Below are 57,671 nucleotides of genomic sequence, written 5' to 3'. Positions count from 1 at the left end.
TCTGCTCGATTTTTTCCTGCAGCGTCATGCGGCCCAGCAGATCCTGCACGCGCTTGGCGACGGGAGCGGAAGGATTTTTGTACACAGGTACGGCTGCGGCGAAGGCCATGGGCGCGGGGAGGGCGACCAGACCCGCCAGGCTTCCTGCGGTGGACAGGAACTGCCTGCGGTTGTTGCTCATTGCGTTGTCTCCGTTGTGGTTTGTACTTTTAACGCTTGCTTTTAACGTTTCGACGAGCGCGTGCTGACGTCGATCCACACGGCCAGCGTGAGGATGAAGCCCTTGACGATCATCTGCCAGTAGGTGTCCACGTCCAGCATGGACATGCCGTTATCGAGGCTGGCCATCACCAGCGCGCCGATCAGCGCGCCGTACACGGTGCCGGAGCCGCCGCGCATGGAGGTGCCGCCGATGAAGCAGGCCGCGATCGCATCCAGTTCGCCCGAGGTGCCGGCCGAAGGCGAGCCGGCCGCCAGGCGCGCCGTGTTGATCACGCCGGCCAGGGCGCACATCAGGCCCATGATGCCGAAGATCCACAGCTTGATCGACTTCACGTTGATGCCGGACAGGCGGGTCGCCTCCATATTGCTGCCCACCGCGTAGACGCGGCGGCCGAACACGGTCTGCGTGGTCATGTAGGTGAAGATGCCCAGCAGCGCAAGCAGCAGCAGCACCGGCAGCGGAATGCCTTCATAGGAATTGAGGGTGACCACGAAAGCCGCCACGATGGCGCCGATGGCTGCCACCTTGAGCGCGTCGCGCCACAGCGGGGCGGCCTCCAGGCCGTGCTCGGCGCGGCTGCGGCGCTGCTGCCAGGTGAGCGCGACGGCGATGGCGAACAGCGCCACGCCGAGCAGGATGCCCAGCTGCGGCGGCAGGTAGCCCTGGCCGAGGTAGACCAGGTCGTCCGACACCGGCGCCACGGTGGTGCCGCCGGTCACGCCCAGCACGATGCCGCGGTAGGCCAGCATGCCCCCCAGGCCGACAATGAAGGAGGGGATGCTCAGGTAGGCGGTGAGGTAGCCGTTGAACAGGCCGACCAGCAGGCCGAAGGTGAGCACCAGCAGCAGGTTGACGGGCAGCGGCAGGTGGTGCGTCACGTCCAGCACGGCGGCGATGCCGCCCAGCAGGCCGAGCAGCGAGCCGACCGACAGGTCGATCTCGCCGGCGATAATCACCAGCGACATGCCGCAGGCGACGATGCCGGTGATGGCCATCTGGCGCATCAGGTTGGACAAGTTCCGTGGCGAAATAAAGCCGCCATCGGTCTTCATGCTGAAAAAGCCCCAGATCAGCGCGATGGCGATCAGCAAGGCCAGCATCTTGTACTGCGTGAAAATTTTCTTAATAGTCATTGGCTATCGTTTCTGTCAATTTGTACCAAGCAGAGCCGCATTCGGGGTCAGACCCCGAATGCGGCTCAGGTCGCTAGGCCTGGTCGAGGGCGGCGGCGAGGACGGTTTCCTGGCTGAGATTGTCGTTGTCGAAGTTGCCGCGCAGCTGGCCTTCGCCTATCACCAGCACGCGGTCGGAGATGCCCAGCACTTCGGCCAGCTCGGATGACACCATGATGATGGACATGCCTTGCGCGGCCAGGTCGAACATCAGCTGGTAGATTTCGAACTTGGCGCCCACGTCGACGCCGCGCGTGGGTTCGTCCAGGATCAGGATCTTCGGCTTGGTGAGCAGCATCTTGGACAGCACGGCCTTCTGCTGGTTGCCGCCGGAGAGCCCGGTGATCGGCAGGAAGGGGCTGGCGGTCTTCAGCTTGACGCTGGCGATCTCGCGTTTGATAGTCTTCAGCTCGGCTTCCTGGTCGATCCGGGTGGCGCGCGCGTATTCGCCCAGCACCGACAGCGTGATGTTCTGGCCCACGCTCAGGTCGGGCACGATGCCGTGCTGCTTGCGGTCTTCCGGCACCATCGCCAGCCCGGCCTTGATGGCTTTCTGCGGCGTGCCGGTGTCGAGCTTTTGACCGTCCAGCCACACTTCGCCTTCGTGCGCGCCGGGGTAGGCGCCGAAGATCGACGACACCAGTTCCGTGCGCCCCGCGCCCACCAGCCCGGCGATGCCGAGGATTTCGCCCTTGCGCAGCGTGAAGGAGATGTTGTCGACCCGCTTGCGCGCCGGGTTGTCGGCGTCGTAGCAGCTGATGTTGCGCGCCTCGAACACCACTTCGCCCGGCGCATGCCGGCGCTGCGGATAGAGCTGGTTCATCTCGCGCCCCACCATCTGCGCGATGATGCGGTCCACGTTCATCTCGCTCATCGGCGTGGTGGCGATGTGCTGGCCGTCGCGGATCACCACGATGGTGTCGCAGATCGCTTCTACTTCGTCCAGCTTGTGCGAGATGTAGACGCAGGTCACGCCTTCCGCCTTGAGCCGGCGGATGATCCTGAGCAGCACCTGGATCTCGGACGCCGTCAGCGAGGACGATGGCTCGTCCAGGATCAGCAGCTGCGCGCGCTTGTTGAGCGCCTTGGCGATCTCGATCAGCTGCTGGTGGCCGCCGCCGTAATTCTTCACCGGCTCGACCACGTTCACGTCGTGGATGTTGAGCCAGGTGAGGATCTCGGCCGCGCGGCGGTTCATGGCCGCGTAGTCCATGCGCCCGCCGGGCAGGGTGATCTCGTTGCCGAGGAAGATATTCTCCGCCACCGACAGCTCGGGCACCAGCATCAGCTCCTGGTGGATGATGACGATGCCGGCATCCTCCGTGTCGCGGATCGACTGCGCGCGCAGCGGCTCGCCCTTCCACAGGATTTCGCCGTCCCAGGTGCCGTGCGGGTAGACCCCGGACAGCACCTTCATCAGCGTCGATTTTCCGGCGCCGTTCTCGCCGCACAGGCCGATGCATTCGCCGGCCTTCATCCGGATGTCGATCCCGTTTAACGCCTTTACACCGTCGAACTGCTTGACGATGCCCCTCATCTCTAAAAGATAGTCGGCCATGCTCGTCGGCAATCAGTTAATGGACAGTTGGGCCTTGGTGTAGAAGCCGTCGTCCACCAGCACGTTGACGTTGGCCTTGGTCAGCGGGATAGGCTTGAGCAGTACGGTGTTGACCTTCTTCATGCCGTTCTCGTAGGTCGAGTTGTAGGCGGGCTTCTCGTTGCGCACCAGTTGCACCGCCAGCTTGGCCGCTTCGGATGCGATCAGTTTGAGCGGCTTGTACACCGTCATGGCTTGCGTACCGGCGATGACGCGCTTGACGGCCGCCAGGTCGGCGTCCTGTCCGGATACGGGCACCTTGCCGCCCAGCTTCTGCGCAGTCAGCGCCTGGATGGCGCCGCCGGCGGTGCCGTCGTTGGACGCGACGATGGCGTCGATCTTGTTGCCGTTGGCGGTCAGCGCGTTTTCCACGATGGTCATCGCTTCGGCGGCGCTCCAGTCCTTCACCCACTGCTTGCCGACGATTTTGATGTCGCCCTTGTCCACCAGCGGCTGCAGTACCTTCATCTGGCCTTCGCGCAGCATCTTGGCGTTGTTGTCGGTGGGCGCGCCGCCCAGCAGGTAGTAGTTGCCCTTCGGTTTCAGCTTGACCACGGCGTCGGCCTGCAGCTCGCCGACCTTGACGTTGTCGAAGGAGATGTAGGCGTCGATGTCGGAGTTCAGGATCAGGCGGTCGTAGGAGAGCACCTTGATCTTGGCTTTCTTCGCTTCGCGGATGGCGTTGTTCAGCACCGTGGCGTTGTAGGGGACGATGACCAGCACGTCCACGCCGCGCGAGATCAGGTTTTCGATCTGCGCGATCTGGCGCTGCTCGCTGGCGTCCGCCGACTGGACGAACACCTTGGCGCCCAGCTTCTCGGCTTCGGCGTTGAAGTAGTCGCGGTCGCGGGTCCAGCGTTCCACCCGCAGGTCGTCGATCGAGAAGCCGATCTTCGGATTCTTGGCGTCGGCGTGCGCGAAGCCGCTGGACAGCGCCATGACGGCGCCTGCGATTGCTGCTACTGCTTTCAGTTTGGTGTTCATCGTCGGTCTCCTAAGGTGGGTATGTTATTTTTTTAATGGGTTCAATGATTATGGCGCGGCATGGTGTCGGCCACGCCGCGGTACTTCACTGCCAGTTCCATGCAGGCGCCGTCGTGCATCTGGCCCACGGTGGAGCGGTACAGTTCCTGCCACGGCGTCTGGCTTGCCGGCACCGCCGGGATGCCTTCGGCCTTGCGCGCGGCCAGCACTTCTTCCGTGATCAGCATATCGCAGCTGCCGGTGTTCAGGTCGATGCGGATGGTGTCTCCGGTGCGCACATAGGCCAGGCCGCCGCCCACGGCGCTTTCCGGCGACGCGTTCAGGATGGACGGGCTGTCCGAGGTGCCGGACTGGCGGCCGTCGCCCAGGGTCGGCAGGTTCAGGATGCCGCGCTTGATCAGCGCATCGGGCGGTTGCATGTTCACCACCTCGGCCGAACCGGGCCAGCCCACCGGACCGGCGCCGCGTATCACCAGGATGCAGTTTTCGTCGATGTTGAGCGACGGGTCGTTGATGCGGTTGTGGTAGTCGGTGGAGCCGTCGAACACCACGGCGCGGCACTCGAACACGTTCTCGGCGCCGGCGCGCTCCAGGTAGCGGGCGCGGAAGTCCGGCGAGATGACGCAGGTCTTCATGATGGCGAAGTCGAACAGGTTGCCCTTCAGGACGAAGAAGCCGGCCTTGGTCTTCAGCGGCTGGTCGAACGGGGTGATCATTTCGCGGTCGTTCGATTCGCGGCCCTGCAGGTTTTCCGCCATGGTCTTGCCGGTGACGGTGGCGCGGTTGGAACGCAGCTTGCCCTTCTGTTCCAGCTCCCACATGATGGCCGGCACGCCGCCGGCGCGGTGGAAGCGCTCGCCGAGGTATTTGCCGGACGGCTGCATGTTCAGCAGCAGCGGCACGTCGTGGCCGTATTCCATCCAGTCCGATTCGCGCAGTTCCACGCCGGCGTGGCGCGCCATGGCGACGATGTGCTGCTGCGCGTTGGTGGAGCCGCCGATGGCGGCATTGACCACGATGGCGTCCAGGAAGGCTTCGCGCGACAGGATGCTCGATGGGCGGATGTCCAGCCTGGCCATTTCCACGATGCGGCGGCCGGTTTCATAGGCCATCTGGCCGCGTTCGCGGTACGGCGCCGGAATGGCGGAGCAGCCGGTGAGCGACATGCCCAGCGCTTCGGCGATGGCGTTCATGGTCGATGCGGTGCCCATGGTGTTGCAGTGGCCCGCCGACGGCGCGGATGCGGCGCCGATCTGCAGGAACTTTTCGTTGTCGATTTCGCCTGCGGCCAGGCGGCGGCGCGCTTTCCAGATGGCCGAGCCGGAGCCTACCAGCTCGCCGTCCAGCCAGCCGTCCAGCATCGGGCCGCCGGACAGTACGATGGCGGGGATGTCCACCGTGGCGGCGGCCATGATCTGGGCCGGCGTGGTCTTGTCGCAGCCCGTGGTCAGCACCACCGCGTCGATCGGGTAGCCGTGCAGGATCTCCACCAGGCCCATATAGGCCAGGTTGCGGTCGATGGCGGCGGTGGGGCGGCGGCAGTTTTCGAATATCGGGTGCAGCGGGAATTCCATGGCGATGCCGCCCGCGTCGCGGATGCCGTCGCGCACGCGCTTGGCCAGCTCCAGGTGGATGCGGTTGCACGGGCTGATGTCGCTGCCCGACTGCGCGATGCCGATGATCGGACGGCCGCTGCGCAGCTCTTCCGGCGTAATGCCGTAGTTCATGAAGCGCTCCAGGTACAGCGCGGTCATGTCGATATGGTCTGGATTGTCGAACCAGTCTTGCGAGCGATAGCGGCGGGTCATTACAGGTTTCCTTTGTATTTATATTGCTGCTGTCCCGGGGTCTCCACACGGAACGAGAATACACCGCCGGCCAGCGGATGGGCGGCGCGCGCCTCGTCCGGCATGCCTTTCCAGGCGGTGGTGGCGAATACGGTGCGCAGGTCCGCGCCGCCGAATGCCACCTTGGTGATGTTGGGGCAGGGGAAGGCGATGGTGTCGATGACTTCGCCCTGCGGGGAGTAGCGGTCCACGCGGGCGCCGCCGAACATGGCGACCCACACGCAGCCTTCGGAATCGACCACCGAGCCGTCCGGGTGGCCGGGTTCCGCCGTGCGCACGAACTGGCGCTTGTTGGACAGCGTGCCGTCCGGCGCGGCGTCGTAGGCGTACACCACCTTGGCCAGCGTGTCGGTGTGGTAGAAGGTGCGGCCGTCCGGGCTGTGGCACGGGCCGTTGGTGATGATGATGCCGCCGTCCTTCTGCTGCAGCGTGCCGTCCATGGCCAGGCGGTACAGCGAGCCGGTGGGCGCGCTTTCGGCGTTGTCCATGGAGCCGAACCACAGGGCGCCGTGGCTGTCCACGTAGCCGTCGTTCAGGCGGTTTCCGGGGAGGTCCGCTTCGAGCTGCAGCAGGGGCGTGAATTCACCGCTTTCGGGGGAAAAGCGCAGCAGCTTGCCGGGCAGGCCGCAGACCAAGCCACTGCGCAGGCCGCCGCCCGCCATCGGCAGGGCGAAGCCGGTTTCGGCCGGCATGTCCCAGCTTTGCCGCGCGCTGCCGTCTTCGGCGCAGCGGTGCAGGCGTTGGCCCTTGATGTCCACCAGGTACAGCGCCGCCTCGGCGGCGTGCCAGAACGGACCCTCGCCGAGCTTGGCGCCCAGCTCCCAGATGCAGACCGGCTGCGTGGTGGCCATCAACGCACTCATGCGCCGTACCAGCCCGCGTCGACGAAGTAGTCGCGGCCGGAGCAGCGGGCGGCGTTGTCGGAGGCCAGGAACAGGGCCAGCGCGGCCACGTCCTCGGTTTCCACGCGCTCGTGCAGGCACTGGGCCGCCAGGATGGCCGCTTCATCTTCGGCCGAATGCCACAGCGCCATCTGGCGCGGGGTCTTCACCGAGCCCGGGATGATGGTGTTGACGCGGATGCCGTCCGGGCCCAGGTCGCGGGCCAGGCCGCGCGTCAGGCCTTCGATGGCGGCTTTGGCCGTCATGTACAGCGACAGCTGCGGCAGCGCCAGGTGCCAGGAGATGGAGCCGAAGTTCAGGATCACGCCGCCGCCCTTGGCCTTCATGCCGGGCGCCACGGCCTGCGCGCAGAAGAACTGGTGGCGCAGGTTCACGTTCAGGCTGTCGTCCCAGTACTTGCCGGTGACGTCCTTGACGTGGTGGCGGTTGTCGTTGGCCGCATTATTGAGCAGCACGTCCACTTTGCCGAAATCGATCTGGATGGCGGCGAAGGCATTGCCCAGCGCGTCCAGGTCGGTCAGGTCGCAGCGGATGAAGCGCGGCGGGCGCTTGCAGCCGGCCAGCGCCTGTTCCAGTTCGCGCGAGGCTTCCTCGGCGATATCCAGGAACACCACTTGCGCGCCCTGTTTGGCGAAGGCGTCCACCATGGCGGCGCCGATGCCGGTGCCGCCGCCGGTAATGACCACCAGCTTTTCGGCCAGGTCGTGGTAGGTGGCGTACACCATGGGTTTGCGTTCAGTTGATACAGGCGCCACCATCTTAATTCGCTCCATTCGAGTTGTTCAGCAGGCCGCGTGCGGCCAGGTTTTTGTAAAGGGCGCGTACGCCGAAAGTCCAGGGGGTGATCTCGTTACTGCGGTGCACGTGGTTGATCAGCGAGCCCAGTGCCGGGCTGGTGACGGTCACGCGGTCGCCCATGTGGTGGGTGAAGCCGGCGCCGGCCTGGCCACGGTCTTTGATCGGCGAGAACATGGTGCCGAGGAAGAGCATGAAGCCGTCCGGGTACTGGTGGTGCGCGCCGCTGGTCTGCGATACCAGGTCCAGCGGGTCGCGGCTGATTTCGCGCATGAAGCTGGCGCCGTCCAGGCGGAAGCCGTCTTCCTTGCCTTCGATGACCATGCGTACTTCCGCGTTGCGCACGGTGTCCATGGTGAAGCCGCCGTCGAACAGGCGGATGAAGGGACCGATGGCGCAGGAGCCGTTGTTGTCCTTGGCTTTACCCAGCAGCAGTGCGCTGCGGCCTTCGATGTCGCGCAGGTTCACGTCGTTGCCCAGCGAGGCGCCGACCACTTCGCGGCGGCTGTTCACGGCCAGCACGATTTCCGGTTCCGGGTTGTTCCACTTCGATTCAGGGTGCAGGCCGACATCGGCGCCGAAGCCGACGGCGGACATGGGCTGCGACTTGGAGAACACTTCGGCGTAAGGGCCGATGCCCACTTCCATGTATTGCGACCAGGCGCCGCGCGCGATGAACTGTTGCTTCAGCTGTTCCGCTTCCGGCGAGCCGGGTTTGATGCTGGACAGGTCGGCGCCGATCGATTCCAGCAGCGAGGCGCGCAGCGCGTCGGCGCGCGACTTGTCGCCGCCGGCCTGTTCTTCGATCACGCGTTCCAGCAGGCTCACGGCGAAGGTCACGCCGCAGGCTTTCAGGGCTTGCAGGTCGCACGGGGCCAGCAGTTGCGGCACATCCGCATCCGGCTGCGCTTCCAGTGCGGCGTCCAGCAAACGCTGCACGGGGCCCAGCGATTCACCCTGCGCGCTGCGCGTGAAGGCGGCCAGGTCGCTGCGCTCGAACAGTTCGGACACGGTAGGCGCCTGCGCCGTGATGTCGAATACCTCGCCGTTGCGCACCACCACCACGCACGGGCCGTTGATCGCGCCGCCGCGCCAGACGCGGCCAACCAGCAGGGCGTCGGCCAGGTCGGCGGGCAGAGATTGGGTAACTTGGGCAAATGTCATTGTCTCTATCCTTGGTGTGTTAGTTGCGGCCCAGGCTGGGGAGCTTGGGCGAATAGGTCCAGCCGGGAACCAGGTAGCGCATCGCCATCGCGTCGTCGCGGGCGCCGGTGGCCACCTTGTTGTACAGCGCATTGGCGGCCATGATGCGGTCCATGTCCGGCTCGATGCCCAGGCCGGGCGCTTGCGGCACCTGCACTTCGCCGCCCACGATCTGCAGCGGATTGCGCGTCAGGCGCTCCTGGCCTTCCTGCCAGATCCAGTGCGTGTCGATGGCGGTGATGCGGCCCGGCGCGGCGGCGGCGGCATGGGTGAACATGGCCAGCGACACGTCGAAGTGGTTGTTGGAGTGCGAACCCCAGGTCAGGCCCCAGTCGTGGCACAGCTGCGCCAGGCGCACCGAGCCCTGCATGGTCCAGAAGTGCGGGTCGGCCAGCGGAATGTCCACCGCGCCCAGCAGGTGCGAGTGGGCCATCTGGCGCCAGTCGGTGGCGATCATGTTGGTGGCGGTCTGGATGCCGGTGGCGCGGCGGAATTCGGCCATGATCTCGCGGCCGGAATAACCGTTCTCCGGGCCGCAAGGGTCTTCCGCGTAAGCCAGGATGTGGCCCTGGCCTTTGCACAGGGCGATCGATTCGTCCAGCGACCAGGCGCCGTTCGGGTCCAGCGTCACGCGCGAATCGGGGAAGCGCTTCTTGATGGCGCGGATGGCTTCCATTTCCTCGGCGCCGTGCATCACGCCGCCTTTCAGCTTGAAGTCGCGGAAGCCGTATTTTTCAACCGTGGCTGCGGCCTGGTCGGCGATGGCTTCCGGCGTCAGCGCTTCCTGGTGGCGCATGTGGTACCAGCTGCTTTCCGGGCCGGTGCTCTCCAGATAGGGCAGGTCGGTGCGGCGGCGGTCGCCGATGTAGAACAGGTAGGCCAGCATGGGCACGCTGTCGCGCTGCTGGCCCGCGCCCAGCAGTTCGCACACCGGCACGCCGAGGTGCTGCCCCATCAGGTCCAGCAGCGCCGCTTCGATCGCGGTCACCACGTTTTCCAGGCGCAGGTTGATTTCGTGCGGCTGCTTCAGCACCGCCGCTTCGGCGGCGGACGTGACTTGGTGCTGGTGGCCGCTGCCCTTGCCGGCGATGGACAGGCGTACCGCGTTCAGGGTGCGGTTGTAGCGCCCGATCTCGGTACCCACCACCAGCGGGACGGCCTTTTCCAGCGCCTGCAGGATGCCGGCGCCGCCCGGCACTTCGCCCATGCCGGTATTGCCGGCGCTGTCCTTCAGCAGCACCAGGGTGCGGATGAAGAAGGGGGCGTGCGCGCCGCACAGGTTGAGCAGCATGCTGTCATAGCCTGCCACCGGGATCACCTGCATTTCAATAACCTTGGGCGAACCACTTTGATTTGTTGCGTGTACCATCGCTTTGTCCTAAAATGAATAGCGCTAACATAACACAAGTGTGAGGGATTTATGCGATCAAGTCAACACAAGTTGTGCGCCTGGTTTTCAGGCGTGTTGTTTGCAGCCGGTGCATTCGCAGCGGTTGCCGAAGTGGCAGCAAAAGAGGGCAGCGACGCGCACTGGGTGGCCTCCTGGGGCACGGCGGTCATGATTCCCGAAGGCCAGAATGAACTGGCGGCGGAGCACTGGCGCGAGTCCAGCCTGCGCCAGATCGTGCATCTCTCACTCGGCGGCAGCAAGCTGCGGGTCCGCATCAGCAACACCTACGGCACCACGCCGCTGGTGCTGGAAGGCGCCGCCGTGGCGCTGGCCAAGGCGCCCGGCAAGCCGGAGATCGACGGCGCCAGCGCGCGCCCCCTCACTTTCAATGGCCGCAGCAGCGTGCTGATACCGTCCGGCGCCGAGTATTACAGCGATCCGGTGGCGATCGAGCACAAGGCGGGCGCGGACCTGGCCATTTCCATGTACTTCAAGGGCGAACCGGCGCGCCAGACCGGCCATCCCGGTTCGCGCGCCAACAGCTTCGTCATCAAGGGCAACCGCGTGATGGACGCCGAATGGCCGTCCGCCACCAAGGTGGAGCGATGGTATGCGCTGGCGGACGTGGAAGTGCAGGCGCCGCGCAGCGTGGGCGCGGTGGTCGCCATCGGCGACTCCATCACCGACGGCCACGGCGCCACCACGGACGGCAACGACCGCTGGCCGGACCTGCTGGCGGCGCGCTTCGCCCGCGAGGGGCAGGCCATGGGCGTGGTCAACGCCGGCATCGGCGGCGGCCGCATGCTGCGCGACGGGTTGGGGCCTAATATGGTGTCGCGCTTCGACCGCGACGTGATCGCCCGCAGCGGCGTCACCCATGCCATCGTGATGATAGGCGTGAACGACCTGGGCGGGCAGCACCGCAACGGCGACGACACGCCGGAAGCGCGCAAGAAGCTGATGGACGACCTGATGACGGCGCACCGCCAGCTGGTGGAACGTGCGCACGCGCAGGGCATCTGCGTGATCGGCGGCACCATCTCGCCGTACATGGGTTCGGACTACTACCGCCCCAACGTGGACAACGAGGCGGACCGCGTGGCGCTGAACAACTGGATACGCAACTCCGGCGTGTTCGACGGCGTGGCCGACTTCGACGCGGCACTGCGCGATCCGGCCCAGCCGTCGCGCCTGCTGAAGGAGCGCGACAAGGGCGACGGCCTGCATCCATCGCCGGCCGGCTTCCGCGCCATGGCCGACGCCGTGCCGCTGAACGCGCTGCGCCAGTGCAGTGCAAAACGATAAGAAGCGTTATAAAAACACCACAAAAATCAGGCCCGGACACAGGCCGCTCGGAGACAAACGAATGACATTCCTCACCAGGGCGGCTTGTGCTGTCCTCATGCTGGCCTGCGCCTTGCCGGCGCTAGCGCTGGGACAGAAATCCTTTATCGCATTTGACCGCAGCGGCGCCGCAGCCGACTCCGATGCCGTCGCGCTGGTGCAATCCGGCAGCGCCGCCAAGCTGTACCTCGATTCCTCCGACCACGTTGGCGTGCTGCGCGCCGCGGGCGACCTGCAAGCCGACATCGAGCGCGTCGGCGACACCCGCCCCGAGCTGCAAAAGGGCGGCGCCGTGGCGGGCGCGGACGTGGTCATCATCGGCACCGTCGGCAAGAGCGCGCTGATCGACAAGCTGGTGCGCTCCGGCGCGCTGGACGTTTCCGCCATCAAGGGCAAGTGGGAGGCGTGGCAGGTGCAGACGCTGAAGAACCCCATGCCCGGCGTGGAGCGCGCGCTGGTGATCGCCGGCAGCGACAAGCGCGGCACCATCTACGGCATCTACGAGCTGTCCGAGCAGATCGGCGTATCGCCCTGGTACTGGTGGGCGGACGTGACGCCCAGGCAGCGCAAGGCCATCTACGCCAGCGCCCCCGCGCGCGTGAGCGATGCGCCCGCGGTGCAGTACCGCGGCATTTTCCTGAACGACGAAGCGCCCGCGCTGACCGGCTGGGCCAAGCAGCACTACGGCGGCTACAACCACAAGTTCTACGAGAAGGTGTTCGAGCTGCTGCTGCGCCTGCGCGGCAACTACCTGTGGCCGGCCATGTGGGACGCCGCCTTCTTCGACGACGACAAGCTCAATGGCGTGCGCGCCGAGGAATACGGCGTGGTGATCGGCACCTCGCACCACGAGCCCATGATGCGCGCCCACAAGGAGTGGGAACGCTACGGCAAGGGCGCCTGGGACTACGGCAAGAACGAGACGGTGCTGAAGGATTTCTGGCGCGGCGGCCTGCGCGCCTCGAAAGGCACCGAGAAGATCGTCACGCTGGGCATGCGCGGCGACGGCGACGAGCCGATGTCGGAGGATTCCAACGTGGCGCTGCTGGAGCGCATCGTGAAGGACCAGCGCGAGATCATCGCGCAGCAGATCAACCCGGACATGAGCAAGGTGCCGCAGGTGTGGGCCTTGTACAAGGAAGTGCAGGAGTACTACGAGAAGGGCATGCGCGTGCCGGACGACGTGCTGCTGCTGTGGTGCGACGACAACTGGGCCAATATCCGCCGCCTGCCCACGCCGGAAGAGCGCAAGCGTTCCGGCGGCGCCGGCGTGTACTACCACTTCGACTACGTGGGCGGCCCGCGCTCCTACAAGTGGCTCAACGTGACGCCGATCCCAAAGATCTGGGAGCAGATGCGGCTGGCCTGGGAGTACGACGCCAGGCGCATGTGGATCGTCAACGTGGGCGACCTGAAACCGATGGAAGTGCCGATCGAATTCTTCCTCAGCTATGCGTGGAACCCTGCGGCGTGGCCGGCCGAGCGCCTGCCTGAGTACCTGAAACTGTGGGCGGCGCGCGAGTTCGGCGCCGAACACGCGGACGAGATCGCGGACATCGTGGCCAAGTACACCAAGTACAACGGCCGCCGCAAGCCGGAGCAGCTGGAGCCGGGCACCTATAGCCAGGTGAACTACAACGAAGCGGCGCGCATCGTGGCCGAGTACAAGGACATAGCCGCGCGCGCCAACCGGATCGACGCCGCCTTGCCGTCCAACCTGCGCGACGCCTTCTTCCAGCTGGTGCAGTATCCGGCGAATGCGGGCGCGGTGGTGAATGAGCTGTACGCGCTGGCGGCGCAGAACCAGCTGTACGGCAAGCAGGGCCGCGCCTCCACCAACGACCTGGCCGAACGCGCGCGCGGACTGTTCAAGCAGGACGCGGAACTGGCGCGCCAGTACATGGAAGACATCAGCGACGGCAAGTGGAACCACATGATGTCGCAGACCCACCTGGGCTACACCTACTGGAACCAGCCGCCGCGCAACGTGATGCCGCCGGTGACGGAAGTGCAGTCGCCCAAGGCGAGCGAGATGGCGGTGGCGGTGGAGGGCAGCGAGTTCGCGTGGCCGGGCCAGAATGCGGACAAGCTCGCGCTGCCGGTGCTGGACGCCGAGAGCAAGCAGGCGCGCTGGCTGGAGATCTTCAACCGCGGCCAGCAGGCGTTCAACTACACCATCAAGGCCAGCGAGCCGTGGGTGGTGCTGAGCAGCTCGGCCGGCCGGGTGGTGCGCGAAAAACGCGTGATGGTGAACGTGCGCTGGGCGGACGTGCCGTGGGCGTCGCTGCCGGCGGGCAGCAACATGATCGAGGCGACGCTGACCGTGGAAGGCCCCGGCGGCAAGACCCGCATCAAGGTGCCGGTGCGCCGGCCGGTGCAGGCTGCGGCCGGCAGTTTCGTGGAGTCGCAAGGCGTGATCGCCATCGAAGCGGAACACTATGCGAACGCCGTGGCCAAGGAAGGCTGGCAATGGCTGCGCATTCCGGACCATGGCCGCACGCTGTCCGCCATGACCACGCTGCCGGCCAATGCGGCGCTGTCGCTGCCCGGCGCGGCCGAAGGCATGCGGCTCGAATACAAGGTGCACCTGCAGACGGCGGGCGAAGTGACCCTGCATGCCACGCTGGCGCCCACGCTGAAGTTCCAGCCGGGCGAGGGCTTCCGCTACGCGGCCTCGTTCGATGACGAGACGCCGCAGGTGGTGAATGTGCACGCGGACGGTTCGCAGCGCTTCTGGGAGCGTGCCGTCTCGGATGGCGCGGTGGTGTTCAAGACGAAGCACAAGCTGGCCGCAGGCGCGCACACGCTCAAGTTCTGGGCCGTGGATCCCGCGCTGGTGCTGCAAAAACTGGTGGTGGACGCGGGCGGCTTGAAACCGAGCTACCTCGGTCCGCAGGAAAGCCCCAAGGCGCCGTGAAGATTGCGCTAACATAGTTGTACAACGGAGACTGAAGATGAGAGGAATGTTCAAGGCGCTTGCGCCTATGCTGGCGGCGGTCTTGCCGCTATTGCCGCTATCGTCACTGCTGCCGCTGCCCGCGCTGGCAGCGCAGGGTGCGCAGGCTGCGCAGAGCGCCCCGGGCGTGGTGGAGGACGGCTACGACCTGTGGCTGCGCTACCGCCCGCTCGACAAGGCGGCGCGCGTGCAAGTGCGTCCGGTGGCGAGCGCCATCGTGGCCGCCGGCGCTGGCGCCGGTGCCGGCACGGCTGGCGGCAGTATCGCCGCGCCGGCCGCCACGCCGCTGCAGGCGGCCGTGGCCGAACTGCAGCGCGGCCTTGGCGGCCTGCTGGGCAAGGAACCGCCGCTGGCCGCCGCCGTGCAGGACGGCGCCGTGGTGCTGGCCACGCCGGCGTCCATGCCTGCGCTGTCCGGCATGGGCCTGAAGCTCGAAACGCTGGGCCAGGAAGGCTACCTGCTGCGCAGCACGCGCCTTCAGGGCCGCAAGGTCACCCTGATCGCCGCCAACAGCGACATCGGCCTGCTGTACGGCTCCTTCGCGCTGCTGCGCAAGATCGGCACCGGCGCGGAAGCGCCGGGTGGCCTGGGCAGCCTGGCCGCGCTGGACGAGCGTTCCGCGCCCAAGCTGCAACTGCGCGTGCTGAACCACTGGGATAACCTGGACCGCACCGTGGAACGCGGCTACGCCGGCGAATCGATCTGGAACTGGTGGGCGCTGCCCGAAGTGCGCGACCGCCGCTACGTGGACTACGCGCGCGCCAACGCCTCGCTGGGCATCAACGGCACGGTGCTCAACAACGTGAACTCCAAGCCGGACATCCTGACCGCGCCATGGATCGCCAAGGCCGCCGCCGTGGCGGATTCGCTGCGCCCTTACGGCATCAAGGTCTACCTGTCCGCGCGCTTCTCCACGCCGCTGGAACTGGGCGACACCAGGACCGCCGACCCGCTCGACCCGGCCGTCGCCGCCTGGTGGAAAGCCAAGGCCGGCGAGATCTACAAGGCCATCCCCGACTTCGGCGGCTTCCTGGTGAAAGCCAACTCCGAAGGCCAGCCCGGCCCGCAGGACTACAAGCGCAGCCACGCCGACGGCGCCAACATGCTGGCCAAGGCTGTGGCGCCGCACAAGGGTATCGTGATGTGGCGCGCCTTCGTCTACGCGCATGAAAAGCCGGACGACCGCGCCAAGCAGGCCTATGACGAATTCAAACCGCTGGACGGCACTTTCGACGCCAACGTGCTGGTGCAGGTGAAGAACGGCGCCATCGACTTCCAGCCGCGCGAACCGGCCCACCCGCTGTTCGGCGCCATGCCGAAAACGCCGCTGATGATGGAATTCCAGATCACCAAGGAATACCTGGGCTACGCCACGCACCTGGCCTACCTCGGCACCATGTACCAGGAAACGCTGGCCACCGATATGCACACCGGCACGGGCGGCAAAGGCGGCAGCGCCACCGTGGCGCAGATCCTGGAGGCCGGCGCGGAGCAGGGCAAATCGCGCCTGACCGGCATTGCCGGCGTGGCCAACATCGGCAGCGAGCGCAATTGGAGCGGTTCGCATTTCGACCAGGCCAACTGGTACGCCTTCGGCCGCCTGGCCTGGAACCCGCAGGCCGACGCGCGCGCGCTGGCGCGCGAATGGGTAGCGCAGACTTTCTCGTCCGAGCCGGCCGTGGTGGCGCAGGTTACCGACCTGATGATGATGTCGCGCGAAGCGGTGGTGAACTACATGACGCCGCTCGGCCTGCACCACCTGATGGGCACCGGCCACCACCACGGCCCCGCGCCATGGGTGGCCAACCTGGAGCGCCCGGACTGGAACCCGGTCTACTACCACCGCGCCGACAAGGGCGGCATCGGCTTCGACCGCACCGCCACCGGCAGCAACGCCGTGGCCCAGTACGCGCCCGAACTGGCGCGCCGGTACGCCGACCCGCGCACCACGCCGGAAAGCATGCTGCTGTGGTTCCACCACCTGCCTTGGGACTACAAGATGGCGTCCGGCCGCAAGCTGTGGGACGAACTGTTGGCCCGATACGACAGCGGCGTGGCGCAGGCGGACGACATGCGCCGGCGGTGGGCGCGCCTGAAGCCGGTCATCGACGCGCGCCGCCACGAGGACGTGGCGGTCCTGCTGGACAAGCAGTACCAGGAAGCGGTGTGGTGGCGCGACGCCTGCGTGGCCTACTTCCAGTCGGTTTCCGGGCTGGCGCTGCCTGCCGGCGTGAAGGCGCCGGGCATGCCGCTGGACTATTACAAGTCGCTGAAATTCCCCTACGCTCCGGGGCGCGGTTAGAAATCTGGTCCGGCCGCAATGATTGCGTTAACATACGTGTGACCATTTGTTGCATGGCCGGACAGTTTTACCAGCGCAGCTTGTGGTAAAGTCCACTTTTTAACACAGGTTTTCTGAGCAGATGGCAAGAACTAAGGCGAAAGCAGCCGCGGGACCGGAATCCCGCTCCGGTGTCCCCACCATGTCCGACGTGGCGAAACTGGCCGGCGTGTCGCCGATGACGGTGTCGCGCGTGATGAATGGCGACACCAAGGTACGGCAAAGCACCCGCCGCAAGGTGGACGAAGCCGTGGCCGCGCTCAACTACGTGCCCAACCAGGCCGCCCGCCGCCTCGCCGGCTCGCGGCCTATCCGCATTGGTTTCCTGTACAGCAATCCCAGCGCCGGCTACCTGAGCGAATTCCTGGTCGGCCTGCTGAACCAGGCCAGCTTGAACAACGTGCAGCTGGTGGTGGAGAAGTGCGAAGCGGGCGAGCACTGGAAGGAACAGACCCAGCGCCTGATCGACAACGGCGTGGACGGCATCATCCTGCCGCCGCCGCTGTGCGACATGCCGGGCCTGATCGACATGATCGCCAAGTCCTCGCTGCCGGCCGTCACCGTGGCCTGCGGCCAGCCCGACCCGCGCGTGTGCGCCGTCAGCATCGACGACTACCAGGCCGCCTACGCCATGACCTCGCACCTGATCACGCTGGGCCACCAGCGCATCGGCTTCGTCATCGGCCACCCGAACCAGACCGCAAGCGCGCGCCGCCTGGCCGGCTTCAAGGCCGCCATTGCCGACCGCGGCGCGCAGGACGCGGCCGAGCTGACCGTGCAAGGCATGTTTACCTACCGCTCCGGCCTGGATGCGGCCGAACTGCTGCTGGGCCTCGAGCAGCGCCCGACCGCCGTCTTCGCCAGTAACGACGACATGGCGGCGGCCACCGTCGCCATCGCGCACCGCCTGGGCCTGGACGTGCCGGGCGACCTCACGGTAGCGGGCTTCGACGATACGGCGCTGGCCACCACCATCTGGCCCGAGCTGACCACCGTGCGCCAGCCGATCACCGGCATGGCAGAAGCGGCGGTGCAGTACCTGGTGCGCCAGATCCGCGCGCTGCGCGACGGCGCGCCGGAAGCGCCCGAGCACGTGCTGATGGACTTCTCGCTGATCAGGCGCCAGTCCGACGCCGCGCCGCGCATGCGCCCGCCCATCAAGATCGCCGCCAAGCCCTAATCCGTTCCGAAAGAGAGAGGCGCCCCTTCCAGCGTGTGGTTACGCTGGAGGATGGCTTACGCGCCCATAGTTTACAAATACTGAATGATTGCTTCATATTTGTGCGATTGATTGTCGTATTCGTGAATCATATAGTGTGTCCATGGAAGCGCAGTCGCCGACAGCGCCATCGAACTTCAGGAGCATGACATGAGCATCCCAGCAAACAGCATCCGCCGCACCGTCCTGCGCGGCATTGCCGCCGTTACCATGGCCGCCGCAGTGGGCAGCGCGCTTGCAGCAGCCCCGGCCGGCTTCACCAGCAAGACCGCCGCCGTGAACGGCACCACGATCCACTACCTGGTGGGCGGCAAAGGCACGCCGGTGGTGCTGCTGCACGGCTACACGCAGACCGGCCATATGTGGAAGCCCATCATGGGCGAACTGGCCAAGACCCACACCGTGATCGTGCCCGACATGCGCGGCGTGGGCGGCTCCGGGAAAGCGGCGGACGGCTACCTGAAAACCAATATGGCCAAGGACATCCACGAGCTGGTGGGCAGCATCAGCAAGGAGCCGGCCACCGTGGTGGGCCACGACATCGGCCTGATGGTGGCGTACGCCTACGCCGCCCAGTACCCGGCCGACACCAAAAAGGTCGCGCTGATGGACGCCTTCCTGCCGGGCATCGGCAACTGGACCGATATGTTCCTGCTGCGCGACCTGTGGCACTTCCACTTCTTCGGCGAAACGCCGGAAAAACTGGTGGCCGGCCGCGAGCGCACCTACTTCGAACACTTCTGGAACGACTTTGCCGCCGACAAGACCAAGTCCATCAAGGAAGCGGACCGCAAGCTGTACGCGGCAGCCTACGCCCAGCCGGGCGGCGTGCGCGCCGGCTTCCAGTACTTCAAGACTTTCCCGCAGGACGCCGAACAGTTCGCGGAACTGGGCAAGACCAGGCTGACCATGCCGATGCTGGTGCTGGCCGGCGAAAAGTCGGGCGGCGAGTTCCTGATCAACCAGGCCAAGCTGGTGGCGGAGAACGTGGACGGCCGCATCATCAAGGGCTCCGGCCACTGGATCATGGAAGAGGCGCCCGAGCAGACCATCCCCGCGCTGCTGGGCTTCATCCAGTAGCTCCACGCGGCAAGCCGCAGGATTCCCCGGTGTTTGTTAGGTGCCGCACTGTGTGCGGCAACTGATCGGCATATCGTTACTCAGGCAATGAAGCCCATCAACGACACCGAGGAATCATCATGGACAACACTACGGATAAGCTGAGCAATTCCACGCGCGACTCTGGCAACCAGTCCGGCCACCAGTTCGGCCGCGCCGACATCCACAGCGCCATCGACCGCACCGCTGAAAAAGTGCAACCGACTGCGGACCGCCTGGCCAGTTCCGCCCACGCCACCGTGGACAAGATGGCCGAAAAAGTCCCGCCCACCGCCGACCGCCTGGCCGGCGCCGCCCATACGGCGGTTGACCGCGTGGCCGATACGGCAACCCAGGTCGGCGAGAAAGCCGCCAGCAGCGCCAAGCAGCTCGGCGCGGCCTACACCCGCTTCGCCGAATCGGGCCGCAACTATGTGCGCACCAGCCCCGCCACGTCGGTGCTGATCGCCGTGGCTGCGGGTTACGGCCTGTCCAAGCTGCTGGGCGGCCGCAAGTAAGGTCGCAAGTAAGGCCGGCAAGAAGGCCCCAGTCTCAGCAACACTCACGCGATCGGCCTTGACGCCGGCGGTGCCCGTGCACCGCCGGCAGGAGAACTGCATGCAAACTTCCATTCCTGGTTCCATTCCCGCTTCCGGATCGCCGCAAGCCACAGGCATCGCCGTCATCCCGGCCGAAGCCAGCCAAGCCGGCGTGTCCTGGAGCGCCGTGCTGGCGGGCGCACTGGCGGCCGCCGCACTCTCGTTCATTCTGCTGATACTGGGCGTGGGCCTGGGCCTTTCCGCCATTTCCCCCTGGTCCTACAACGACGCCCCGATCGGCAAGTCCGCCATCATCTGGGCCGCCTTCATGCAGCTCGCCTCGGCGGGCGTGGGCGGCTATCTTGCCGGCCGGCTGCGCGTGAAGTGGGCCAGCGTGCATGGCGACGAGGTCTACTTCCGCGACACCGCGCACGGCCTGCTGGCCTGGGCGCTGGCCACCTTGCTCACTGCGGCGCTGATGGCTGGCGCGGTGCGGGCGGCGCTGAGCGGCGCCATCGACGCCGGCGCCGGCGCGGCCACCGCCATCGGCGCTACAGCCGCTGCCGGAGCGGGCAAGGGCGCAGCGGCGGGCGTGAATCCTGCCGCCTACTATACCGACATGCTGCTGCGCGCCGATACGCCGCCGCCGGAAGCGGACAACGGCGCCTTGCGCGCCGAAGTTGGCCGCATCCTGCTGCAGCAGCCCGCGAACGGGCCGGCCATGGCGGTGGACGACCGCCAGTACCTGGCGCGCCTGGTCGCCAAGCGCACCGGCGTCGAGCAGGCCGAGGCCGAGCGCCGCGTGGACGATGTCCATGCGCGCCTGGTGAAAGCCCGCACCGACGCGGAAAACACGGCCAAACACGCCGCCGAGCAAGCCCGCAAAGCCGGCGCCCACTCCGCGCTGTGGATGTTCGTGGCCCTGCTGTTGGGCGCCTTCATCGCCAGCCTGGCCGCCACCTTCGGCGGCAAGCAGCGCGACGCCGGCGGCCCGCTGCGCCGCTGACCGCTGATACAACCCAAACGCCAAGGAGACCGCCATGCGCTCTATCCTGCTGTGGATGCTCGGCATACCCCTGCCCATCATCATCCTGCTTGCCCTGTTCCGCTGACTTTTGAGGATCTCATGACCAACAACAAAAAAGGCCAGCCAGCCAGCGCAATCGACCTGGCTGCCAGCATCGCTTACAACGCCAACAAGCCCGCCGAACACGGCGACGCCGCGCACACCCCGCCCGAAGGCATGCACGTGGACGCGGGCGCGCCGGCCGCCACCGCCGGCACCGCGTCCGAAACGCAAAGCTCGCCCAAGGTGGGCGGCGGTTCGCCACCCTTGGGCGTGAACCCCAACGACGGCAACCTGGAACGCGTGCGCAGCGACGCCGGCGGCCAGCGCCTGACCACCAACCAGGGCGTGCCTGTCGGCGACAACCAGAACTCGCTGAAAGCCCATCTGCGCGGTCCCACGCTGATGGAAGACTTCATCCTGCGCGAGAAGATCACGCACTTCGACCATGAACGCATCCCCGAGCGCATCGTGCACGCGCGCGGTTCGGCGGCGCACGGCTACTTCGAGTCCTACCAGGACCTGGGCGGCATCACGCGCGCCGCGCCGTTTGCGCAGGCGGGCAAGCGCACGCCGGTGTTCGTGCGCTTCTCCACCGTGGCCGGCGAGCGCGGCTCGTCCGACACCGCGCGCGACGTGCGCGGCTTCGCCGTCAAGTTCTACACCGACGAAGGCAACTGGGACCTGGTCGGCAACAACATCCCCGTGTTCTTCATCCAGGACGCGATGAAGTTCCCGGACCTGGTGCACTCGGTGAAACCCGAGCCGCACAACGGCATGCCGCAGGCGGCCAGCGCGCACGACACCTTCTGGGACTTCACCTCGCTGATGCCGGAATCGATGCACATGCTGATGTGGACCATGTCCGACCGCGCCATCCCGCGCAGCTACCGCACCATGCAGGGCTTCGGCGTGCACACCTTCCGCCTGGTGAACGCCGACGGCGCCAGCGTGTTCTGCAAGTTCCACTGGCAGCCGCTGGCCGGCACCCACTCGCTGGTGTGGGAAGAGTCCAACAAGATCATGGGCGCCGACCCGGACTTCCACCGGCGCGACCTGTGGGAAGCCATCGAAGCGGGCGCCTACCCGCAATGGGAACTGGGCCTGCAGATCTTCACCGAAGAGCAGGCCGAGAGCTTCCCGTTCGACGTGCTGGACGCCACCAAGATCGTGCCGGAAGAGCTGGTGCCGGTGCAGATAGTCGGCCGCATGACGCTGAACCGCAACCCGGACAACTTCTTCGCCGAAACCGAGCAGGTGGCCTTCTGCACCGCGCACATCGTGCCCGGCATCGACTTCACCAACGATCCGCTGCTGCAGGGCCGCATCCACTCCTATGTGGACACGCAGATCAGCCGCCTGGGCGGCCCCAACTTCCACGAAATTCCGATCAACTCGCCGGTGTGCCCGGTGCACAACAACCAGCGCGACGGCATGCACCGCCAGGCCATCAACCGCGGCAGGGTGTCGTACGAGCCGAATTCGCTGGCCGGCGGCTGCCCCTTCCAGGCCGGCATGGCGGGCTTCACCAGCATCCGCGAGCAGGCCGTCACGGAGGACAAGGTGCGCGGCAAGCCCGAGCTGTTCGCCGACCACTACTCGCAGGCGCGCCTGTTCTGGATCAGCCAGAGCCCGGCCGAGCAGGCCCACATCGTGGGCGGCTTCCGCTTCGAGCTGAGCAAGGTGCAGATCCCCGCCATCCGCGAGCGCATGCTGTCCATGCTGGCCAATGTGGACGCCACGCTGGCGCACGGCGTGGCGGCCGGCCTGGGCATGCCGGTGCCGCAGCCGCAGCCGCTGGCCACCGCGCTGCCGCTGCCGTCCTATCCGCCGTCGCCCGCCTTGTCGCTGCTGTCGCGGCCGGGAGAGCAGGGCATCAAGGCGCGCCAGGTGGCCATCCTGCTCGCGCCCGGCGTGGACGAAGCCAGCGTGAAGGCCATCCAGTCCTCGCTGCTGGCCGACGGCGCGGTGCCGCACCTGCTGGCCGGCACGCTGAACCCCGTGGCCACCGCCGGCGGCGCCACGCTGCCGGTCGAGAAGACCTTCGAGAATGCGCCGCCGGTGCTGTTCGATGCGGTGGCCGTGCCGGACGGCGCGGCGGCCGCCGAACAGTTGACGAAGGACGCGCTGGCCCTGGACTTCGTGCGCCAGCAATACCGTCACTGCAAGCCTTTGCTGGTGGTGGGCGACGGCGCCGCGCTGCTGGGCAAGGCCGGCATTCCGCCCAAGCTGCCCGACGGCTCGGACGACCCGGCGCTGATCGGCACCGACCCGTCCGACCTGTCGGACGCGCTGGCCGCGTTCAAGGCGGCGCTGGCGGGCCATCGCGCATTCGAGCGGGAAACCGATCCGCCATTGGTGTGAGGGCGGGCCCGGGGCGCGGCCTTAGGTGGGGCCTCCTGCGTGGCCCGCGCGTGGCCCGTTAGGCTGCGGCTTGCCGGACGGCGCCGTCACGCCGCCCTGACTGCTGCGCGAGGAAGGCCGCTGTTTCGGAGGCGGTGGCCGGATTGCAGCCTTCGCGCATGGCGTTGATGCTGGCGCTGGCGATGGCGTAGCGCGCCGCCTGTTCCAGCGTGGCGGCGTCCGCCTCGGCCAGCGCCGCCGCCGACAGCTTGCCGGCCGAGGCCAGGCTGGCCACCAGGCCGGCCAGAAAACTGTCGCCGCAGCCGACCGTGTCAACCACCTGGATGCCCTGGGGCGCGCCGAGCGCGGCGCAGGCGCGGCGCGACAGCAGCACTGCGCCCTGGGCGCCCAGCGTCAGCGCGACCAGTTTCACCTCCAGCGTCTGTTGCAGCATGCGCGCGGCGGCCAGCGGCGCCATGCCGGTGTACCCCAGGTGCAGCAGGTCTTCCTCGCTGACCTTGATCAGGTCGGCCAGTGCGAGCGCGCGCTGCACGCCGGCGGCATAGGCGGCAAGGTCGCCGCACACCAGCGGGCGCATGTTGGCGTCGACCGAAATCAGCGCGCCCGCCGCAGCCGCAGCCTCGATGATGCGCAGCGTGGCGTCGATATCGTCGGGCACCAGCGCCAGGCCGCCGGTGTGGAACAGGCGCATGCCGGCCGGCAGCGCGGCGCGGGCTTGTTCGGGCCGGATGTCGCGGTCGGCCACGCCTTCGCGGTGGAACACGTAACTGGGTGTGCCGTCCGCGTCCAGCGTGACGATGGCCAGCGAGGTTGGCCTGGCGCTGCGCGCCGGGCTGCCCAGGCGTACGCCGTCCCGCGCCAGCATGCGCGCGAATCCCTGGCCGAAGCTGTCCGCCGACAGGGGATTCAAATACGTCGCATCCATGCGCTGGCGCGCGGCGGCGATGGTGAAATTGCACACGGCTCCGCCAAGCGCGGCGGCAAAACGGCCGTCCGGCATTTCTATCATGTCCACCAGTGCTTCGCCGAATGTCACTACCATGTCGCTTCTCCTGTTGCGTGTGATTGGGTTGAAATATGCGTCGGGGCGCGGTGTCATCCATCCTCCGGCGCGCCGGCCAGCACGCCCTTGCGGAACAGGAAATTGGCGTAAGGCTGCAATTCGCCCGTTTGCACGATGGCGTACGCTTGCCGGACCTGCTCGTAAAAGGCAAAGCGCTCGACCGCCACGCACTGGGACGGCGCAGCCGACCCGGCCGACCCGCACAAGGCCACCAGCTCGCGCTGCAGTGCCGAGCGGTGGTCCGCCGGCTGCCCCGACACGGCCATGAACGAGACCGGCTGGCCGGGCAGGTCGAGCGGGAAGACGGACAGGACGGCCGCGCAGGCGCGCGCCAGGCTGGCGCCGGGCAGGCGCACCACGGGCTTGCCGCGTCCGAGCGAGGCGGCGGTGAAGTTGGCGTCCACCACGGCGACGGCGTCCCCATGCCCCATCTCGGCCAGTATCTTGAGCAGTTCCGGCGTGAGCAGGGGATCGATTCCTTTAAGCATGGGCCAGCTCCGGCAGGTCGCGCGGGTCCTTGGCGCCGGTCATCACGGCCACCGTGTCGGACATGCTGATGTGCCTGGGATTGACCACGGCGACGCGTTTGCCCAGCCGCTGGATGTGGATGCGGTCGGCGATCTCGAACACGTGCGGCATGTTGTGGCTGATCAGCACCACCGGCAGCCCCTTGTCGCGCACGCGCCGTATCAGGTCGAGCACCATATTGCCTTCCTTGACGCCGAGCGCGGCGGTCGGCTCGTCCAGGATCACCACGTGCCTGGCGAACGCGGTGCTGCGCGCCACCGCCACGCCCTGGCGCTGGCCGCCCGACAGCGTGCCCACCGCCTGCTGCATGGAACGGATGCCTATCCTCAAATCCTGCATGTGGCCGACCGCCTCCTGCAGCATGCGTTTCTTGTCGATCAGGCGCAGCCACTTGCCGAGCAGGCCGGGGCGCAGGATTTCGCGGCCCAGGAACAGGTTTTCCGCGATCGTCATGGCCGGCGCGACGGCCAGGTCCTGGTACACGGTTTCGATGCCGTGCCGGCGCGCGTCGATCGGCGACTTGAAATGCACCACGTCGCCGTCCAGCCGCAGCTGCCCCTCGTCCGGCACGATGGCGCCGGACAGCGCCTTGATCAGCGAGGACTTGCCGGCGCCGTTGTCGCCGATGACGGCCAGGATTTCGCCGGCGCGCAAATCGAAGTCGGCGCCGTCGAGGGCGGTCACGCCGCCGTAGCGTTTCACCAGGCCGCGCGCCTGGAATACCTCTTGGGTGGAGCGGGTCGAGCTCATGGTCAGCCTTTCTTGTGCGTCAGTTGGTCGGTGGCCACGGCCAGGATCACCAGCACGCCGGTGACCAGGATCTGGTAGACGGAGGGCACGCCCATCAGCGTCAGGCCGTTGCGGAACACGCCGACGATCAGCACGCCGACCAGGGTGCCGGCGATGGAACCGCGCCCGCCGAACAGGCTGGTGCCGCCCAGCACCACGGCGGTGATGCTGTCGAGGTTGTCGGTCTGGCCGCCCTGCGGGTCGCCGACCCCCATGCGCGCCACCGACAGCAGCGCGGCGATGCCGTAGAACAGGCCTGCAATCATGTACACGCCCAGCAGCACGCGCCCGGTGGCGATGCCGGTCAGGCGCGCCGCTTCCGGGTTGTTGCCCACCGCGTACAGGTGGCGGCCCGGCGCGGTCTCGCGCAGCACCAGCCAGGTCAGCAAGTACAGGCCCAGCATCAGCGCGGTGCCGTAGGTGACGCTGGTCTGGCCGAGGTGGAAGGTGTTGCCGAAGAAGGTCATCGTCTCCGGCAGGCCGGTCACGGTCTGCGCCTGCGAGTAAATCTGCGTGACGGCGAAGGCGATATTCATGGTGCCGAGCGTGACGATGAACGGCGGCAGCTTGATCGAGGTGACCAGCGCGCCGTTGACGTAGCCGATCAGCACGCAGGCGCCCATGCCGCACAGCACGGCGGCATACGGGTGCATGCCGTAGTCGACGCCGAACTTGGTCATCACGACCGAGCCGAGCGCCATTGCCATGCCGCACGACAGGTCGATGCCGGCGGTCAGGATGATCAGGGTCTGGCCAAGGGCGATCACGCCCACCACCATCACCTGCTGCAGGATCAGCGAGAAGTTCTGTCCGCTCAGGAAGCGCTCGGACTGGGTGGCGAAAAAGAGCACGGAGGCCAGCAGCGCGATCAGCGGGCCGAGCACGGTGACCGGGGGCAGCCTATCCTTCAGGCGCGTCAGGCTGTGGCGGGCGGCCGGGGCCGCCGGGCTGGCAGCCCCCGCGCCGGGCGCCGGCGCTGGGTTGAGTTGGGCGTTCATGGAATTCCTTGGTCTGAGATGGGCTGGACGGTGGGCGCGCCGGGCTTATTTGCCCCAGCAGGCGCCCAGGCCGAAGGCGGTGTCGCGGCTGTCGACGCCGGCCATTTGCTTGTCGGTCACCAGCGTCACGCCGGTGTCCACGTAGCCGTTCGCCTTCTTGCCGGTCTTGGCGTAGGCGACGCCGGCGTCCAGCGCCAGGCCGGCCATCTTCAGCGGGTACTGCTGCGCGGTGGCGCCGATCACGCCGGCCTTGACGTCGCGCACGCCGGCGCAGCCGCCGTCGACCGACACGATCAGGACATTTTTTTCCTTGCCGGCCGCCTTCAGCGCCTTGTAGGCGCCGGCCGCCGCCGGCTCGTTGATGGTGTAGACCAGGTTGATGTCCGGGTTTTTCTGCAGGCAGTTCTCCATCGCGGTCTGGCCCTTGCCCTGGTCGCCGTAGCTGTCCGCCATGCAGACCACCTCCGCGCTCTTGGCCGGGCCTATGGTCCTGGCGTCGATGCCGGCCACGCCGTAGCCTGCCAGGAAACCGTTGTGGCGCGCGATGCCGACCGGATGGCCGGGGAACAGGTCGAGCGTGGCGATCCGGGCCGGCTTGCCGGCCAGGGACGCCTTGGCGTACTGGCCGATCAGTTGGCCGGCCTTGAAGTTATCGGTGGCGAACAGCGCGTCGGTGGCGTTGACCGGATCGGCCGGGCTGTCGAGCGCAATCACCAGCACGCCCTGTTCGCGCGCCCTTTTGATCGCCGGCACGATGGCCTTGGCATCGCTGGGCGTGATCAGGATGGCCTTGGCGCCGGCCGACACCATGTTTTCAATCGCCGTCACCTGGCCGGCGTTGTCGCCATCCGATTTGCCGGCCGCCGTCAGCAGCTTGGCGCCCTGCAGCTTGGCGGCGCGCTGCGCGCCTTCCTTCATCTTGACGAAAAAGGGATTGGTTTCCGTCTTGGTGATCAGGCCGATGACGGCTTCCTGGGCGGCGGCGTGGCCGGCGGCGGATGCGATCAAGCCCATTGCGATGCAATGCTTTGCGTTCATGCGGGTCTCCTAGTGATTTATTGGTCGCGCTGCCGGGAGCGAGCCGGGCAGGGTGCGCTGGAAGCGCTGACTGAAATATAGGCTTGCTCAATTAATAAATCAAGTGCTTTTATTTAATCGGAGCGGACCTGCGCCGATTGACGCTTGCATGCAACAACGCTAAGCTCGCGTTTTGCCAGACCAATCCCGGCCAGGCGCGCGCGCCCAGGAGCTTCACCCATGCAGCAACACCACAGCCCGGCGGCAGCCGCTCCAGACGAGGGCGGCGCCGACAATCTGCGTCCACGGGGCTCGAACCAGACCGGCATGCGCCAGTTCAACGAACGCGTGGTGCTGCAGGCGATCCGGCTGCATGGCAGCCTGCCCAAGGCCGACCTGGCGCGGCTGACCACGCTCAGCACGCAGACCGTGGCGCTGATCATCGCCCGCCTGGCCGATGACGGGCTGGTGATGAAGCTGGAACCCTTGCGCGGCAAGATAGGCCAGCCCTCGGTGCCGATTGCGCTGAAACCGGACGGCGCGTTCTCGATCGGCGTCAAGATCGGGCGCCGCAGCCTGGACGTGCTGCTGCTCGATTTCACCAACACGGTGCGCATGCGCCACTCGCAGGCCTACCGCTTTCCGGACCCGCAGCAGGTGTTCCAGGTGATCGCCGAGCAAGTGCGCGCGATGCAGGCGGCGCTGGCGCCGGCGCTGCGCGGCCGCATCCTCGGCATCGGCGTGGCCGCGCCGCTGTCGCTGGGCAGCTGGCAGGAGTTGATGGGGGTGGCGGGCCAGGACGGGCGCTGGAACCGGCTCGACATCGCGCGCCAGATCGAGACCGACACCGGCTTGCCCGTGATGTTCGCGAAAGACACGGCGGCCGCCTGCGTGGCCGAGCTGGTGGCGGGCAGGGGCCGCAGCGTCAAGAGTTTCCTGTACCTGTTTGTCGACACCTTTATCGGCGGCGGCCTGGTCATCGACAGCAACCTGTACGCCGGGCTGCACGGCAATGCCGGCGCGATCGGCTCGCTGCCGGTCGGCGTGGCGGCGCCGGACGGCAAGGCGCCGGCGCAGCTGCTGTCGACCGCCTCGCTGCTGGGACTGGAGCGCCTGTACGAGGAGGCCGGCCTGGATCCGGCCGCCGCCTACGACGAGCGCGCCAGCCAGGCGCCGTGGGCCGGGCACAGCGCGCGCTGGGTGGAGCAGGCGGCGGCGGCGATCGCGATGGTGGTGAGCAGCGCCAGTTGCATGCTCGATCCGGAAGGCGTGATCGTCGACGGTTCGTGCAGCCGCGTGCTGCTCGACCAGCTGATGGCGGCCGTGGCCGGCGCGCTGGAGCGCTACAACTGGGAAGGCGTGCAGCGGCCCGCCGTGCACACCGGCGCCATCGGCTCGGACGCGCGTGCCCTGGGCGGCGCGCTGCTGCCGCTGTACGCCAATTTCGCCCCGGACCGCGAACTGTTCCTCAAGCTGGAAGCCTGACGGGCTGCGCCGCGCGATGCGGCGCACCGCCTCAAGGATCTACCACCAGGCTTCGACCTGCAGGCCGGCCGAGGTGCCGCTGGTCGCATTGCCATACACCGGGCCGCCGTTGTTGCTGGCGTTGACCAGCGGCGTGGCGGCGCCGTTCCATTTGCCGTAGCTGACGAACAGGCGCAGTTCGGGGCGCGACCAGTAGCTTTCGCCCAGCGCGATGGCGGGCGCCAGCGTCAGCTTGGTCAGGCGCGCGGTGTGGCCGGTGCTTTCCTGCTTGAGCGCGCTCACCCCCAGTTCGCCCTGCAGCTTCAGGTTGGGCAGCAGCGCATACACCGGCCGCACGCCCAGCGTGGTCCAGGTATTGCGCAGCGCCACGTCGTCCGCCTTGTCCCGCTGATAGACGGCGGCGAACTCCATGCTGAAGCGGCGGGTCGGCTGGATCACCAGGTCCTCCAGCAGGCGCAGGCGGGTCACGTCCGAGCCGAGCGCCGTGCTGCCGGACGGCCCCATGCGCGCGCAGCACAGGCCGATGCCGGTGCCCGGGCCGCTGCCGTACTGGAAACCTGCCAGGTTCGTTCCTCCGAGCACCTGCTGGCGGTGGAACAGGCCGACCGCCCAGCCGTCGTGGCCGAAGTCGCCCTGGCCTTGGCCCTGCGCCGCGCGGTTGCGCCCGCCCGCCGTGACGATGGTCAGCGCCGCGTCGATGGTGCCGCCGGGATTGACCGGCAAGTCCTGGTACAGCAGGTTCTGGCGCAGCGCGGACGGCGTGTTGACGATGGCGCCGCCGGCGCCGGTCGCGTTGGTGTCGTTGTCCTTGAACACCGCGTAGCTGAATTTGCCCGCGCCCAGCGGGATCTTGTCCAGCCCGCCGCCAGTGCCGTTCATATTGATGTACTGCATGTCGAGCATGTGGATGTCGGGGCGGTAGTAATAGCGCTTGCCGACCCACGCGGTGCCGCCGTTCAGGAAGGGCAGGCCCTTCGCTTCGACATACCCCTTCAGCAATTCCAGCTTGGCGCCGCGGAAATCCGAAGCCGGCGCGTAGGCGTTGACCCACAGCGTGCCGACGAAGCTGACGCCGTTGTCGGCCTTGGCCAGCTCCTTGGTGTAGCCGAATTCCGCGTTCGAATCGCATTCGTTGCCCAGGCGGTAGTACGCGGTCGGGCCGCCCAGCGCGTAGCAGCTCAGCGGCCCGTGCTTGGAGCTGCTGCCGGTGCTGGCGCGCAGGTAGCCGTGGAAGCCTTCGGTGTCGTTGGGATAGGCGTCGGCGAGCGCGGCGCCGGACGAGAAGGCGAGGGCGAACGCCAAAGCGAGGGCTTTGCGGGGAAAAGCGGTCATGTTGTCTCCTGGGTTTTCTTATGGGTTTTGGGTGCTGCGGGGACGAGTGTGCGTCAGCCACTTAATTAAATCAATAAGTTTTATTTAATAGGGTGCAATTACAACAATAGTCCGGTCCAAGGCTGGCCGAGGTCATCCATTGGTATAGAGGACGTAAGTCCAGCGCAGTGCTATGCTCACGAACAAGGCTTACCACTACGGCGACGATGCATGGACGTATACGCACCGCAAGCATGGCTACCGCACGAGCGCCCGCTGTTGCCGGGCTCCCCCTCCACGCCGCTCCACTCGGACCGGCGCCGTCTCGCCTACCTGATCGTCGGCTTCATCGTCGCCCTGACCGGCGGCCTGGGGAATGCGCTGGTCACCGTCAACCTGCCTTACGCGCAAGGCTCGCTGGGCGTGTACGCGGCTGAAATCCAGTGGCTGCCGGCCGCCTACGTCATGGCCAACGTCTCCATGAACCTGCTGCTGGTGAAATTCCGCCAGCAATACGGGCTGCAGCTGTTCACCGAATTGTTCCTCGGCCTGTACGCCGCCGCCACGCTGGCGCACTTGTTCGTGCACGGCCTGGCCTCCGCCATCGCGGTGCGCGCCGCGCACGGCATGAGCGGCGCGGCGCTCACGGTGCTGGGCCTGTACTACGTGCTGCAAGCCTTCCCCGCGCAGCACCGCCTGAAGGCGGTGGTGATCGGCGTCGGCTTCCCGCAGCTGGCGCTGCCCATGGCGCGCCTGTTCTCGTCCGACCTGCTGGAGATAGGCGAGTGGCGCGGGCTGTACTTCTTCGAACTGGGGCTGGCGCTGCTGGCCATGGGCTGCGTGCTGCTGCTCAAACTGCCGCCGGGCGACCGCGTCAAGGCGTTCGAGAAGCTGGACTTCGTCACCTTCGGCCTGTTCGCGCCCGGCGTGGCGCTGCTGTGCGCCGTGCTGGCGCTGGGGCGCACCGTGTGGTGGTTCGAATCGCCGTGGCTGGGCTACTGCCTGGCCGGCTCCATCGTGCTGATCGCGGCGGCGCTGCTGGTGGAGCACAACCGCGCCGCGCCGCTGCTCAACACGCGCTGGCTCAGCACCGGCATGATGCTGCGGCTGGCCGCCTCGGTGCTGCTGATACGGATCGTGCAGTCCGAAGCGGCGGGCACGGTGGGCTTCCTGCAGGCGCTCGGCCTGAACAACGACCAGATGCAGACGCTGTGGCTCATCACGCTGGTGGGCAGCGTGGGCGGCATCGCCGTCAGCGCGCTCACCATCACGCCCGCGCGCATCCAGCCCTCGCTGATGATCGCGCTGGCCATGATGGCCGTGGGCGCCTTCCTGGACAGCCGCGCCACCAACCTCACCCGGCCGGAGCAGATGTACTTCAGCCAGTTCCTGCTGGCCTTCGGCGGCACCTTCTTCCTCGGGCCCACCTTCGTGTCCGGCTTTGGCGCGGTGATCGCCGCGCCGCGCAACCTGATCAGTTTTTCGCTGATGTTCACCATGTCGCAAAACATCGGCGGCCTGCTTGGCTCGGCCATCGTCGGCACGGTGCAGGTGGTGCGCGAGAAGTTCCATTCCAGCCAGCTGGTGGAGCACCTGACGCTGCTCGACCCGCAGGTGGCGGCGCGGGTGCAGTCGGCCGGCTCGGCGCTGGCCGGCTCGCTGGCCGACCCCGCCAGCCGCAACGCGCTGGGCGTGGCGCAGCTGGGCGCCGCCGCCACGCGCGAAGCCAACATCCTCGCCTACAACGACGTGTTCCTGATGATCGCCGTGGTGGCGGTGGCCACCATCGCCTGGATGCTGCTGCACCACCTGTGGAATATCTGCACCGCCTGCAGGCCGGCGGTGCCGGCGCAAAATGCGCAGACCGGCATGGCCAATGTCTCCCTCAACAACTCCGGATCGAAATGAGTACAAACCCGCCGCCAGAACCAGCCCAAGCCGCCGCTCCCGCCGCACCGCCCGCCGCACCGGCGTCCACGCCGTCCGTCCCGCAGCAGCCCGGCGCAGCGCCGCCGGCAGCAGCGGGTGCGGCCGTGCCGCCCGCGCCGCCGCAGCCGGACCGGCGCCAGCAATGGCTGTCCGCCGCCGGCTTCCTGCTGGTGGCGCTGGTCGGCGTGCTGGTGGTGCTGTACGCATGGCGGCTGCCGCCTTTCAGCACGCCCATCGTCAGCACCGAGAATGCGCTGGTGCGCGGGCAGGTGACGGTGATCGGCACGCAGCTGTCCGGCTACGTGGTGGCGGTGAAGGTGCAGGACTTCCAGCACGTGAAGGAAGGCGACCTGCTGGTGCAGATCGACGACCGCATCTACCAGCAGCGCTACGAACAGGCGCAGGCGCAACTGGCCGCGCAAAAGGCCGCGCTGGCCAACTGGGAGCAATCGCACCGCAGCGCCGCGGCGAACATCCTGCTGAACCAGGCCGCGCTGGCCAACGCCGAAGCGCAGGCGGTACGCTCGGTGGCGGATTTGAAGCGCGTGGAAGCGCTGGTGGCCGACGGCTCGCTGTCCATCCGCGAGCAGGACCAGCAAAAGGCCGGCAAGGCGCAAACCGCCGCCGCCATGGCGCAGGCGCGCGCCAACCTGGAAATCTCGAAACAGTCCGCGCAGTCGGTGGTGGTCAACAAGCTGTCCCTGCAGGCGGCGGTGGCCAACGCCGAAGCCGCGCTGAAAGCCGCCGGGGTGGACCTGGACAACACCCGCATCACCGCGCCGTCCGACGGCCAGCTCGGGCAAGTGGCGGTGCGGCAGGGCGCCTACGTCAACAGCGGCGCGCAGCTGATGGGATTGGTGCCCAAGCAGATGTGGGTGATCGCCAACCTGAAAGAGACGCAGATGAACGACGTGCGCGTCGGCCAGAGCGCCACCTTCAAGGTGGACGCGCTCAACGGCGCCGTCATGACGGGGCAGGTCGAGCGCATCTCGCCCGCCACCGGCTCCGAGTTCAGCGTGCTCCCGGCCGACAACGCCACCGGCAACTACGTCAAGATCGCCCAGCGCATCCCGGTGCGGATACGCATCGACGGCGGGCAGGGCGAGGCGCACCGGCTGCGGCCCGGCATGTCCGTCATCGTCAGCATCGACACCTCCTCCGTGCGCGACGACGAAGTCCCCGCGCCGGCCAAGCCGGGCACCGCCACGCCGGCGGCGCCCGCAGCCAGCGGAGCCAAGCCGTGAGCCGCACCGTTGCCGGCGCCGTTGCCTTGACCCTGCTGCTGGCCGGCTGCGCCGCCAAAGTCGGGCCGGCGCCGCAGTCCACCTTGCAGACGCCGTCCGAATGGCGCACCCGCATCGGCCCCGAAAGCGGCGCGCGGCCGGTGGAACAGCAATGGTGGCAAGGCTTCAGCGACCCCGCCCTGGCGGCCCTGGTGGCCGCCGCGCTGGAACGCAACGGCGACCTGCGCATCGCCCGCGCCCGCGTGGCCGACTACCGCGCCCGCGTGGCGGCGGCGCACGCCAGCCAGCTCCCCAGCGTCAGCGCCAGCGGCAGCCCGGCCCGCACCCGCACGCTGGCCTACAACGGCGTGCCCTACGAAACCAGCCTGTTCCAGGCCGAGATCCAGGCCAGCTACGAGATCGACGTGTGGGGCCGCCTGGCCAGCCTGACCGACGCCGCGCGCGCCGCCTACGCCGCCGAGCAAGCCAGCGCCGACGCGGCCGCGCTCTCGATCGCCGCCAGCACCGCCTCCGGCTACCTCAACCTGCGCGGCCTGGACGCCCAGCTCGAACTCACGCAAGCCACGCTCAAGCTGCGCGAAGAATCGCGCGAGCTGGCGCGCAGGCAGTTCGAGGTCGGCTACAGCTCGCGGCTCGAATGGCTGCAGGCGCAGGCGGAATACCAGGCCGCCGCCGAACAGATCCCGCAGCTGCAGCGGCAAATCTTCGAACAGGAAAACGCGCTGGCCATCCTCGCCGGCCGCAACCCCGGCCCCATTCCGCGCGGCGCGCCGCTGTCCGAGCTGGCGCCGCCGCCGGTGCCGGGCGGCCTGCCGTCCGAACTGCTGCTGCGCCGTCCCGACATCGCGCGCGCCCAGCAAAACCTGCTGGCCGCGAACGCCACCCTGTCCGCCACGCGCGACCAGCTGCTGCCATCGTTCCGGCTGACGGCGGCGGGCGGCCTGCAATCGACCGTGTTCAGCGACTTCATCAAAGACCCCACGCACCTGTGGCGGCTGGCCGGCGCCGTGGCCGCGCCGCTGTTCGAAGGCGGCCGCGTGCAAGCGCAGACCGACTCCGCCGCCGCGCTGCGCGACCAAGCCGTCTACGCCTACGAAAACGCGGTGCGCACAGCCTTCGCCGAAACCGACAACAGCCTGGGCGCCATCCAGCGCCTGCGGGAGCAGGCCGTGCAAAACGACGCGCGCCGCGCCACGGCCGCCGAAACACTGCGCATCGCGCGCAACCGCTACCGCAACGGTTACGCCTCCTACCTCGAAGAACTGGACGCCCAGCGCACCCTCTACAGCGCCGACGTGCTGCGGCTGCAGCTCAAGACGCGCACCCTGATCGCCTCGGTCGACCTGTACCGCGCCCTCGGCGGCGGCTGGAATCGTTGACTAAAACCAAAATGGGGTCAGGGTTAATTAATTTTGTAACTAAAGTTGCAAAATTAATTAACCCTGACCCCATTTGTGTATGAGGAAACTAAATTACTTGATCGGGATGCAGAGTTCGCATTCGAAGACGCCGTCGGCGTCTTCGGTGTAGTCGGCGCTGTAGCGTTCGAAGCAGGGGCCGGGGGCGGCTTCCAGCCCGCTGGCCGGCAAAGCCTGGCCGTAGAAGGCGCCCCACGCGGCGCCGATGTCGCTGCCGTTGCCGCGGTAGCGCGCGGCGGCGTAGCGGCCGCCGGGCAGCCCGGCCAGGGCGGCCGGCGCTTCGGCCACGTAGCCATCGTCGACTTCCACGCAGGCGTCGTAGCGGCAGCGCTCGGGCGGCGTGCTGCCCGGGTCGTCCTGCGCCACGCCGTAGGTGGTGCGCGCCATCAGCCCGTGCGCGGCGCGCCAGGGGTTGAAGACGTCGCTCCAGAAGCTGGCGATGCCCGGGCCGAACGGGCCCGTGTAGCGCAGGTAGGCAACCCTGGTGGGGGCGATCTCGATAATGCGAACTTCCATGCGGCTTGCTCCTTATTTGGCGATTTCACTCGGGGTGGCCGGCGCGGGGGCAGGGGCGGGCGCGGGCTTGTGGCGGCGCAGCTTGTCGCGCAGGCGCTTGAGCAGGTGCTCCAGGTCGTCGATGTAGGTGAACACGGCCGGTACCACCAGCAGGCTCAGCAGCGTGGAGGTGATCAGGCCGCCGATCACGGCAATCGCCATCGGCGAGCGGAAGCTCGGGTCGGCGCCCCAGCCCAGCGCCAGCGGCATCATGCCGGCGCCCATGGCGATGGTGGTCATCAGGATCGGCCGGCTGCGCTTGTGGCAGGCGTCCACCAGCGCGTCGAAGCGGTTCATGCCGGCCTGGCGCGCCAGGATGGCGTAGTCCACCAGCAGGATGGAGTTCTTGGTGACGATCCCCATCAGCATGATCAGCCCGATCATCGACGGCATCGACAGCGCGTTGCGCGTGATGAGCAGCGCCACGAAGGCGCCGCCGATCGACAGCGGCAGCGCGGCCAGAATCGTCACCGGCTGCATGAAGTCCTTGAACAGCAGCACCAGCACGCAGTAGATGCAGATCACGCCGATCAGCATGGCCAGGCCGAAGCTGGCGAACAGCGCGGCCATCTCCTGCGCGTCGCCCAGTTCGGCGATCTTCACCGACGGCGGCAGGTTCTTCATCGACGGCAGCGCGCGCGCTTCTTCATTGAGCTCGCCCAGCGTGCGGCTGCCCAGTTCCACGTCCAGCGTGACGTTGCGGCTGCGGTTCAGGCGGTCGATCTGCGCCGGGCCGCTTTCCATGCTGATGTCGGCCACGGTGGAGAGCAGCACGGGGCCGTTCTTGCCCGGCACGGTGAGCCGGCCGATGGCGTCCAGGTCGGCGCGCACGGTGTCGGGCAGCTTGACGCGGATCGGCACCTGGCGCTCGGGCAGGTTCATCTTGGTCAGGTCGAAGTCGTAGTCGCCGGCGGTGGCCACGCGCACCGTTTCGCCGATGGCGTTGGCGGTCACGCCCTGGTCGGCGGCGCGCGCGAAGTCGGGCCGCACGATGATCTCGGGCCGCACCAGCGAGGCGCTGGAGCTGACGTTGCCGATGCCTTTCATGGTGCGCAGTTCGCGTTCCACTTTCTGCGCCGCTTCGGTCAGCGCGATCGGGTCTTCGCTGCGCAGCACCAGCTGCATCTTGACGCCGGTGTCCGGCGGGCCGACGTTGAAGCGCGCGCCGGGAATGTTGTCCAGCTTGGCGCGGATCTGCGTTTCCAGGTCCGGCAGGGACTCCTTGCGGTCGGTGCGGTGCACGGTGGTCAGGGTCAGCACGGCGCGCCGCGCTTCGGCCGCCGCGCCGGGGGCGAAGGCGTCGCCGCTGGAGCCGCCGCCGATGGAGCTGAACACGCCGGTGATGCCTTTCACGTCCATCACGGCCAAACGGGTCTGCTCGGCGATGGCGCGCGTTTCGGCCAAGGTGGAGCCGGGCGGCAGTTCGATGTTGACGTTGGTCTGCGCGCGGTCGGCCGGCGGCACGAAGCCGGTCGGCAGCAGCGGCACCAGCATGATGGAGCCGACGAAGAAGATGCCCGAGGCGATGGCGGTGATGTGGCGGTGGCGCAGGCACCAGCGCATCAGCGTGATGTAGCGCGTCATGATCCAGCCGTCTTGCTCGTCCTTGTGCGGCACGGGCTTCATCAGGTAGGCCGCCATCATCGGCGTGAGCAGGCGCGCCACCACCAGCGAGGCCAGCACCGCCAGCACGGCGGTCCAGCCGAACTGCTTGAAGAACAGCCCGGGCACGCCGCCCATGAAGGCGGTGGGCAGGAACACGGCCACCAGCGCGAAGGTGGTGGCGATCACCGCCATGCCGATTTCGTCGGCCGCTTCCATCGCCGCTTCCATCGGGGTTTTACCCATGCGCAGGTGGCGCGAGATGTTCTCGATTTCCACGATGGCGTCGTCCACCAGCACGCCCACCACCAGGGCCAGCGACAGCAGGGTGACGGTGTTGAGGGTGTAGCCGAACCAGTACATGCCGAGGAAGGCCGGCAGCACCGACAGCGGCAGCGCGGCGGCGGCCACCAGCGTGGCGCGCCAGTCGCGCAGGAACCACCACACCACCAGCACCGCCAGCAGCGCGCCTTCGTACAGCAGCTCCATGGAGCCGTCGAAATTTTCCTCGACCGGGAAGGCGTTGTCGATAGACAGTTTCAGTTCGATGTTGGGGTAGGTGGCGCGCAGTTCGTCGACGGCTTTTTGCGCGTCGGAGGCGACCTGGGTTTCGCTGGCGCCCTTGGTGCGCAGGATCTCGAAAGCGACCACGCGCTTGCCGTCCTGCTCGGCGACGGCGCGCGGCTCGGCCACGGTGTCGCTCACGGTGGCGACCTGGTCGAGGCGGATGTGGCGGCCGTCCGGCAGCGGGATGTCCATTGCGCCCAGCGCGGCCGCGGTCTGCACGGTGCCGATGGTGCGCACCGATTGCTCGGCGCCGCTCACGTCGCCGCGTCCGCCCGGCGCTTCCTTCTGCACCTGGCGCAGCTGGCGCGACACGTCCAGCGCGGACACCTTGAGGGCGGCCATGCGGCTGTCGTCGAGCTCCACGCGGATCTCGCGCGACACGCCGCCCATGCGCTTGACCGCGCCCACGCCCGGTACGCTGAGCAGTTTCTTGGACACGTCGTTGTCGACGAACCAGCTCAGTTCCTGGTCGTCCAGCGGCCGGCCGGCGCCGGGCTTGGAGGCGGCGGTGAAGGTGAGCACGGCGCGCCCGGCGGTGGTCACTTTGCTGACCACGGGGTCGCGCAGTTCGCCCGGCATGTCGGCGCGCACTTGCGCCACCGCGTCGCGCACTTCATTGACGGCGTCCGAGATGTTTTTCTCGAGGATGAACTCCACGGTCACGGTGGCGTTGCCGTCCAGGACCTTGGTGTAGATGTTCTTGATGCCTTGCAGCGTGGCGACCGAGTCTTCGATCTTGCGCGCCACTTCGGTTTCCAGCTGGGCCGGCGCGGCGCCCGGCAGCGAGGCGCTGACGGTGACGATGGGCAGCTGGATGTCGGGGAAGTCCTGCACCGGGTTGGCGCGGTAGGCCAGCAGACCGGCCAGGGTCAGCAGGGCGAACAGCATGATCGCCGGGATCGGATTCTTGATCGATAGGGATGAGAAATTCACTGCGGCTCCTTACTTGGCCTTGGCCACTTTGCCTGCGGCCGGGCCGGGGGCCGGGGCAGGGACGATGGCTGCGACGTTGTTGACCAGGTCGCCGTCGTTGAGGAAGCCCGCGCCGCTCACCACCACCTGCGTGCCGGCGTCGATGCCGCCCAGGATCTCGATGCGGTCGGACAGGCGGCGGCCGGTTTGCACCTTGATGCGGCTGACGCGCTTGTCCGCGTTCAGGCGGAACACGTAGCTGAAGCCGTCGCGCACGGCCACGGCCTGCTGCGGCACGGTCATGGCGTCGGAGGCGCCCAGCTCGAAGCGGCCGCTGGCGAACATGCCGGCCTTGAAGGCGTTGGCCTCCGCGCCTTTCGGCGCCGGCAGGTCCACATACACCAGCGCGTAGCGGCTTTGCGGGTCGATGGTCGGCGCCACCATGCGCACCTTGCCGGTCAGCTCGGCGCCGTTGGCCGCTTTCACCACGGCGCCGGCGCCGGCCTTGATCTTGGGCAGGTCGGCCGCCGTCACTTCGGCGCGCCATTCCAGGCGGCCCTGGCGGATCATGCGGAACAGTTCCGTGCCGGCGGCCACCACCGAGCCTACCGTGGCGCTGCGGGCCGAGATGACGCCGCTGTCCGGCGCCACCACCCTGGTGTATTTCAGGCGCAGTTCCTGCGTCGCCAGCGCGGCCTTGGCGGAGGCGATGCGCGCCTTGCCGGTCTGCTCGGCGGTCATGTACTGGCTGATCTGCTGGGCGCTCAGCGCGCCGGTGGTTTCCAGCGTGCGGGCGCGCGCGGCGTTGGCTGCCGCCTCGGCGGCGTTGGCCTCCGCTTCCATGACGGCGGCGCGCGCCTGCGCCAGGTCGGCGTTGACGGTGTCGGCCGAGAAGGTGGCCAGCACGTCGCCCTTGCGCACCACGTCGCCCACGTTGACCTTCACGTCGGTCAGGCGCAGGCCGTTCGATTCGCTGCCGATGCTCGCTTCCTGCCAGGCGGTGACGTTGCCGTTGGCCGTCAGCGTGATGGGCAGGCGCGCGGCGGAGGGCTTGGCGGTGGTGACGGTGAGGGCGGCCTTGGGTGCATCCTTGGCGTCCTTGGCGTCCTTCTTGTCGTCGGCGGCTGCGGACAGCGGCGCGTGCAGGGCGAAGGCGGCCAGAAGGAGCAGAGCCAGTGGTTTGAGCGCGTATTTGTTCATGGTCTTGGAGTTCATTATTGGTTGTTCGTATTGGCTGGAGCGCTCCAGCCGCCGCCGGCGGCGCGGTACAGCGCCACCCAGGCGTTGCTGCGCTCCTGCTGCAGGTTGACCACCGTGTTCTCGGCGGCCAGGCGGCTGCGGCGCGCGTCTTCCAGCTCCAGCAGGCTGGCCAGGCCGTTCTTGTAGCGGTCTTCGGTGGCGGTGAAGGCCACGCGGTAGCCTTGCAGCGAAATCTCGGCGTCGCTGGCGCGTTCGCCGGTGCTGTTCAGCGTGACCATGGCCTGCTCCAGTTCGGCCACGGCCCGGCGCACGCTGCCCCGGTACTGGCTGACGGCCAGTTCGTAGCGCGCTTGCGCGGCGTCCACGTTGGCGCGCCGGCGGCCGGCGTCGAACACCGGCACCGAGATCGCCAGCGGCCCCACGGTCCAGGTGTCGAGCTGGGTGTTCTCGCCCGCGCTGCGGAAGTTGGCCGCGCCCACGGAGCCGGACAGCGACAGGCGCGGATAGCGCTGCGCCTGCGCGCCGCGCACTTCGAAGCTGGCCGCCGCCACTTCCTGTTCGGCGGTGTAGACGTCCGGCCGCTGGCTCAGGGTTTGCGCGGGCAGGGCGGCGATGGCGATGGCCGGCGCAGGCGCGGTTGCCGTTGCGGCGGCGGGAGCGGTGGCCGCCAGTTTTGCGCGCAGTTCCGGTTCGGCGATGGCCGTCAGCGCCACCAGCGACTTCACGCCGATGTCGCAGGCGGCGCGCTGGGCGCTGGCGCGGTTGCGGCCGTCGGCTGCGCTGGCGCGCGCCAGCGCGGCGTCCGCCGGCGGCACGAAGCCGGCCTTGCTGCTCAGTTCCGTCAGGCGCGCGCTGTAGGCGCGCGAGCCGGCGTCCTGCGTGGCCACCAGCAGCAGCTTTTCGCAGGCGCGCAGGCCGTAGTACTGGTTGGCCGTCTCGGCCGCCACCGACACGCGCGCTTCGTGCCAGCCGGCGCTGGCGCTGTTGAAGCGGGCTTCGGCCGCGTTGCGGGCGGCGCGGCCGGCGCCGAACACGTCGATCTCCCACGACGCCTGCAGCGCCGCCTGGCTGGTGGTGCCGGTGGGGATGGACGACTGCTGGTTCTGGCGCGCCACGCTGCCGGCCAGGTCCAGCGTGGGCGCCAGCGCGGCGCCGGCCGCCACGCGTTCGGCGCGCGACTGGGCGATGCGGGAACGGGCCGAGGCCAGCGTGGGACTGGCCGCTTGGGCTGCGTCGATCAGCTGCACCAGCAGCGGGTCGCCCTGGCTCTGCCACCAGTTGTTCAGATCGGTGAGGCTGCCGTTGTGCGGCAGCGGCGCCTGCCACTGCTGCGGCGCGGACGGGTCCACCTTGGCGGGCGGCGCGGTCAGGGCGCAGCCGCCGAGCGACAGCGCCATCGCCACTGCCACTGCCATCGCCCGCACGGGTTGGTGCTGGTTTTTCTTCATGCTGTTTTTTCCTTGATGCGGATTTTTTCTGCTTCTATCAATGCCGTGGCGTAGTCGCTCAGGCGGGCGGTCCAGGTGGCGATGGCTTCCGGTCCGGCCATCAGTTGCGGCCTGATGGTCTTTACTACATCGCCTGCCATCATCAGCATCAGCGCCATGGAGGCGATGCTGAAGGCGAGGCGGTGGGTTTCGTCGTCCGGCGCGGGCTGGCCGAGGTGGCGCGCCAGCACGCGGCTGAAGGCGTCCTGCTCGGGGCGGATGCCGTTTTCAATTTCGTTGGCCCAGATGCCGGTTGGCTCCAGCATTTCGCGGAACCACAGGCGCATGCAGGTCTCCATCATGTCGCCTTCCAGCAGCGGCGCCAGCATCTGCTGGAAGAAGCCTTCCAGCGATTGGCGCAACGTGAAGTGGGGCTGGTCGAACATGGCGATGTTGTCCGCCGGGGCGGGCGACATGGCGGTGAAGGCGGCCTTGTACAGGCCGGCCTTGTCGCCGAAGTAGTAGCTGATGGCGGCCACGTTGACGCCCGCCGCCAGCGCGATTTCGCGGGTGGAGGCGCGCGAGTAGCCCTGTTCGGCGAACAGGCGCATGGAGGCCAGCAGCAGGCGCTCGCGTGATTGTTCACCGTCGGCGCGGGATTTTTTGGGCTTGGCTTTTTCGTTCATCGTGCCATTTAATCACAGAATTTAAACAATTGATATAACTTAATCGATCGTTTGATTAAGTTACGGATTGCTCGTGACGATTGCCTGTAACAATTGCTTACACGCGATACACGGCGGTGTGGCCGCGCCCTCCGGCCTGGTATAAAGTCATGGCTATAACGACATCAAAGAGGCCAAACATGAGAGCAGCGCGCTGGTTTGCACCGATGATAGTGGCGGCGGCCTCGCTGCTGGCCCAGGCGGCCCAGGCTGCCTCGGCAGCACCGGCGGCTCCCCTCAGCGGCGAGGCGGCCGCCCTGCATGTGCTGAACCGGCTGGCTTACGGCCCGGCCCCGGGCGACATCGAGCGGGTGACGCAGATGGGCGTGGCGCGCTACATCGACAGCCAGCTCTATCCCGAGTCGCTGGAGCTGCCCGCCGCGCTGACCGAGCGCCTGGCGGGGCTGGACACGGTGCAGCGCAGCAGCGGCGAAGTGCTGGGCGATTTCCTGGCCGTGCGCGACATGGTGAAGGATGAAACCGAGGACGCCAAAGCCATGCGGCGCGAGGTGCTGGCCCGCATCGCCACCCAGACCGCCGAGGCGCGCATCGCGCGCGCCGTGGCCAGTCCGCGCCAGCTGGAAGAGGTGATGGTGGATTTCTGGTTCAACCATTTCAACGTCTTCTCCGGCAAGGGCCAGGTGCGGCCGCTGGTGGCCAGCTATGAGCGCGACGCGATCCGCCCCTATGTGTTCGGCTCCTTCCGCGACATGCTGGGCGCCACCGCCAAGCATCCGGCCATGCTGTACTACCTGGACAACTACCTGTCCAAGGCCGGCGGCGTGAACGAGAACTACGCCCGCGAGCTGATGGAGCTGCACACGCTGGGCGTGGACAAGGGCTATACGCAGAAGGACGTGACCGAGCTGGCGCGCATGCTCACCGGCTGGACCTTTGCGCCGCGCCAGGTGGTGGCGCGCAACGAGACCTTCCGCTTCGATCCCAAGCGCCACGACAAGGGCGACAAGCAGTGGCTGGGCCGCGTGGTCAAACCGCAGGGGCAGGCCGAGGGCGAGTACGCGCTGGACGTGCTGGCCGTGCATCCGGCCACGGCGCGCCACATCAGCTACAAGCTGGCGCAGTACTTCGTGGCGGACCAGCCGCCGCCCGCGCTGGTGGAGCGCATGGCGCAGACCTGGCTGGCCAGCCAGGGCGATATCCGCGCCGTGCTGAAGACGCTGTTTGCCAGCGGCGAGTTCATGGCGCCCGAGGCGCAGGGCGCCAAGTTCAAGACGCCGTACCAGTTCGTGATCTCGGCCGCGCGCGCCGGGTACGGAGGCAGCGCGGGCGGCGGTGCGGCGCCGCTGCCGGAGGTGAAGCCGGTGATGGGCGCGCTGGACCGCCTGGGCATGCCGCTGTACGGCTGCCAGACGCCGGACGGCTACAAGAACACGCAGGCGGCCTGGCTCAACCCGGATGCGCTGAGCCGGCGCATCGGCTACGCGGCCAGCATGGCGCAGGGCATGGACGCGGCGCAGCTGCAGGCGGCGCTGGGCGGCTCGCTGTCGGCGCGTACGCGGGACATCGTCGCCGCCAGTCCGCAAAAGATACGCACTGCCATGCTGCTGGGCAGTCCCGATTTCATGCAGCGCTAGACCCTTGAACCGGAGAGCCAACCATGCAACGCAGAGACTTCCTCAACGCCTTGGCCGCCGGCGCCGGGCTGACGATACCACTGGGCCGCCAGGCCTGGGCCGCCACGGCGGCGGGCGGCGTCACCGGCCGCAAGCTGGTGGTGGTCATGCTGCGCGGCGCGGTGGACGGCCTGAACGTGGTGGCGCCGGTCGGCGACGCGAACTACGCGCAGCTGCGTCCCACCATCGCACTGGCCGCGCCGGACAGGGAGCACGGCGCGCTGGACCTGGACGGCTACTTCGCGCTGCACCCGGCGCTGGCGCCGCTGATGCCGCTGTGGCGCGAGAAGAAGCTGGCGTTCGTGCACGCCAGCGGTTCGCCGGACGCCACCCGTTCCCACTTCGACGCGCAGGACTACATGGAGTCCGCCACGCCCGGCGTGAAGAGCACCCCGGACGGCTGGATGAACCGGCTGGTGGCAGCCTTGCCCGGCACTTCCACGCCCACGCGCGCGGTCAGCGTGGGGCCGACCATGCCGCGCATCCTGAGCGGACCGGCGCCGGCCATCAATATCGCCAACGGCGCGGCGGCGGGCAAGCCGGGCGCGCTGGACCGGCCGGTGCTGGCGGCGGCCTTCGACCAGCTCTACATGGGCCACGAGCGCTTCGGCAAGGCTTACCAGGAAGGGCGCGAGGCGCACAAGGAAGTGATGGCGGCGACCATGGCCGAGGCGGTGGTGGCCGACGGCGGCGCGCCGCTGCCGTACGGCTTCCCGGACGACGCGGCGCGGCTGGCGGTGCTGATGCGCAACGAGCCCAATGTGCAGCTGGCCTTCTTCGCGCTGGGCGGCTGGGATACGCACGCCAACCAGGGCGCGGCCACCGGGCAGCTGGCCAACCGCCTGGCGCCGCTGGCGCAGGGGCTGGCGTTGCTGGCGCAGAGACTGGGTCCGATCTTCGACGACACCACCATCGTCGTGATGTCCGAGTTCGGGCGCACCGCGCGCGAGAACGGCAACGGCGGCACGGACCACGGGCATGGCAATGCGATGTGGGTGCTGGGCGGCGGCGTGGCCGGCGGCAAGGTGCTGGGCGACTGGCAGGGCGTGGGCGACGCCCAGCTCAACGAGGGCCGCGACCTGCCGGTGACGACCGATTTCCGCGCCGTGCTGGCGCATGTCGCCGAGCGCCATCTGCGGCTGGGCGACAGGCAGCTGGCGCAGGTGTTCCCGCGCATGCCGGCCATGCCGTCCGGCTTCCGCCTGCTGCGCGCCTAGGCTACAGGCGCGGCGTGAGCTTCATCACGGGGCGCGGCCGGTACATCCTTTGCTCCACGCTGGCGCCGGAGGCGTCGATATGCGCGCCCATGGCGGCGAGATCGGCCAGCAGCTCGCTGGCCAGCGCCTTTTCCGGCGTATTCAGGCGGCTGCGGCCGGCCGCTTGCCGCCAGCGTTCCGCCGCGCCTGGCGCGCTGGCCTGGCGCGCCAGGTGTTCCAGGTTGCCCAGCACCGACAGCACCTGCACCTGCTCGTGATTGTCCCAGCCGTTGCCGCCGGCCTGCGGGTGGAAGCGCCGGTACAGCATCTCGGCCGCGCAGGCGCCCGCTTCGCTCAGGCGCTCCACCGCTTCCTTCGGCATGTTGAGATTGAGCCCGCCTTCGCCGGGCCGCAAACTGATCTGGACGATGCGGTCGCGGTAGCCGGGGTAGGGGAACAGGATCTCGTCGCGCCAGCTCTGCATGGTGGCGAAGATGTTGGCCAGGAAGCGGAACACGCCGGCCGGCGTGGCGTCGCTGGACGGCGCCCAGTAGCGCTGCATGCCGCGGCTGTTGTCGTCCGGCAGATAGACGCGGCCATCGAGGCCGCACTGGGCCGCGTCTTCGATCGGGTACTTGGGATGCGCTTCCTTCAGGTTGATGGCGAAGGTGGGGTGCTCGGGCAGCAGGGTGTCGAAGAAGTGCAGCGGCATATTGCTGGAGATGCCGCCGTCCGAGAACCACACTCGCTTCAGCTTGCCGTCGTCGGTGAAATCGCGCGCGTACAGGGGCACGGCGGACAGCAGCAGCGGGAAGCTCAGGCTCATGCGCACCGCCACCACCACCGGCAGGTGGGCGTTGGTGGCCAGGCGCACCAGCTGGCTGCCGTCCGGCGCGGTGACGGCGTCTTCCAGCGGCGGCACCGGCGCCTGCTGCAGCAGCCAGTCCATCACGTTTTGCGGGAACAGGTGCGACCATTCGCCGGGATGGAAGTAGAAGGCGCCGGCGTTGTCGCGGAACGGCAGCGCGTAGGGCATTTGCTGGCTGAGCGCCGTGGTGACCACTTCCAGGTTGATGGCGCGCTGGCCGGGCGCCTGCTCGTCCTGCGGGCCCCACAGGTCGCCGAAGGTGAGCGGGCGGCCGGGCGGCAGGCCGGCCAGCTGGTTCAGGTAGGCGGTCAGCCAGTCGGTGAGCGCGGCGACGGATTCGCTGCCGGTGCTGCGGCCGCTGCAGATGCCGTAGAAGTTCAGGTGCAGGCCGCGCAGCAGGGCGCTGCCCCAGCGCCACAGGCCGACGCCGAAGCCGCACGCAATGCACAGCGGCGCCAGCAGCAGGAAGGGGATCTGCACGCCGATGTTGAGCGGCCCGGCGTGGGCGGGCAGGCCGGAGATGGCGGCTGCCAGCACCAGCATGCCGGCCGCCGCCGCGCACAGCGCTTCGGCGGCCAGGCGCAGCTGCGGCGGGGACAGGCCGGCCAGCTTGCCGGGGACGGTGAAGGCGGGCAGCAGCGCGAAGGCGCGGTGGGTGAGCCAGGCGGCGCCGGCGGCGGTGCCCAGTATGGCCAGCGTGGTGGCGGCGCTGCGCAGCAGCGTGAGGTGGGTGGCCAGCATGACCAGCGGCGCGATCAGCAGCAGCGCGGCGGCCAGCACGGTCTGCCAGTGGATCAGCGCGGCGGCCAAGGACAGCGCGGCGCGCGGCTTGTCCTGCGCGGCGATGTAGCCCATGGCCTGCTCGAAGTGGCTGTGCAGCGCGGCGGTGGGCTGGAACAGGCGCGCCAGCCGCGAGCGGCCGTGCTCCTGCGCCTGCAGCTCTTCCGGCAGCCCGGCCAGGGTGGCGAAGGCGGCCGGCTGGCGCCCGCTCTGGCGGCCGCATTCGGCGGCGGCGCAGGCTGCGGCGGCGATCGCGCCGGCCGAGGTGCCGCCGATGTTCTTGAAAGCGTAGCCGCGCGCCAGCCGCGCGATCAGCTTGGGGTAGACGATGCCGCTGGAGATGCCGCCCTTCATGACAAGGTCGCACAGCGGCAGCGCTGCGGGGGCCGGCGGCGAATGCGGAGGGGCCGGCTGTTCTGCGTTACTGCTGTCTGTGTTGCTGATTTTGTGCTCCTTTTACTAAAATCCGGACAAAAAAAAGCCCGCGTCTGGCGCGGGCTGAATCCAATGTTCGGAGAACGGTTGGAGGAGACAGTTCCACTATAGGCGCGTTTTTGTTGCGGTGCAATACCGTATAAATACGATGTCTAACTATCCACTATGGCAGTTACGCCAGGGCCGCGCCTGTGCCAGCCTTCATGCATTCTTCCAGCGCACCGGCCAGCTGCAGCGGCTCCAGCGGGTGCGCCAGCACCCGGGCCGGGACCGCGCCGGGCGGCAGCAGGCCGTCCAGCGCGTCGCCTTCGGCGGAGGTGATCAGCACCAGCGGCAGGGCGGCCCACTCGGCGCGGTGGCGTTCCAGTACGCCCGGCAGGAAAGCCGTGTGGCGGCTTTGCGTGGTGTCCGCGTCGCACAGCAGCAGGTCGAATTGCTGCTGCGCGCAATGGGCCGCCTGCTCCGCGTCGGCCGCCACCGTCAGCCCATAGCCGTAATGCATCAGGATGCTGGCCACCAGGCCGCCGCCGTCGGGCGCGGCGTCCAGCAGCAGCACGCGGGCGCGCGGCGCGTCCGCCGCCGGCTGTTCCGCATCTTCCGCGTCGCCCGCCGCGGGCGGGGGCTGGCCGCGCAGCGCCGCCGGCAGGAAGCCTTCTATCGATGGAATCAGCGTGTCCGGCTCGAGCGATTTGGGCAGATGGCCGTCGAAACCGGCCGCGCGCAGGGCGGCGCCGCCGTCGGACACCGGCAGCGCGCTGGCGGCCAGCACCGGAATGGCGGCGGTGGCCGGGTCGCCCTTGAGCAGGGCCACCACGCCGTAGCCGTCCAGCCGGGGCAGGTGGATGTCGCAGATGATCAGGTCGGGCTGCAGTTCGCGCGCCGCCACCACGCCCTGCAGGCCGTCGTAGGCGCTCAGCGGGGTATGGCCGAAGGCGGCCAGCAAATAGCACATCAGGTCCATATTGGCCTGGTTGTCTTCCACGATAAGGACGCGCGCTGCCATACCGCTCCCTGCTGCCCGGGTGGGCGGTTTATTTTTTGCTCTTCATCGCCAGCGTGAAGGTGCTGCCGTGTCCGAAATCGCTGCTGAAAAACAGCGAGCCGCCGATCAGGTTGGCCAGGTTCTGGCACAGGTACAGGCCCAGGCCCGCGCCTTCGGCGTGGCGGGTGGAGGTCGAGTCCAGCTGCGAGAAGGCCTGGAACAGCTTGGCCTGGTCTTCCTCGCGGATGCCGGCGCCGCTGTCGGCCACGGCGAACTCGGTCACCACGCCGCCGGCGTCGGTGCGCTGGCTGAGCGTGATGCGCACCGTGCCCTTCTCGGTGAACTTGATGGCGTTGTTGGCCAGGTTGATCAGGATCTGCGTCAGCGCGCGGCGGTCGGTGTCCAGCGTGACCGGCTGCGGCGCCAGTTCCACTTCCAGCGCCAGGCCTTTTTGCTGAGCCAGCGGGCGCAGCGTGTCGGCCACTTCGGCGATCAGGTCCTGGCACTGGATGGACTCGACCGACAGGGTGACCTTGCCGGCTTCGATCTTGGCCACGTCCAGGATGTCGTTGATCAGCGAGAGCAGGTGGCGCGCGCTGTTGCGGATGGTGTTGAGCTGCTTGTCCTGCTCCCCGGTCAGCGGACCGGGCAGCTTCATCAGCAGCGCGCCGGTGAAGCCGATGATGGCGTTCAGCGGCGTGCGCAGCTCGTGCGACATGTTGGCGATGAAGGCCGACTTCATGCGGCTCGCCTCGGCCAGCTCCAGGTTCTTCAGCGCGATTTCGCGGTTGATGGTTTCCAGCTCGCCCGCGTGGTGCGCCAGGCGCATATTCAGCTCGATCACCTGGCGCTCGCGCGCCTGCAGCTCGCTGTTGACCTGCACCGCCTGCTCGTAGGTGGAGATCAGCAGGTCGAGGATCTGCTGGCGCTCGGCGTTGATGAAGTGCTTCTGGTCGCCCAGGTACAGCGCGATGCCCACTTCCATGTTCTGGTTGCGGCGCAGCTTCTGGTTCACCAGCATGTGGCCGATGCGGTTCAGCAGGTAGTCCTCGGCGTAGGGCTTGCGGATGAAATTGTCCGCGCCGCACTCGATGCCCTTGATGATGTCCTTCGGATCGGTCAGCGAAGTCACCAGGATGACCGGGATGTCGCGCAGCGCGCCGTCGGTCTTGACGGCGCGGCACAGCTCATAGCCGTCCATTTCCGGCATCACGATATCGGACAGCACCAGGTGCGGTTTGCGCTCGCGGATCGCTTCCAGCGCCAGGCGGCCGTTGCCGGCCACGCGCGCTTTGTAGCGCACCGACTGGATCAGGCGGCGCAGGCGCTCGGCTTGGGTCGGGCTATCCTCGACGATGAGGATCTCGATTTCATCCGGTTCGATCTCGTAGCTGGAGTCCACGGACTGCCTCCAAAAATTGTTTTTCAAGCGCTGCTGACTCTGAGGTAACTATAAAGGATTTAACTATCAAACTGGGAATTTTCATTCCCAGTGGTGCGCACGGCACCCCTGCGGCTAGGGCTGGGCGCCCTGGAACTGGCCGGCGCGGTAGGTCAGCACCAGGGTGTCGCGGTGGCTGGACGACCCGCTGTCCTGCCGGCCGGGCTGCCCCAGCGGCTGGATCGGGGTCGATTCGTGGATGACAGCGGCGTCGTCCAGCAGCAGCATGGTCCACGGTTCGGTCATGGTGAAGCGCTTGCCGTTCGGGCCGTCGGCTTCAAAGATGCGAGTTTCCCCGCCCTTGATGCCGTGGCGGCCCACCAGCAGCACGGCCACGTAGTCCACGCCGTCGCGGTGCGCCCCTTCCGGGGTGGGGCGGCCGATGCCGTCGGCGGTGTCGATGCGGAACTGGTGCGCCTCGATGCACCAGGGCTTGGCGTGGCCGGTGCGCGCGGCCGAGCAGGCGTCGCCCACGGCGGCCAGCAGCCGGCGCCAGGCCGGCTGCGCCACCGTGTCCGGCTCCATCGGCTCGAACAGGCGGTGCATGCCGCCGTGCAGCGCGTTGTATTCGAGCGGCTGCCAGTGGGCGCGGTGTGCGGTCTGCGTCAGCGCGCCGTCCTGCTGGATGAAGCAGGAATGGCGGCGGCGCCGGTAACGGCCGCCGTCCTTCAGGTAGTTGTCCAGCTCCAGCCGGTCCCAGCTCGGGATCAGGGCGTTCAGCGCCTCCAGCGTGGTGCCGGCCAGCGCGGCCACGTCTTCGGGATGCAGCAGGGCGTAGCCTTCGCTGCGCAGCGCTTCGGTCACGCGCTCGGGCGCGGTGTAAATCGGGGCGTAAGTCGTCATTGGAGCACTAGGTGGTCATCTGTTCGTCTGGTGGTCATCTATTCTACGACGATCAGAAACTCTGCGTGAGCATCAGCCGGAAGGAGCGCGATTCGATCGGGTGGAAATGGACGTCGTCCACCGGCTGCGTTTCGCCCTTGAGCTGGGAGGCATAGTAGTAATCGATGGCGGACACGCGGCGGTTGGCCAGGTTGAACGCTTCCAGCTCCAGCTGCAGGCCGCCGGCGAACTTGTAGCCGATGCGGCCATTGAGCGTCTGGCTGGCGCGCGAACGCACGCTGTTGTCCTCAGTGAGGGGGCGCGGACCGAAGTGGCGCAGGCGCAGCGCGCCGGACCAGGGCCCCAGCTTGTCCACCGTGAGCGCCAGCTGGGCCACCCCTTCCACCGCGCCGGGAAGGTAGGCCGCGCCGGCCGCGCGGGCTTGCGCGCCACGGCTGCGGGCGCGCGCGAAGGCGATGTCGGCGTCCACGCTGAGCCACTTGAAGGGCTTGTAATAGTTGGAGAACTCGACGCCGTAGCGGCGGCTCGGCTCTCCCGCCTCGGTGGCGCCGGCGTCGCCCACGTAGCTGAGCTCCGAGTCGAAATCCAGCCGGTACAGGGACAGCGAGGATTGCAGGCGCGGCAGCCATTCGCTGCGCACGCCCAGTTCCATGCCGCGCGAGCGCACCAGCGGCGAATTTGCCGACCCTTCGGCCGCCACCGCGCCGCGCGCGTCGTTGCTGTGGAAGCCGGTGCCGGCGTTGGCATACAACTCGGTGCGCGCCCAGGGGCCGAGGACGGCGCTCAGGCTGGGGCTGAGCAGGCGGTCGCTGGCGCGCGCTGCGGGGTGCGCCAGCGCGGAGGCGCTGCCCGGCTGCGTGGGCCGCACGTCGAAGCGGTAGCCGTCGGCGCGCAGGCCGGCCGTGGTGCGCAGCAGCGGCGACCAGCGCGTGCTGTTCTCCACGTACAGGCCCAGGCTGGATTCGACGATATGGTCGGCGCGGGTGGCGGCGACTGGGTGAACAGCCCGGCGCGCCACTGTCTTGTATAAGCCGTTGAAGATATTGTCGTGCTGGAGCTGCAGGCCGGCGCGCGTGATGGAGCTGATCTCGCCCAGGTGCGCATGCCAGGCATAGGTGGCGTCCACGCCGCTGGTGACGCGGCGGTCCGGCTGCGCGAACTGGTCGCCGTTCACCGGGTCGTCCATGAAGTAGGTGAAGTTCGAGTACAGGTCCAGCTTGTTGGCGATGAGGTAGGCGCTGATCTTGGCGGCGCTGTCCTCGCCGCTGCGCTGCCAGGCGCCGGACAGGCTGTAGCGGTGCGCCTTGCCGCCGTCGCTGTTGTCGATGCCGTCGTAGCGGCCCAGCAGGCCTTGCTGCACGGCGCGCAGCGGGATCTGGTCGGTGGCGTTCCAGTCCGCGCTGTAGGCCATCGCGGTGAGATTGAAGCCGTTGTTGGCATAGCCCCGGCTGTAGCGCAGCACGGCGTTGAGCTTGTTGTGATCGTCGCCGCGCGTGTAGGGGCCGTCGTTGTGCATCGCCTCCAGCGCGTACAGCACGGCGCCGTTGCGGGCTTGGTCCACCTCGACAGAGTCCGCCAGCAGCGCGCGGCGGTAGCCGTTCTGGCCCGCGCCGGCGCTGGCCACGCCGCGCACCAGGCGGTTGGCGTAGACGATGGACGCGGCGCCGGCCGAAGCGAAGTCGCCTTCCTCGGCGGAGTAGGGGCCCTTCTTGTAGTCGAGGCGCGCGGCCAGTTCCGGGATCAGGAAGTTGAGGTCGGTCCAGCCTTGGCCGTGGGCGTGGCTGCGCTGGTTGACCGGCATGCCGTCCACGGTGGTGCGCAGGTCGGTGCCGTGGTCCAGGTTGAAGCCGCGCAGGTAGAACTGGTTGGCCTTGCCCTCGCCGCTGTGCTGGCTGACGATCAGGCCGGGTGTGGCCTCCAGCAGTTCGCCGGGGCGGTAGGTGGTGCGCGCGGCCAGCTGCTGCTGCGCCACGCTGCCGTCGCCGGCCGCGTCGGCGACGCCGAGCTGGCTGGCGCGCGAGCCGTCGATCAGCACGCGCTGCATCAGCGAGTCGTCGGCGTGGGAGGAGGATGAGGCCAGCAGAGAGCACAGCGCGGCAGCCAGCGCGAACGGGGTGGGGCGGAATATCGGCATGGCGGGCAGTATAGCGGCAGCCGCCACGGCGCGCATCCCCGGCGGCGATGCTATGGCGGGACGTCCGGCTGGACGGGTTTCAGGGCGTGTTCCAGGTCGGGCTGGTCGAGCCGGGTCACGTAGGGCCAGGGCGTGCCGTTGATGTCGATGAAGTTGCGCGCGTCGTCGCGGTAGCGGGGGCTGGGCTGGAAGGCCCGTTCCAGCTCGAACAGCGGCGTGGCTGCGCCGGCCAGCAGCAGCGCCAGCAGCGCGCCCAGCAGGCCCTTGCGCGCGGGGCGGTGCGGGCCGGGCCGCTCCAGCGCGGCGATGGCCGACATCATCAGGATGGTCAGCGCCGGGATGGCGGCCTGCATCGCCAGCTGGTTGCCGGGGCCGAAGCGGAACAGGGGCAGCAGCGCCAGTTCCAGCAGCGCCAGGGCGAGCAGCGCGGAACGCTGGCCCAGGGCCAGCAGCACCAGCGCCAGCAGGCCCCATTCGAGGGCGCTGAACAGTGCGTACCGGATGTACGCGCTGTGATGCGTGCCTGCGGCGGCCAGGTCCGCTTCGGGCAGCACCTCGAACGGGCCCAGTTCGCCGGCGGTGAGGAAGCGCGCCAGGATGATCAGGGCCGGCACCACGGCCCAGACGGCCGCGCCGCCCAATTCCCCCTCCACGGCGGGCCCGGGCAGGCGGCGCGCCACGCTCCAGGCCAGCAGCGGCGCGGCGCCCAGCGCCATCAGCGGCGACCAGCACACGGCGCCCAGCAGCAGCAGCGCGGCGGCGGGCGCGTTCAGGCCTTGCGCGCGGTGGCGCCAGACCAGCAGGGCCAGCAGCCAGGCCGGCAGCGCGTGGTTGGGCACCCAGAACAGCAGCGTGGTTTGCGAGGCGTAGCGGTACGCGCCGGCCCAGGTTTCCAGATGCTGCGCATAGGCCGGCAGGCCGGGCTGGCTCAGCAGCCAGCCGGCCAGGTCCATGCCGCTGAACAGCACGGCCACCGCCATGGCCAGCATCCAGCCGTTCTGCCGGCGCGCGCTGTTGGCGCCCGCTAGCAGCGCCAGGAACAGCGCGGTGCCGCCCGCGGTCCACAACCACAGGGCCAGGCGGGCGCCGTCCAGATTGCTGAGTTTGCCGACCAGCGCAGGCGGCAGGTAGTAGCCCAGCGGGGCGCGCAGCAGCAGCGGCGCGCCGTCCCCGCCGCCGTAGGCCACCGGCCACGGCAGCGCCACCAGGTCGCGCAGCAGCGCCATGCGGGGCAGCCAGCCGTCGTTCAGGTGCAGGCCGCCGGCCAGGCCGCCGAGGATGGTCCACATGACGGCCACCGCCACCACGGCGGCCCGTTCGGACCGCGCCAGGCCGGGCACGCCGCGCCGCCGGTCGCGCCAGCACGGCCATACCGTGAGCGCCAGCGGCACGCAGGCGGCCAGCGCATAGGGCAGCCACAGCCAGCCGAACAGGAAGATCGGCAGCGGCAGGCACAGGTAGGCGATCGCCAGCAGTTCCAGCCGGTCCAGCTGGCGCTGCGGATTGGGCGGCGGAATGGGCATGCGCCGTCTCCCTTCATCGGTATCGATGGGATTACCATATCGCAAATCTTCTGCGATAGCAATTAGGCAATTTACCGCGCCGCGCCTAGCGCAGCTTCTTGATGATGTCCGACAGGCGGAACGGCTTGGCCACAAAGTCGAACTGGCCGATCTCGTCCTTCTGTTCGGAGAGGATGGACGCCAGGTAGCCGGACGCGAGGATGATCTTCATGTCCGGCCGCAGCGCGCGCGCGTTCCTGGCCAGTTCCACGCCGGTCATGCCGGGCATGACCACGTCGCTGAACAGGATGCTCAGCTCGGGTGTGCGCTGCAGGATGTCGAGCGCCTCGCTGCCGTTGTTGGCCGACAGCACGTCGTAGCCCAGGCTGATGAACAGCTGGGCGGTGATGTCGAGCACTTCGGCCTGGTCGTCCACCACCAGCACTTTTTCGGCCGCTTCGCGGTGCGCCGCGCTGTCGGCGCCGCTGCCGGCGCCCAGGGCCGGGAACAGCATCATGATGTCGGTGCCCTGGCCCGGCTGCGACACGATGCGCAGCTCGCCGTTGGCCTGCTGCACCGCCCCGTACACCTGGCTGAGTCCCAGGCCGGTGCCTTTGCCCACTTCCTTGGTGGTGAAGAACGGCTCCACCGCGCGGCTGGCCACCTCGGGCGTCATGCCGCAGCCGCTGTCGCGCACGCTCAGGCACACGTAGTCGCCGGCGTCCGGCAGCGTGACCAGGCTGGTCGAAATGACGATGGCGCCGCTCTCGCCGATGGCGTCGCGCGCGTTGACCACCAGGTTGAGGATGGCCGATTCCAGCTGCGGCACATCGGCCTCGATCTCGGGCAGGCCGGGCGCCAGCGCCAGTTCCAGCCGCATCGAGCTCTTGACGGCGCGCCGCAGCACGGCCTCGAAGGAATCGATGATGCGGTTGACGCGCACGCGTTCAGGCTTGAACGGCTGCTTGCGGGCGAAGGTGAGCAACTGCTGGGTGAGCGTGGCGCCGCGGTTGGTGGCGCGCGCCATGCTGTCGATAGTCTTCATCTGCAGCGCGCGGTCGGCGGTGCTGCGCAGGATGTCGAGGCCGTTGGTGATCACGTTGAGCAGGTTGTTGAAGTCGTGCGCGATGCCGCCGGTCAACTGGCCGATCGATTCCAGCTTCTGCGACTGGAACAGCGCTTCCTTGGTGCGCGCCAGCGCCTCCTCGGCGGTGCGGCGTTCGGTGACGTCGCGCGTCACCTTGGCGTAGCCGATCAGCTCGCCCATCGAGTCGGTGATCGGGTCGATCACCACGTGCGCCCAGAAGCGGGTGCCGTCCTTGCGCACGCGCCATCCTTCGCGCTCGAAGCGGCCGTCGCGCCGCGCGGTGGCCAGCGCGTACATGGGCATGCCCACGGCCCGGTCTTCCTCGGTGTAGAAGCGCTCGAAATGGGTGCCCACCACCTCGTCCGAATCGTAGCCCTTGATGCGGCGCGCGCCCTCGTTCCAGTTGGTGACCACGCCTTCCGGCGACAGCATGTAGATCGCGTAGTCGGTCACGCCCTGCACCAGCAGGCGGAAGCGTTCCTCGCTGGCGTGCAGCGCTTCCTGCTCCTGGCGGCGCGCCGTGATGTCGCGCGTGATCTTGGCGTAGCCGAGCAGCACGCCGTGCTGGTCGCGGATCGGGTCGAGCACCACGCTGGCCCAGAAGCGGCTGCCGTCTTTGCGGATGCGCCAGCCTTCGTCCTCGAAGCGGCCGGCGTCGCGCGCCACCGCCAGCGCCCTGGCGGGCCTTCCTGCAGCGCGGTCCTCTGCCGAGTAGAAACGCGAGAAATGCTGGCCGAGGATTTCGTGTTCCTGGTAGCCCTTGAAGCGCTGCGCGCCGGCATTCCAGCTGGTCACGATGCCTTCAGGCGACAGCGTATAGATGGCGTAGTCGGTGACGCTGGAAATAAACAGCCGCAAACGCTCGGCCTCGACGGCGCTGGTTGGGCTGGGACTCGTTACGCTCATTTACATGTTCCGTCTGCGCGGTGCGCGTTATGGACAGATTGCCAAGATGAACCCATTGTAAGGTGGAAGCGCCCGGCTTGAATAGCGGCGCTAGTTGTGCAGTGTTGTCCAGGACATCGAAGGGCTGTCCTGCGGCGCCGTCACGGCAGAGGACGCTCGGGCGTGGCGGCGGAGAAGGTGAGGGACTGGGCGGCCAGGCCGGAGGGCGCGGCGGCGATGTTGACGGTGTTGAGCTGGCCGGGGATGAAGTCGGACAGCACCATGTGGCGCAGCACGGCGCCCGGCGGCAGCGCCGCTTTCGGCAGCTCCTGGTAGACGGTGACGCTGGCGGCGTCCGCCTGCACGCCCACCCATTGCAGCGCCAGGCGCCTGCCGCCGGCGGTGATGCTGAATTGCTTCTCGATATAGCGCCGCAGCACGGCCTGGTCCTCGGGCTGGCCCAGGTCGAACTGGCGCTGGTACAGATTGGCCAGCAGCGCTTCCACGTCGTGCGCGGTGTAGGTGTGCACGATCTCGGTGTTGCCGGTGTTGGCGTTGTAGCTGATGTCGGTGATGCCCATGTGGTAGTTGTGGGCGGACACCGGGGCCTGCGCCGCGCTGCCGAACAGCAGCGCGGCGGCCAGCACCAGCTTGCCTACGCCGCGCGGCATCATTTTTTCGGCTCGCCCTTGGGCTCGGCCTTCGCTTCGCCTTTGATGTCGCCCGCCTCGGTCTTGGCGTCCTTGCCCTTCAGCGGGGTGTTGTAATCCTTCATCATGTCCTCGCGGCCCTGCTCCTGCTTGTACAGTTCCATGCGCGACGGCGTGACTTTGCGCGGCCAGGCGTTGTTGCTGGTGTCGATGTCGGCGGTTTCCCAGTTCGGGTCCTGCGTCAGGCCCACCATGGGCTCGTCGGTGACGATGACCTTGGTGATCTTTTTCGGCGAGTAGCGCCACACTTCGGCCGGCACGCGCTCGACATACTTCTTGCCGCTCTTCAGCTCGATCTGCAGTATCAGCGGCATCACCAGCCCGCCCACGTTGGAAAAGTCCACCAGGTACAGGTGCTTGCCCTGTTCCAGCAGCTTCTTCTCCCACGGCTCAAGTTTCTCGATGGCTTCGGCGTAGCTGTTGCGGTCCTTGTTGGTGACGGTGAAGTCGTCGTGCTCGTTGTAGAAGTCCTTCAGCTCGGGATGCGCGTCGGTGCGGCGCGGCATGCCCTTGTTCTTGATGCTGGTGACCGATTCCGGCTCGGCCGCTTTCTGCGCCTTCTTCCAGGCCTTCTCGGTTTCCGGGTTCTTGGTGCTCACGCCCACTTCGCTGATGCCGTCCACGCTGATGTCGACCGCATCGGTGGTGTAGAACCAGCCGCGCCAGAACCAGTCCAGGTCGGTGCCCGACGCGTCTTCCATGGTGCGGAAGAAGTCGGCCGGGGTGGGGCGCTTGAATTTCCAGCGCCGGCCGTATTCGCGGAAGGCGTGGTCGAACAGCTCGCGGCCGAGGATGGTTTCGCGCAGGATGTTGAGCGCCGTGGCCGGCTTGGCGTAGGCGTTGTTGCCGAACTGTAGCAGCGACTCCGAGTTCGTCATGATGGGCACTTGGTTGCGGCTGCGCATGTAGTCGACGATGGCGCGCGGCTCGCCGCGCGACTGCGGATAGTTCTCTTCCCACGCCTGCTCGGCCAGGTACTGCACGAAGGTGTTCAGGCCTTCATCCATCCAGGTCCACTGGCGCTCGTCGGAGTTGACGATCATCGGGAAGTAGTTGTGGCCCACTTCGTGGATGATGACGCCGATCAGGCCGTACTTGGAGCGCTTCGAGTAAGTGATCTCGCCGGTTTTCTTGTCCTTCACCGGGCGCGGGCCGTTGAAGGAGATCATCGGGTACTCCATGCCGCCCACCGGGCCGTTGACCGAGATCGCGGTAGGGTAGGGGTAGTCGAAGCTGTACTTGTTGTACTGCTCGATGGTGTGCACGATGGCCTGCGTGGAGTACTTCTCCCACAGCGGGTTGCCTTCCTTCGGATAGTAGGACATGGCCATGACGTTGGTGCCGTCCTTCTTGTAGCCCTGCGC

The 57,671-nt window shown here is 68.0% G+C and carries 43 protein-coding genes (2 of these 43 cut by a window edge); 14 read left to right on the top strand and 29 right to left on the bottom strand.

Features of this window, described 5'->3' with window-relative positions; translation table 11 throughout:
• The 9 genes from AC56DV_RS03120 to AC56DV_RS03080 form a co-directional block, all read right to left on the bottom strand.
• Positions 1-181: the 5' end (the start) of a glycoside hydrolase family 3 N-terminal domain-containing protein gene (locus AC56DV_RS03120; protein ID WP_496312838.1), read on the bottom strand. Its footprint begins 2,207 nt before the window's first position; 181 of the gene's 2,388 nt are visible here — the first part of the coding sequence; it begins with the start codon at positions 179-181; the stop codon falls past the left edge of the window.
• Between the two features lie 41 nt (positions 182-222).
• Complete coding sequence (locus tag AC56DV_RS03115) at positions 223-1,356, bottom strand: sugar ABC transporter permease (RefSeq protein WP_496312837.1); 1,134 nt, start codon at positions 1,354-1,356, stop codon at positions 223-225.
• Between the two features lie 73 nt (positions 1,357-1,429).
• Positions 1,430-2,953, bottom strand: a complete 1,524-nt coding sequence (xylG, locus tag AC56DV_RS03110) for a D-xylose ABC transporter ATP-binding protein (protein WP_496312836.1) — start codon at positions 2,951-2,953, stop codon at positions 1,430-1,432.
• Positions 2,954-2,965: 12 nt separating this feature from the next.
• Positions 2,966-3,976 carry a D-xylose ABC transporter substrate-binding protein gene (gene xylF, locus AC56DV_RS03105; protein WP_496312835.1) on the bottom strand — a complete coding sequence of 337 codons (1,011 nt, stop codon included), beginning with the start codon at positions 3,974-3,976 and terminating at the stop codon, positions 2,966-2,968.
• Between the two features lie 41 nt (positions 3,977-4,017).
• Complete coding sequence (locus tag AC56DV_RS03100) at positions 4,018-5,784, bottom strand: IlvD/Edd family dehydratase (protein WP_496312834.1); 1,767 nt, start codon at positions 5,782-5,784, stop codon at positions 4,018-4,020.
• Positions 5,784-6,686, bottom strand: coding sequence for an SMP-30/gluconolactonase/LRE family protein (locus AC56DV_RS03095; RefSeq protein WP_496312833.1), 903 nt, complete (start codon positions 6,684-6,686; stop codon positions 5,784-5,786). The genes AC56DV_RS03100 and AC56DV_RS03095 overlap by 1 nt, the downstream gene beginning before the upstream one ends.
• Positions 6,683-7,450 carry a D-xylose 1-dehydrogenase gene (xylB, locus tag AC56DV_RS03090; RefSeq protein WP_496312956.1) on the bottom strand — a complete coding sequence of 256 codons (768 nt, stop codon included), beginning with the start codon at positions 7,448-7,450 and terminating at the stop codon, positions 6,683-6,685. Before xylB ends, AC56DV_RS03095 begins: the two co-directional genes overlap by 4 nt.
• Before the next feature lie 34 nt (positions 7,451-7,484).
• A complete protein-coding gene (locus AC56DV_RS03085) occupies positions 7,485-8,684 on the bottom strand; it encodes a fumarylacetoacetate hydrolase family protein (protein WP_496312832.1) in 1,200 nt (399 codons plus the stop codon).
• 19 nt (positions 8,685-8,703) lie between these two features.
• The gene (locus AC56DV_RS03080) at positions 8,704-10,092 is read right to left on the bottom strand and encodes an enolase C-terminal domain-like protein (RefSeq protein ID WP_496312831.1); all 1,389 of its coding nucleotides are present in this window, start codon (positions 10,090-10,092) and stop codon (positions 8,704-8,706) included.
• Between the two features lie 132 nt (positions 10,093-10,224).
• Here AC56DV_RS03080 and AC56DV_RS03075 point away from each other — a divergent pair, with 132 nt between their 5' ends.
• The 8 genes from AC56DV_RS03075 to AC56DV_RS03040 all read left to right on the top strand — a co-directional run bounded on the left by AC56DV_RS03075 (position 10,225) and on the right by AC56DV_RS03040 (position 23,040).
• Positions 10,225-11,418, top strand: coding sequence for an SGNH/GDSL hydrolase family protein (locus tag AC56DV_RS03075; RefSeq protein WP_496312830.1), 1,194 nt, complete (start codon positions 10,225-10,227; stop codon positions 11,416-11,418).
• A gap of 61 nt (positions 11,419-11,479) precedes the next feature.
• Entirely contained in the window at positions 11,480-14,374 is a 2,895-nt protein-coding gene (locus tag AC56DV_RS03070; protein ID WP_496312829.1) for a glycosyl hydrolase 115 family protein, read from the top strand.
• Positions 14,375-14,411: 37 nt separating this feature from the next.
• Positions 14,412-16,715: an alpha-glucuronidase family glycosyl hydrolase gene (locus tag AC56DV_RS03065; protein WP_496312828.1), complete on the top strand. Its 2,304-nt coding sequence runs from the start codon at positions 14,412-14,414 to the stop codon at positions 16,713-16,715.
• Between the two features lie 181 nt (positions 16,716-16,896).
• Positions 16,897-17,934, top strand: a complete 1,038-nt coding sequence (locus tag AC56DV_RS03060; RefSeq protein WP_496312827.1) for a LacI family DNA-binding transcriptional regulator — start codon at positions 16,897-16,899, stop codon at positions 17,932-17,934.
• A gap of 189 nt (positions 17,935-18,123) precedes the next feature.
• Complete coding sequence (locus AC56DV_RS03055; RefSeq protein WP_496312826.1) at positions 18,124-19,053, top strand: alpha/beta fold hydrolase; 930 nt, start codon at positions 18,124-18,126, stop codon at positions 19,051-19,053.
• 119 nt (positions 19,054-19,172) lie between these two features.
• Positions 19,173-19,589: a hypothetical protein gene (locus AC56DV_RS03050; RefSeq protein ID WP_496312825.1), complete on the top strand. Its 417-nt coding sequence runs from the start codon at positions 19,173-19,175 to the stop codon at positions 19,587-19,589.
• 100 nt (positions 19,590-19,689) lie between these two features.
• Positions 19,690-20,616 (top strand): hypothetical protein, encoded by a 927-nt coding sequence (locus AC56DV_RS03045; RefSeq protein WP_496312824.1) that lies wholly within the window; start codon positions 19,690-19,692, stop codon positions 20,614-20,616.
• A gap of 120 nt (positions 20,617-20,736) precedes the next feature.
• Positions 20,737-23,040, top strand: a complete 2,304-nt coding sequence (locus AC56DV_RS03040) for a catalase (protein WP_496312823.1) — start codon at positions 20,737-20,739, stop codon at positions 23,038-23,040.
• 58 nt (positions 23,041-23,098) lie between these two features.
• On the opposite strand, the gene AC56DV_RS03035 is transcribed toward AC56DV_RS03040, so the two are convergent.
• The 5 genes from AC56DV_RS03035 to AC56DV_RS03015 are packed head-to-tail and all read right to left on the bottom strand — an operon-like array spanning position 23,099 to position 27,456.
• Positions 23,099-24,082 carry a PfkB family carbohydrate kinase gene (locus AC56DV_RS03035; protein WP_496312822.1) on the bottom strand — a complete coding sequence of 328 codons (984 nt, stop codon included), beginning with the start codon at positions 24,080-24,082 and terminating at the stop codon, positions 23,099-23,101.
• Positions 24,083-24,135: 53 nt separating this feature from the next.
• The gene (locus tag AC56DV_RS03030) at positions 24,136-24,591 is read right to left on the bottom strand and encodes an RbsD/FucU family protein (RefSeq protein WP_496312821.1); all 456 of its coding nucleotides are present in this window, start codon (positions 24,589-24,591) and stop codon (positions 24,136-24,138) included.
• The gene (locus AC56DV_RS03025) at positions 24,584-25,381 is read right to left on the bottom strand and encodes an ATP-binding cassette domain-containing protein (RefSeq protein WP_496312820.1); all 798 of its coding nucleotides are present in this window, start codon (positions 25,379-25,381) and stop codon (positions 24,584-24,586) included. Before AC56DV_RS03025 ends, AC56DV_RS03030 begins: the two co-directional genes overlap by 8 nt.
• Before the next feature lie 2 nt (positions 25,382-25,383).
• A complete protein-coding gene (locus tag AC56DV_RS03020; RefSeq protein WP_496312819.1) occupies positions 25,384-26,418 on the bottom strand; it encodes an ABC transporter permease in 1,035 nt (344 codons plus the stop codon).
• 45 nt (positions 26,419-26,463) lie between these two features.
• Positions 26,464-27,456: a sugar ABC transporter substrate-binding protein gene (locus tag AC56DV_RS03015; RefSeq protein ID WP_496312818.1), complete on the bottom strand. Its 993-nt coding sequence runs from the start codon at positions 27,454-27,456 to the stop codon at positions 26,464-26,466.
• A 219-nt stretch (positions 27,457-27,675) separates the two neighbouring features.
• Here AC56DV_RS03015 and AC56DV_RS03010 point away from each other — a divergent pair, with 219 nt between their 5' ends.
• Entirely contained in the window at positions 27,676-28,920 is a 1,245-nt protein-coding gene (locus tag AC56DV_RS03010; RefSeq protein WP_496312817.1) for an ROK family transcriptional regulator, read from the top strand.
• Positions 28,921-28,959: 39 nt separating this feature from the next.
• Here the strand turns inward: AC56DV_RS03010 and AC56DV_RS03005 are convergent, their stop codons facing one another.
• Positions 28,960-30,252, bottom strand: a complete 1,293-nt coding sequence (locus AC56DV_RS03005; RefSeq protein WP_496312816.1) for a maltoporin — start codon at positions 30,250-30,252, stop codon at positions 28,960-28,962.
• 210 nt (positions 30,253-30,462) lie between these two features.
• Here AC56DV_RS03005 and AC56DV_RS03000 point away from each other — a divergent pair, with 210 nt between their 5' ends.
• The 3 genes from AC56DV_RS03000 to AC56DV_RS02990 are packed head-to-tail and all read left to right on the top strand — an operon-like array spanning position 30,463 to position 34,783.
• On the top strand, positions 30,463-32,139 hold the full coding sequence (locus AC56DV_RS03000) for an MFS transporter (protein ID WP_496312815.1): 1,677 nt from the start codon (positions 30,463-30,465) through the stop codon (positions 32,137-32,139).
• A complete protein-coding gene (locus AC56DV_RS02995) occupies positions 32,136-33,404 on the top strand; it encodes an HlyD family secretion protein (protein ID WP_496312814.1) in 1,269 nt (422 codons plus the stop codon). Before AC56DV_RS03000 ends, AC56DV_RS02995 begins: the two co-directional genes overlap by 4 nt.
• The gene (locus AC56DV_RS02990; protein WP_496312813.1) at positions 33,401-34,783 is read left to right on the top strand and encodes an efflux transporter outer membrane subunit; all 1,383 of its coding nucleotides are present in this window, start codon (positions 33,401-33,403) and stop codon (positions 34,781-34,783) included. Before AC56DV_RS02995 ends, AC56DV_RS02990 begins: the two co-directional genes overlap by 4 nt.
• A gap of 93 nt (positions 34,784-34,876) precedes the next feature.
• Here AC56DV_RS02990 and AC56DV_RS02985 read toward each other — a convergent pair whose 3' ends face one another.
• From AC56DV_RS02985 to AC56DV_RS02965, 5 genes are read right to left on the bottom strand one after another with little or no spacing between them, the layout of a single operon-like run.
• A complete protein-coding gene (locus AC56DV_RS02985; RefSeq protein ID WP_496312812.1) occupies positions 34,877-35,338 on the bottom strand; it encodes an AraC family transcriptional regulator in 462 nt (153 codons plus the stop codon).
• A 12-nt stretch (positions 35,339-35,350) separates the two neighbouring features.
• Positions 35,351-38,479 carry an efflux RND transporter permease subunit gene (locus AC56DV_RS02980; protein WP_496312811.1) on the bottom strand — a complete coding sequence of 1,043 codons (3,129 nt, stop codon included), beginning with the start codon at positions 38,477-38,479 and terminating at the stop codon, positions 35,351-35,353.
• Between the two features lie 9 nt (positions 38,480-38,488).
• Entirely contained in the window at positions 38,489-39,673 is a 1,185-nt protein-coding gene (locus tag AC56DV_RS02975; protein ID WP_496312810.1) for an efflux RND transporter periplasmic adaptor subunit, read from the bottom strand.
• Complete coding sequence (locus tag AC56DV_RS02970; protein ID WP_496312809.1) at positions 39,673-41,106, bottom strand: efflux transporter outer membrane subunit; 1,434 nt, start codon at positions 41,104-41,106, stop codon at positions 39,673-39,675. The genes AC56DV_RS02975 and AC56DV_RS02970 overlap by 1 nt, the downstream gene beginning before the upstream one ends.
• Positions 41,103-41,771 (bottom strand): DUF1956 domain-containing protein, encoded by a 669-nt coding sequence (locus AC56DV_RS02965; RefSeq protein WP_496312808.1) that lies wholly within the window; start codon positions 41,769-41,771, stop codon positions 41,103-41,105. Before AC56DV_RS02965 ends, AC56DV_RS02970 begins: the two co-directional genes overlap by 4 nt.
• 179 nt (positions 41,772-41,950) lie before the next feature.
• On the opposite strand from AC56DV_RS02965, the gene AC56DV_RS02960 reads away from it, so the two are divergent.
• Entirely contained in the window at positions 41,951-43,405 is a 1,455-nt protein-coding gene (locus AC56DV_RS02960) for a DUF1800 domain-containing protein (protein WP_496312807.1), read from the top strand.
• A gap of 23 nt (positions 43,406-43,428) precedes the next feature.
• Positions 43,429-44,661, top strand: a complete 1,233-nt coding sequence (locus AC56DV_RS02955) for a DUF1501 domain-containing protein (RefSeq protein ID WP_496312806.1) — start codon at positions 43,429-43,431, stop codon at positions 44,659-44,661.
• Position 44,662: 1 nt separating this feature from the next.
• On the opposite strand, the gene AC56DV_RS02950 is transcribed toward AC56DV_RS02955, so the two are convergent.
• The 9 genes from AC56DV_RS02950 to AC56DV_RS02910 all read right to left on the bottom strand — a co-directional run.
• A complete protein-coding gene (locus tag AC56DV_RS02950; protein ID WP_496312805.1) occupies positions 44,663-46,642 on the bottom strand; it encodes a hypothetical protein in 1,980 nt (659 codons plus the stop codon).
• A 253-nt stretch (positions 46,643-46,895) separates the two neighbouring features.
• The gene (locus AC56DV_RS02945) at positions 46,896-47,726 is read right to left on the bottom strand and encodes a response regulator (protein ID WP_496312804.1); all 831 of its coding nucleotides are present in this window, start codon (positions 47,724-47,726) and stop codon (positions 46,896-46,898) included.
• Positions 47,727-47,754: 28 nt separating this feature from the next.
• The gene (locus AC56DV_RS02940) at positions 47,755-49,107 is read right to left on the bottom strand and encodes a hybrid sensor histidine kinase/response regulator (protein ID WP_496312803.1); all 1,353 of its coding nucleotides are present in this window, start codon (positions 49,105-49,107) and stop codon (positions 47,755-47,757) included.
• 114 nt (positions 49,108-49,221) lie between these two features.
• A complete protein-coding gene (locus tag AC56DV_RS02935) occupies positions 49,222-49,989 on the bottom strand; it encodes a 2OG-Fe dioxygenase family protein (protein ID WP_496312802.1) in 768 nt (255 codons plus the stop codon).
• Positions 49,990-50,041: 52 nt separating this feature from the next.
• A complete protein-coding gene (locus AC56DV_RS02930) occupies positions 50,042-52,123 on the bottom strand; it encodes a TonB-dependent receptor (RefSeq protein ID WP_496312801.1) in 2,082 nt (693 codons plus the stop codon).
• A 50-nt stretch (positions 52,124-52,173) separates the two neighbouring features.
• A complete protein-coding gene (locus AC56DV_RS02925) occupies positions 52,174-53,646 on the bottom strand; it encodes a hypothetical protein (RefSeq protein ID WP_496312800.1) in 1,473 nt (490 codons plus the stop codon).
• Positions 53,647-53,731: 85 nt separating this feature from the next.
• The gene (locus tag AC56DV_RS02920; protein ID WP_496312799.1) at positions 53,732-55,618 is read right to left on the bottom strand and encodes a hybrid sensor histidine kinase/response regulator; all 1,887 of its coding nucleotides are present in this window, start codon (positions 55,616-55,618) and stop codon (positions 53,732-53,734) included.
• A 140-nt stretch (positions 55,619-55,758) separates the two neighbouring features.
• A complete protein-coding gene (locus tag AC56DV_RS02915) occupies positions 55,759-56,271 on the bottom strand; it encodes a DUF6702 family protein (RefSeq protein ID WP_496312798.1) in 513 nt (170 codons plus the stop codon).
• On the bottom strand, positions 56,268-57,671 hold the 3' portion of the coding sequence (locus AC56DV_RS02910) for a M1 family metallopeptidase (RefSeq protein ID WP_496312797.1). The gene runs 1,008 nt beyond the window's last position; the window shows 1,404 of its 2,412 coding nt (coding positions 1,009-2,412); the start codon falls outside the window, past its right edge; its stop codon occupies positions 56,268-56,270. Before AC56DV_RS02910 ends, AC56DV_RS02915 begins: the two co-directional genes overlap by 4 nt.

This window comes from Massilia sp. BGA-UO-ETr-WB1 (genome assembly GCF_059567845.1).
This window is presented reverse-complemented; position numbering and strand designations above follow the sequence as displayed.

Bases quoted from the DNA above. Each gene is read 5' to 3' on its own strand.
- AC56DV_RS03000 (WP_496312815.1), top strand. From the start codon at position 30,463: ATGGACGTATACGCACCGCAAGCATGGCTACCGCACGAGCGCCCGCTG.
- AC56DV_RS02965 (WP_496312808.1), bottom strand. From the start codon at position 41,771: ATGAACGAAAAAGCCAAGCCCAAAAAATCCCGCGCCGACGGTGAACAA.
- AC56DV_RS02985 (WP_496312812.1), bottom strand. From the start codon at position 35,338: ATGGAAGTTCGCATTATCGAGATCGCCCCCACCAGGGTTGCCTACCTG.
- AC56DV_RS03050 (WP_496312825.1), top strand. From the start codon at position 19,173: ATGGACAACACTACGGATAAGCTGAGCAATTCCACGCGCGACTCTGGC.
- AC56DV_RS03030 (WP_496312821.1), bottom strand. From the start codon at position 24,591: ATGCTTAAAGGAATCGATCCCCTGCTCACGCCGGAACTGCTCAAGATA.
- AC56DV_RS03070 (WP_496312829.1), top strand. From the start codon at position 11,480: ATGACATTCCTCACCAGGGCGGCTTGTGCTGTCCTCATGCTGGCCTGC.
- AC56DV_RS03115 (WP_496312837.1), bottom strand. From the start codon at position 1,356: ATGACTATTAAGAAAATTTTCACGCAGTACAAGATGCTGGCCTTGCTG.
- AC56DV_RS03055 (WP_496312826.1), top strand. From the start codon at position 18,124: ATGAGCATCCCAGCAAACAGCATCCGCCGCACCGTCCTGCGCGGCATT.
- AC56DV_RS03035 (WP_496312822.1), bottom strand. From the start codon at position 24,082: ATGGTAGTGACATTCGGCGAAGCACTGGTGGACATGATAGAAATGCCG.
- AC56DV_RS03080 (WP_496312831.1), bottom strand. From the start codon at position 10,092: ATGGTACACGCAACAAATCAAAGTGGTTCGCCCAAGGTTATTGAAATG.
- AC56DV_RS02960 (WP_496312807.1), top strand. From the start codon at position 41,951: ATGAGAGCAGCGCGCTGGTTTGCACCGATGATAGTGGCGGCGGCCTCG.
- AC56DV_RS02935 (WP_496312802.1), bottom strand. From the start codon at position 49,989: ATGACGACTTACGCCCCGATTTACACCGCGCCCGAGCGCGTGACCGAA.
- AC56DV_RS02945 (WP_496312804.1), bottom strand. From the start codon at position 47,726: ATGGCAGCGCGCGTCCTTATCGTGGAAGACAACCAGGCCAATATGGAC.
- AC56DV_RS03010 (WP_496312817.1), top strand. From the start codon at position 27,676: ATGCAGCAACACCACAGCCCGGCGGCAGCCGCTCCAGACGAGGGCGGC.
- AC56DV_RS02950 (WP_496312805.1), bottom strand. From the start codon at position 46,642: ATGAAGGGCGGCATCTCCAGCGGCATCGTCTACCCCAAGCTGATCGCG.
- xylB (WP_496312956.1), bottom strand. From the start codon at position 7,450: ATGGTGTACGCCACCTACCACGACCTGGCCGAAAAGCTGGTGGTCATT.
- AC56DV_RS02995 (WP_496312814.1), top strand. From the start codon at position 32,136: ATGAGTACAAACCCGCCGCCAGAACCAGCCCAAGCCGCCGCTCCCGCC.
- AC56DV_RS03025 (WP_496312820.1), bottom strand. From the start codon at position 25,381: ATGAGCTCGACCCGCTCCACCCAAGAGGTATTCCAGGCGCGCGGCCTG.
- AC56DV_RS03015 (WP_496312818.1), bottom strand. From the start codon at position 27,456: ATGAACGCAAAGCATTGCATCGCAATGGGCTTGATCGCATCCGCCGCC.
- AC56DV_RS03040 (WP_496312823.1), top strand. From the start codon at position 20,737: ATGACCAACAACAAAAAAGGCCAGCCAGCCAGCGCAATCGACCTGGCT.
- AC56DV_RS03020 (WP_496312819.1), bottom strand. From the start codon at position 26,418: ATGAACGCCCAACTCAACCCAGCGCCGGCGCCCGGCGCGGGGGCTGCC.
- AC56DV_RS02975 (WP_496312810.1), bottom strand. From the start codon at position 39,673: ATGAACTCCAAGACCATGAACAAATACGCGCTCAAACCACTGGCTCTG.
- AC56DV_RS03060 (WP_496312827.1), top strand. From the start codon at position 16,897: ATGTCCGACGTGGCGAAACTGGCCGGCGTGTCGCCGATGACGGTGTCG.
- AC56DV_RS02920 (WP_496312799.1), bottom strand. From the start codon at position 55,618: ATGAGCGTAACGAGTCCCAGCCCAACCAGCGCCGTCGAGGCCGAGCGT.
- AC56DV_RS03045 (WP_496312824.1), top strand. From the start codon at position 19,690: ATGCAAACTTCCATTCCTGGTTCCATTCCCGCTTCCGGATCGCCGCAA.
- AC56DV_RS02925 (WP_496312800.1), bottom strand. From the start codon at position 53,646: ATGCCCATTCCGCCGCCCAATCCGCAGCGCCAGCTGGACCGGCTGGAA.
- xylG (WP_496312836.1), bottom strand. From the start codon at position 2,953: ATGGCCGACTATCTTTTAGAGATGAGGGGCATCGTCAAGCAGTTCGAC.
- AC56DV_RS02970 (WP_496312809.1), bottom strand. From the start codon at position 41,106: ATGAAGAAAAACCAGCACCAACCCGTGCGGGCGATGGCAGTGGCAGTG.
- AC56DV_RS02915 (WP_496312798.1), bottom strand. From the start codon at position 56,271: ATGATGCCGCGCGGCGTAGGCAAGCTGGTGCTGGCCGCCGCGCTGCTG.
- AC56DV_RS03085 (WP_496312832.1), bottom strand. From the start codon at position 8,684: ATGACATTTGCCCAAGTTACCCAATCTCTGCCCGCCGACCTGGCCGAC.
- AC56DV_RS02955 (WP_496312806.1), top strand. From the start codon at position 43,429: ATGCAACGCAGAGACTTCCTCAACGCCTTGGCCGCCGGCGCCGGGCTG.
- AC56DV_RS02930 (WP_496312801.1), bottom strand. From the start codon at position 52,123: ATGCCGATATTCCGCCCCACCCCGTTCGCGCTGGCTGCCGCGCTGTGC.
- AC56DV_RS03005 (WP_496312816.1), bottom strand. From the start codon at position 30,252: ATGACCGCTTTTCCCCGCAAAGCCCTCGCTTTGGCGTTCGCCCTCGCC.
- AC56DV_RS03065 (WP_496312828.1), top strand. From the start codon at position 14,412: ATGAGAGGAATGTTCAAGGCGCTTGCGCCTATGCTGGCGGCGGTCTTG.
- xylF (WP_496312835.1), bottom strand. From the start codon at position 3,976: ATGAACACCAAACTGAAAGCAGTAGCAGCAATCGCAGGCGCCGTCATG.
- AC56DV_RS03095 (WP_496312833.1), bottom strand. From the start codon at position 6,686: ATGAGTGCGTTGATGGCCACCACGCAGCCGGTCTGCATCTGGGAGCTG.
- AC56DV_RS03100 (WP_496312834.1), bottom strand. From the start codon at position 5,784: ATGACCCGCCGCTATCGCTCGCAAGACTGGTTCGACAATCCAGACCAT.